The sequence below is a fragment of the Thalassolituus sp. genome, assembly GCF_034111725.1.
In the GTDB taxonomy this organism is placed as follows: domain Bacteria; phylum Pseudomonadota; class Gammaproteobacteria; order Pseudomonadales; family Oceanobacteraceae; genus Thalassolituus.
In genome coordinates, this window is record NZ_JAWUWR010000073.1 from 1 (window position 1) to 45,180 (window position 45,180).

Annotated in this window: 42 protein-coding genes and 1 pseudogene; 6 read left to right on the forward strand and 37 right to left on the reverse strand. The window is 44.5% G+C overall.

What is annotated here, in order from left to right; genetic code table 11:
- Positions 1-700: IS66 family transposase (gene tnpC / locus UXZ23_RS12355; protein WP_320820870.1), on the forward strand; the 700-nt coding region annotated here is incomplete at its 5' end.
- 102 nt (positions 701-802) lie between these two features.
- Here tnpC and UXZ23_RS12360 read toward each other — a convergent pair.
- The 30 genes and pseudogenes from UXZ23_RS12360 to gyrA all read right to left on the reverse strand — a co-directional run bounded on the left by UXZ23_RS12360 (position 803) and on the right by gyrA (position 33,159).
- On the reverse strand, positions 803-1,609 hold the full coding sequence (locus tag UXZ23_RS12360; RefSeq protein WP_320820871.1) for a glycosyltransferase: 807 nt from the start codon (positions 1,607-1,609) through the stop codon (positions 803-805).
- Between the two features lies 1 nt (position 1,610).
- On the reverse strand, positions 1,611-2,717 hold the full coding sequence (locus UXZ23_RS12365; RefSeq protein ID WP_320820872.1) for a hypothetical protein: 1,107 nt from the start codon (positions 2,715-2,717) through the stop codon (positions 1,611-1,613).
- Entirely contained in the window at positions 2,701-3,432 is a 732-nt protein-coding gene (locus tag UXZ23_RS12370) for a hypothetical protein (protein ID WP_320820873.1), read from the reverse strand. Before UXZ23_RS12370 ends, UXZ23_RS12365 begins: the two co-directional genes overlap by 17 nt.
- A gap of 77 nt (positions 3,433-3,509) precedes the next feature.
- Entirely contained in the window at positions 3,510-4,379 is an 870-nt protein-coding gene (locus UXZ23_RS12375; RefSeq protein ID WP_320820874.1) for a hypothetical protein, read from the reverse strand.
- Positions 4,366-5,886, reverse strand: a complete 1,521-nt coding sequence (locus tag UXZ23_RS12380; RefSeq protein ID WP_320820875.1) for a GMC family oxidoreductase — start codon at positions 5,884-5,886, stop codon at positions 4,366-4,368. The genes UXZ23_RS12375 and UXZ23_RS12380 overlap by 14 nt, the downstream gene beginning before the upstream one ends.
- On the reverse strand, positions 5,879-6,988 hold the full coding sequence (locus UXZ23_RS12385; protein ID WP_320820876.1) for a hypothetical protein: 1,110 nt from the start codon (positions 6,986-6,988) through the stop codon (positions 5,879-5,881). The genes UXZ23_RS12380 and UXZ23_RS12385 overlap by 8 nt, the downstream gene beginning before the upstream one ends.
- Before the next feature lie 326 nt (positions 6,989-7,314).
- The gene (locus UXZ23_RS12390; protein WP_320820877.1) at positions 7,315-8,721 is read right to left on the reverse strand and encodes a hypothetical protein; all 1,407 of its coding nucleotides are present in this window, start codon (positions 8,719-8,721) and stop codon (positions 7,315-7,317) included.
- A complete protein-coding gene (locus tag UXZ23_RS12395; RefSeq protein WP_320820878.1) occupies positions 8,718-9,893 on the reverse strand; it encodes a hypothetical protein in 1,176 nt (391 codons plus the stop codon). Before UXZ23_RS12395 ends, UXZ23_RS12390 begins: the two co-directional genes overlap by 4 nt.
- Positions 9,886-10,617, reverse strand: coding sequence for a glycosyltransferase family 2 protein (locus tag UXZ23_RS12400; RefSeq protein WP_320820879.1), 732 nt, complete (start codon positions 10,615-10,617; stop codon positions 9,886-9,888). The genes UXZ23_RS12395 and UXZ23_RS12400 overlap by 8 nt, the downstream gene beginning before the upstream one ends.
- Complete coding sequence (locus UXZ23_RS12405; RefSeq protein ID WP_320820880.1) at positions 10,610-10,945, reverse strand: hypothetical protein; 336 nt, start codon at positions 10,943-10,945, stop codon at positions 10,610-10,612. Before UXZ23_RS12405 ends, UXZ23_RS12400 begins: the two co-directional genes overlap by 8 nt.
- A complete protein-coding gene (locus UXZ23_RS12410; RefSeq protein WP_320820881.1) occupies positions 10,942-11,277 on the reverse strand; it encodes a nuclear transport factor 2 family protein in 336 nt (111 codons plus the stop codon). Before UXZ23_RS12410 ends, UXZ23_RS12405 begins: the two co-directional genes overlap by 4 nt.
- Positions 11,258-11,998: a glycosyltransferase family 2 protein gene (locus UXZ23_RS12415; protein WP_320820882.1), complete on the reverse strand. Its 741-nt coding sequence runs from the start codon at positions 11,996-11,998 to the stop codon at positions 11,258-11,260. Before UXZ23_RS12415 ends, UXZ23_RS12410 begins: the two co-directional genes overlap by 20 nt.
- 2 nt (positions 11,999-12,000) lie before the next feature.
- On the reverse strand, positions 12,001-12,630 hold the full coding sequence (locus tag UXZ23_RS12420; RefSeq protein ID WP_320820883.1) for an HAD family phosphatase: 630 nt from the start codon (positions 12,628-12,630) through the stop codon (positions 12,001-12,003).
- The gene (locus tag UXZ23_RS12425; RefSeq protein ID WP_320820884.1) at positions 12,617-13,255 is read right to left on the reverse strand and encodes a hypothetical protein; all 639 of its coding nucleotides are present in this window, start codon (positions 13,253-13,255) and stop codon (positions 12,617-12,619) included. Before UXZ23_RS12425 ends, UXZ23_RS12420 begins: the two co-directional genes overlap by 14 nt.
- 651 nt (positions 13,256-13,906) lie before the next feature.
- Positions 13,907-14,062 carry an NAD-dependent epimerase/dehydratase family protein gene (locus tag UXZ23_RS12430; protein ID WP_320820885.1) on the reverse strand — a complete coding sequence of 52 codons (156 nt, stop codon included), beginning with the start codon at positions 14,060-14,062 and terminating at the stop codon, positions 13,907-13,909.
- Positions 14,062-14,988, reverse strand: coding sequence for a phosphoglycerate dehydrogenase (locus UXZ23_RS12435; protein ID WP_320820886.1), 927 nt, complete (start codon positions 14,986-14,988; stop codon positions 14,062-14,064). Before UXZ23_RS12435 ends, UXZ23_RS12430 begins: the two co-directional genes overlap by 1 nt.
- A complete protein-coding gene (locus tag UXZ23_RS12440) occupies positions 14,985-15,689 on the reverse strand; it encodes an acylneuraminate cytidylyltransferase family protein (protein WP_320820887.1) in 705 nt (234 codons plus the stop codon). The genes UXZ23_RS12435 and UXZ23_RS12440 overlap by 4 nt, the downstream gene beginning before the upstream one ends.
- A 1-nt stretch (position 15,690) precedes the next feature.
- A complete protein-coding gene (locus tag UXZ23_RS12445) occupies positions 15,691-16,608 on the reverse strand; it encodes a glycosyltransferase family 2 protein (protein ID WP_320820888.1) in 918 nt (305 codons plus the stop codon).
- Positions 16,605-18,398 (reverse strand): SMP-30/gluconolactonase/LRE family protein, encoded by a 1,794-nt coding sequence (locus UXZ23_RS12450; protein WP_320820889.1) that lies wholly within the window; start codon positions 18,396-18,398, stop codon positions 16,605-16,607. The genes UXZ23_RS12445 and UXZ23_RS12450 overlap by 4 nt, the downstream gene beginning before the upstream one ends.
- A 176-nt stretch (positions 18,399-18,574) precedes the next feature.
- Entirely contained in the window at positions 18,575-19,294 is a 720-nt protein-coding gene (gene pyrF / locus UXZ23_RS12455; protein ID WP_320820890.1) for an orotidine-5'-phosphate decarboxylase, read from the reverse strand.
- Positions 19,291-20,469, reverse strand: coding sequence for a tetratricopeptide repeat protein (locus UXZ23_RS12460; protein ID WP_320820891.1), 1,179 nt, complete (start codon positions 20,467-20,469; stop codon positions 19,291-19,293). Before UXZ23_RS12460 ends, pyrF begins: the two co-directional genes overlap by 4 nt.
- Positions 20,470-20,636: 167 nt before the next feature.
- The gene (gene ihfB, locus UXZ23_RS12465; protein WP_015487403.1) at positions 20,637-20,936 is read right to left on the reverse strand and encodes an integration host factor subunit beta; all 300 of its coding nucleotides are present in this window, start codon (positions 20,934-20,936) and stop codon (positions 20,637-20,639) included.
- A 229-nt stretch (positions 20,937-21,165) separates the two neighbouring features.
- A pseudogene (gene rpsA, locus UXZ23_RS12470) lies at positions 21,166-22,848 on the reverse strand (30S ribosomal protein S1).
- Between the two features lie 153 nt (positions 22,849-23,001).
- The gene (gene cmk, locus UXZ23_RS12475; RefSeq protein ID WP_320820892.1) at positions 23,002-23,682 is read right to left on the reverse strand and encodes a (d)CMP kinase; all 681 of its coding nucleotides are present in this window, start codon (positions 23,680-23,682) and stop codon (positions 23,002-23,004) included.
- Positions 23,675-25,918, reverse strand: coding sequence for a bifunctional prephenate dehydrogenase/3-phosphoshikimate 1-carboxyvinyltransferase (locus UXZ23_RS12480; protein ID WP_320820893.1), 2,244 nt, complete (start codon positions 25,916-25,918; stop codon positions 23,675-23,677). The genes cmk and UXZ23_RS12480 overlap by 8 nt, the downstream gene beginning before the upstream one ends.
- Complete coding sequence (gene hisC, locus UXZ23_RS12485) at positions 25,915-27,033, reverse strand: histidinol-phosphate transaminase (RefSeq protein ID WP_320820894.1); 1,119 nt, start codon at positions 27,031-27,033, stop codon at positions 25,915-25,917. The genes UXZ23_RS12480 and hisC overlap by 4 nt, the downstream gene beginning before the upstream one ends.
- Before the next feature lie 12 nt (positions 27,034-27,045).
- Positions 27,046-28,137, reverse strand: coding sequence for a prephenate dehydratase (gene pheA / locus UXZ23_RS12490; protein WP_320820895.1), 1,092 nt, complete (start codon positions 28,135-28,137; stop codon positions 27,046-27,048).
- Between the two features lie 28 nt (positions 28,138-28,165).
- Positions 28,166-29,248 carry a 3-phosphoserine/phosphohydroxythreonine transaminase gene (serC, locus tag UXZ23_RS12495; protein WP_320820896.1) on the reverse strand — a complete coding sequence of 361 codons (1,083 nt, stop codon included), beginning with the start codon at positions 29,246-29,248 and terminating at the stop codon, positions 28,166-28,168.
- An 87-nt stretch (positions 29,249-29,335) separates the two neighbouring features.
- The gene (locus tag UXZ23_RS12500) at positions 29,336-30,487 is read right to left on the reverse strand and encodes a Wzz/FepE/Etk N-terminal domain-containing protein (protein ID WP_320820897.1); all 1,152 of its coding nucleotides are present in this window, start codon (positions 30,485-30,487) and stop codon (positions 29,336-29,338) included.
- Complete coding sequence (gyrA, locus tag UXZ23_RS12505) at positions 30,484-33,159, reverse strand: DNA gyrase subunit A (protein WP_320820898.1); 2,676 nt, start codon at positions 33,157-33,159, stop codon at positions 30,484-30,486. Before gyrA ends, UXZ23_RS12500 begins: the two co-directional genes overlap by 4 nt.
- A gap of 340 nt (positions 33,160-33,499) precedes the next feature.
- Between gyrA and UXZ23_RS12510 the strand changes: the two genes are divergently transcribed.
- The 5 genes from UXZ23_RS12510 to UXZ23_RS12530 all read left to right on the forward strand — a co-directional run bounded on the left by UXZ23_RS12510 (position 33,500) and on the right by UXZ23_RS12530 (position 38,308).
- Entirely contained in the window at positions 33,500-34,819 is a 1,320-nt protein-coding gene (locus UXZ23_RS12510) for a TRZ/ATZ family hydrolase (protein WP_320820899.1), read from the forward strand.
- Between the two features lie 12 nt (positions 34,820-34,831).
- A complete protein-coding gene (gene ubiG / locus UXZ23_RS12515) occupies positions 34,832-35,572 on the forward strand; it encodes a bifunctional 2-polyprenyl-6-hydroxyphenol methylase/3-demethylubiquinol 3-O-methyltransferase UbiG (RefSeq protein ID WP_320820900.1) in 741 nt (246 codons plus the stop codon).
- Positions 35,569-36,237: an HAD-IA family hydrolase gene (locus tag UXZ23_RS12520; protein WP_320820901.1), complete on the forward strand. Its 669-nt coding sequence runs from the start codon at positions 35,569-35,571 to the stop codon at positions 36,235-36,237. Before ubiG ends, UXZ23_RS12520 begins: the two co-directional genes overlap by 4 nt.
- A gap of 99 nt (positions 36,238-36,336) precedes the next feature.
- Positions 36,337-37,080, forward strand: coding sequence for a YciK family oxidoreductase (locus UXZ23_RS12525; protein ID WP_276783156.1), 744 nt, complete (start codon positions 36,337-36,339; stop codon positions 37,078-37,080).
- A gap of 250 nt (positions 37,081-37,330) precedes the next feature.
- Complete coding sequence (locus tag UXZ23_RS12530; protein WP_320820902.1) at positions 37,331-38,308, forward strand: GGDEF domain-containing protein; 978 nt, start codon at positions 37,331-37,333, stop codon at positions 38,306-38,308.
- A 103-nt stretch (positions 38,309-38,411) separates the two neighbouring features.
- Here UXZ23_RS12530 and rluB read toward each other — a convergent pair whose 3' ends face one another.
- From rluB to UXZ23_RS12565, 7 genes are all read right to left on the reverse strand, one after another.
- Positions 38,412-39,263, reverse strand: a complete 852-nt coding sequence (gene rluB, locus UXZ23_RS12535; RefSeq protein WP_015487417.1) for a 23S rRNA pseudouridine(2605) synthase RluB — start codon at positions 39,261-39,263, stop codon at positions 38,412-38,414.
- A complete protein-coding gene (gene scpB / locus UXZ23_RS12540) occupies positions 39,256-40,242 on the reverse strand; it encodes an SMC-Scp complex subunit ScpB (protein WP_320820903.1) in 987 nt (328 codons plus the stop codon). The genes rluB and scpB overlap by 8 nt, the downstream gene beginning before the upstream one ends.
- On the reverse strand, positions 40,239-41,081 hold the full coding sequence (locus tag UXZ23_RS12545) for a ScpA family protein (protein ID WP_320820904.1): 843 nt from the start codon (positions 41,079-41,081) through the stop codon (positions 40,239-40,241). Before UXZ23_RS12545 ends, scpB begins: the two co-directional genes overlap by 4 nt.
- Positions 41,082-41,144: 63 nt before the next feature.
- Positions 41,145-42,359: a tryptophan--tRNA ligase gene (locus UXZ23_RS12550; RefSeq protein WP_320820905.1), complete on the reverse strand. Its 1,215-nt coding sequence runs from the start codon at positions 42,357-42,359 to the stop codon at positions 41,145-41,147.
- An 81-nt stretch (positions 42,360-42,440) separates the two neighbouring features.
- Positions 42,441-43,457, reverse strand: coding sequence for a tryptophan--tRNA ligase (gene trpS / locus UXZ23_RS12555; RefSeq protein WP_320820906.1), 1,017 nt, complete (start codon positions 43,455-43,457; stop codon positions 42,441-42,443).
- Positions 43,458-43,520: 63 nt separating this feature from the next.
- On the reverse strand, positions 43,521-44,141 hold the full coding sequence (locus UXZ23_RS12560) for an L-threonylcarbamoyladenylate synthase (RefSeq protein WP_320820907.1): 621 nt from the start codon (positions 44,139-44,141) through the stop codon (positions 43,521-43,523).
- An 18-nt stretch (positions 44,142-44,159) separates the two neighbouring features.
- Positions 44,160-44,996: a PHP domain-containing protein gene (locus UXZ23_RS12565; RefSeq protein ID WP_320820908.1), complete on the reverse strand. Its 837-nt coding sequence runs from the start codon at positions 44,994-44,996 to the stop codon at positions 44,160-44,162.
- Between the last annotated feature and the right edge of the window lie 184 nt (positions 44,997-45,180).

Sequence of the window (45,180 nt, forward strand, 5' to 3'; positions counted from 1 at the left end):
TGATTACGCTAGTAGTCGACGTACCGACGTTGCAGCCTCACTATTAGGTGACTATCAAGGCTACCTGCAAACTGATGATTACGCGGGTTATCACCGCATTGGGCAGCAAGAAGGTATCGTCGCGCTGGGCTGCATGGCTCACGCTCGTCGTAAATTTATCGACGCTCAAAAAGTCAGCCCTAGTCCCAAAGGGAAAGTCAGCAAAGCCGATATGGCGATCACCATGATCAAAGGGCTTTACGCCATCGAAGCTAGCATCAAAGACCAACCGGCCGAACAAAAATATCAAATTCGACAAGAAAAAAGCCAACCTCAACTCAACAAACTCAGAGCTTGGCTAGATAAAGCGCTGCAACAAACCCTACCAAAAGGAAAAACGGGCGAAGCCTTAGCCTACCTCGATAAAAACTGGGACAAGCTCACGGTCTACCTCACCGACGGGCGACTCCATATAGATAATAATCCCGTCGAAAATACTATCCGGCCGTTTGCGATTGGACGCAAGAATTGGTTATTCAGTGATAGTCAGCGGGGCGCAAAAGCCAGCGCCATGCTGTACAGCATAATAGAAACCGCCAAAGCGAACGACCTAGAGCCTTACGCGTATTTACGTACGGTACTGACGCGATTACCGCACTGTGAAACGGTGGACGATATTGAAAAACTGCTGCCGGAAAATATAGAACTAGCGACTATTTAATTGGTAGGTGGGGTTGTTTGAGCGCTTACTAACGACTTAGAATTCTCTGATTATGAAATAGTCGGTCACAGAGTAAGTTGTTTTTTGGGAAAGCTATGGTCTTTAACGAGCTTTCCGATATAACAACACCTTCAACCCCGGAGGTGCAAGACGCAACAGTGACCGAGCAAAGGAATATCTTATAAAGTCAAATAGAGAGATGAAGCCGCTATTGTACATATAATGGTAACTTCTTAGCTCCCCCTTTAAAAATCTAAACCCACGTCTTTTAATGAAGCTTTCCCCAGTTCTCATCTTTAACAATACTTCGGGAATGTTAGCAAATTTAGCCCCCATCTGAATCATATTAATCCAGAGCATATAGTCCTCAGGATACATTAAAGGGTACCCACCCGCCACAACCACACCGGATTTTCTAAAACACACAACCGGATGACTAATTGGATTACGAGCTTTAGCGAACTTGCAAATATCGCCGTGCCTAACAGGCACTTTTCTGATCGACAAAACCTCCGACTCATCATCACCAAACTCTGAAATAAAGGCTCCTAAAACATCAACATCTGGATTTTCGAGCATAAATGTGTATTGCCGAGAAAATCGTGATTCAAGAGAAATATCGTCTGCATCCATACGAAACACTAATTCATTAGAGCAAAGATCTAAGCCATCATTTAATGCCTTAGCGAGCCCTTCATTTTTCGGCTTACGCAGCAACCTAATAGGAACCTGACTCTGGCCTATCCAGTACTGGATTATATTCTCGGCCTTACTACCAAGAGGCCCATCAATCACCAATACTAACTCATCAGGGGCAAGTGTTTGATTAACAAGGACAGACCGAAGAGCCTTATCAAAGTAGTCGGGATTATCTTGAGAATAAACTGACATTAAAATAGAGAAACTCATTTCACATCCTCGGCAAAGCTTTCGTTCGATGATGGTAAATAGCCAGCACTCCTACTAAACCACCAAGTATATTCAAAGAAAATGGATAGTAGGTGTTAAACAGTGCCGGAAGCATCAAAAAACCTGCGAAATAAAAATGTTTTCTACCAAACATATAAAAGTACACTAATACTGACATCAAAAACAAAAATAAACCAAACATACCATTTATATATAAAATATCGAAAAACATGTTGTGAAAGGTTGTAAATGCTGGATCTCTATTAAGAAAAGAGTTAGAGAAGGCTGGAATTGTCGACTCTGCATTACCCCAAAATGGAGACTGCAAAAATCCTTCAAATGCGATAGCCCATAAAACATCGCGGCCAGTCAAGCTCGATGCTTGATCCAATTTCAGAGTTGTATATACAACATCATAATAATAAAGAAAAGCAAAACCCCCAATGGCAAATCCGAGAATTGTAAATTCTTTTCTCAAAACCATAACTCTGATCATAGAGAGAATATAGACTGTCCTGTAGAATGAGAACGCTATCGCTAGTAATGCGGCTATTTTTGAGATTATTTTTTTAGGTGCTCCTATAAGTACGATAAAACTGATATAAACAGCAATCCCAAATACATTCTGCTCAAACACCAATGATTTATTTGAATAGAACCCTGTACTAGCGAATCTTTCTCCACCCGGAAGCCTCAAGATAAACATAATCAACGAGATAGCAGAAAGAATAAAAACAAACTGTAAAGAAAACTTTTTAACCCTCACTAACGACTCGACATCAAGCAGGAACAATGTGCTTGAAAACAATACGACTGCGACGAACCTAGCAAAAGCGATAAATGCTCCGCCAACAGAGCCAAAAAAAGCTTCGCTAATAAAAAAACTGAAAAAGAAAAACCAGATAGGTGACAGAAGTAATAAATCACTTCTCTTTATTCGATTTTTCTTAATAGCAGCTAACCACACAAAGCCTAATGACACGAAACAAAAACCAAGTCCCTTGAAAATAGATTGATCTATAGTAAGCCCAATAGCTTCAAAGGATAGAGAAGGTAAAAAATATGCAATAACCACTAATATTGGGATAGTGCTAAAAGAGGCTTTCATAGCTCACTCGAGTAAAACAATTCAAGTTACCACCAACCCCTGCATTATATATACGCACAGACAAGTTTCTCTGAGCAGCCTTTTCAAAGGCGACCAACATCCGTTCTGGCCTAGGAACATGCCATCTTAATCCCGCACCAAAATAGCTAGACTTATAATGATTCGGGTCATCTTCAGTAGATTCCAGAACATTCCCTTTGCGCTTCACACTGTCAGGAATAGAATACGAAAGATCCATACCAATAAAGTAGACCTCCTCAAAGCCAAGCCACATCGCCAGCTGTAAACCGTAATAGGCAACAGTCCCACCCCAGAAGAAAACGGGCAAGTCAGATGAAGTATCCAAGACTGGGGGCCAATTTTCACTCGATTCTGGGAATCCGCGATGAAACTCAGTAACGATTGGATTTCCTGACATTACGAGATGTTGTAAGTCACTTGGCAGAAAAACATTTCCTGTTAACTCGTTTATAGCAGATTGGTGATCTTCCAAAACTAGACGATCTTCTACAGCGTGAAACAATTTATCAGGAGCAAAATATTCACGTAACTCAAATGCTCCATTAAATACAATACCAAATTCATTTTTCAACAAACTGAGATCCATCTTACGTAGAGACGGTCCATTACCAACGATAAAGCAACGTTCACCGTTATATTTACCCTTTAACTCGCGTAATCTGGCAATCGAGTTATTGGGGAGATTCTGGTACACAGACTCAAGATTCCGAAGACGCCAGTATTCTACAATTCGCTTTTTTATCAATCCCAGGGGGTATCTGATCGAATACATCATAAGGTGTGCCTACCAAACAAATACAGTCTTGTCATACCGCTTATAAAATAGTCTTCCGAAGAAGGAGCTTCGCTACCAGCATTTTCGCTGCCGCTTACAATATAGGACTGGAGCTTAAAAACAACAGAATCTGGAAGAAATCGGGAGCACAACAGAGTTAGTAGCAGGTTTTTGATATTTGATTCAAAATAGTTATTGTCGCTATCAGACTCCACCACAGCCTTACCAATGAAGTCAGATACTGATATGACGTTTTCGTACAACTCCTCCTCTACTGTGTTTTGCTGCTCAGCAAGGGCACACTCAGCAATATAGGAAGCAACAGCATCACGGTTGATAACTTTCACGTGTGAACGGTTAGAATTGGCTGGACCGTAAACACTCCTAACCTTCTCACAGTGACTGAGAAAAGAGCGCCAACCACCTTCATCATGAACTATCGTTGGTCGAATGATACAAGTATTGCCACGCTGCTTTGAAAGAGATTCAATGAGGAGCTTCTCGCGAATGTAGGCATCCCCCTTAAACGTGAGCCGCGACAGATAGCCTCTAGGGGATGCAAAAACGCAATTGCTGGAGACATTAATGAATTTTGTATCTAGGCTTAAGTATTCGCACAATAATCGGTTAAATAAAATATTCGCCCTATAATCCGGTGAGCGTGCACAGTTTATAACCACATCTGCGCTAGTAATCTCTTTCGGCGGTATACTTTTAAAGTCCCAATAAATTGTGCCCTCACCAGAATAAACCTGAGTTCTTGAAACCTTATACAGCAAAACATTTTCGCTGCCCTCTAGCTGTTTACTAACAGCGCTTCCAAGTGCCCCTGAGACGCCAAGAAGCACAACTTTAAATTTTTGCAAGGTACCCTCCCAGTCGATCGGCCAAAGCCATACAGGTCATAGTTGGATTCGCGTTCCCCGAAGTAGAGAACACCGACCCATCACAGACATAAATATTATTTACGTTGTGGAGTTTCAAGTTCTTATCAACACAGCCTGTTTCACTGGCATCTGACATACGAACGGTTCCCAGATGGTGAGCAGCTGACGCCAGCCTACTGCGCCAATCATAATTAGCCGGATCATAGGTCGGACAGGCCTGATTAAGACGCATCAAGTTATCCCTTAGATATGGATAGAGCGCCGTGACTTCGTTTATATCGAGATCCGAGACTGTCCACTTGATGCTTGATGTGTAATTTCCATACGGGTTTTTATGCTCCGTAAGGAATACCCCACTATCTTTTGTAGGACGTTGCTCTGTCACAAACATGCAATCAGTAAGATCATGCGCGGAAAAGAGACCCGTCTTGTACTGCACAATCTGGGCAACCATATTAATGTTACGCAGGAGTGAGATAGCCTCTTTTAGAGGGGGCCTTAGGCTCAGAATTTTTGAGCGAACTGTCAGCAGACCATTTTTTAACTCTTCCGTTTTATCATTAAATCCTTCTGAAAAAGACGGTCTCAAATAAAACGCGCTATTAGCTAGCCCTAGCCTCTTTCGAATATCTCTCTTTAACTTCAAAGCGACCTTAATATTGATATCATTCGATAACTTCATACCAGTATAAAGCTTGGCTTCGTGCTTTTCTTGATAACGAAACTGGTAGAAGTTACCCATAGGATGATCCATAAGGCCGCATCCCAACCATGGCAGAGAACCATCAGGCAAAGCTTCTGAATTCAGCAAAATTTCAGGATTATTCAAGGCACCGGCACAAAGGGCATAATTTGTCGCATAGACCTTTTCAACAATGCTCTTTTCCCTATTCCAGATTTCAAGAGGCTGCTCTCCAGACTCCGCCCTAGGAAAGCGTAAGGCGACCATTCCGTAATGAATATCAATAGAAGGGTACATTGATTGAATGGTTGTAAATGTTGAATCCGTGCGCAGGTAACGCTTTGGGTGAATGAAAACTTTGCGCTCAAAGACCTCACTGTCTACTACAACTTTTTCCGCTTCTCCAATATAGTCCATATATTTCTCAGGATGCTCGAAGACGTCCAAATCAAAGCCGAAGAACTGGGCAACTCTGCCGTAATGAACCTCCAAGTCAGCCATACTGATAGGCCAACCAGAGTTCTCAATCCAGGGCTTTGCCTCAAAATCTTCTTTATCAAGGGGGGCTAATACATTATGCCAAAGCTGGGATGTCCCTCCTTTGCCAATGTTGTAGGAAGGAATTAGCTTAAAATCCTGATCGCTAGATATCTTATGAGATATTGCCGCTACTTTATCAATGCGCTTTGTACCTGCTTCCAATACCAGAATCCGTCCCTCCGGGCACTTCTGCAGAAAAGAGCGAACCAGAAAAAAAGCCGATGGTCCGGTTCCAACAACACACAAATCGTAGTAATTATTCACTTGTACCATCTCTCATACAAAGAAACTCAAATAATTCCTGAAATCGCAACTCCCATGTGTGATTCTTAACGAAAGAAATCTGCTCCGCTCTTATCGCAGCCTGCTGCGCCAATGAGCTTCGTATTCTTCCTTCTAAATCATCGGATTCTTCAAGTCGCAATACGTAATCATCAAACCCGGGAAGGTGGGACAAATCACTGCCTGTCACTACCAGAGCACCTGTCGCCAACGCTTCAAAATACTTTGCTGGTGCAATTGAACGGCTAAAACTGCTACTACTGTATGGGAGTACAATCAGATTGTAATCAGCCAGACGGGGAATCAAATCCGCCGGGGCGAGCGCTCCTCTGAAATTAACGTGACTGACCTTTTCTGCGATTGAAGCATCAACAATGCCATAGACATCAAGACCAAAACGATCAGATATCGCAGAAACCAGTTCAACGTCAGAATTTGAACGAAGATTTCCAAAGAATACCGCTTTGGGCAGACCTTCTGAACTGGCAGCTCCCAACCATTCCGCATCCACCCCTGGTAACATAAGGTGATGTTCTACTGCCATGGCATTCAGTCTCTTCGATATTGCAGGGGAGTCCGTAATAACGGAGGAATAACACTTCAGACACTTATCCACTAATGTAGAGTGTTGTTTAGTATTCCAAGGAAATTCCCACCAGTTGTGAATAATATCGAAGGCCGTAACCCGCGCAACACCTTTAGCGAACGAAGGAAAATTGCCGATAATAGTAGGATTATCAACAAAAGAGTAAACCCAAGCATCACGCTGTCTATGGCGCTCGTGAATCAACCACAACAATCCATTTATCGAACGAGTCACAGGGGAGATTGGAGGTAAAAATAAAGATCTCCGTAATATGATACCTTTTGGCAGCGGCTTTTCAGACTTAAGACGTGAAGCCGAACTAGGGGCCTGACTTCGAACAAATTTTCTGAGCAACTCTTTCACTGAAGGTATCCGGCTTACAACCCGTTCAACAAACTCTACCTCGACGCCTTGACCAGCGGCATACCTAGCAAGATGATGATGCCGTTGATCAAGAAAACTCCAGCGAATTTCGCTATATATGATCAGTTTTTTCAAAAAAAAACCTTTGCAAAAAGATTATAAAATACAACAGACTTATAAAGCACCAACACCCTCATGGGTATTTTTAGATGACCGTAGATAATTTCAAATTATCTAGATCCTTATCAATTATTGTCTTCCAGACCAATTCATAAAACTCAGTTATCGTCTCTTTTAAATCACCTACCTAGCTTCTAATTTTTTAAAAAAATTTCTCGACAACTGCACACAACAGCCTAACATAAAATAGCGATAAATTAAATAAAAAATATAATCGCACATTAAAAATAAGAATAATTTCTATCACCATCAACACACTATCGAAAACCCTATATTCATAGCTAGTATCGATTTTTTTTCCATAGAACATCTTGAATATAAGCTAATCCGCTCCAGTTAAGTGATCTTAAATTAAGGAAAACAGGATACCAATTATTAAACATAAGCTGAACAACTAGCTGAACCAATAACAATCCTAAAACACCGTAATACGGCATCATAAAAAAACCAACTGAAAGAATCACAATGCCAGAAACGATACCAGGAAAAAGAAACGGAACATGGTTCGTCGACATATAAATTTGGGCATGATACGAATGGTGAGCCTCCAAAATCATAATCACTGAATATAAAATCAAAAGGGACTGAGGAAGGATATTTGTTTCAACTCCCAATATATCTAAAGCTGAACCACCAGTAAGAACAAAAAGTAGAGAAAAAAATAATTGAATACCAATACCCAGTCGGATCTTTTCAGATGAAAACGACTTTATTTTTTCGACTTCCGCATGTGCTTTCATCTTAAATATTGTAGGGAGATGCGCCATTAAAGGGGTTTGTGAAATCTGTCGAATCACAAACATAATTTTTTGAGTCAATAAAAATGCAGCAATTAAACTCGCATTACCAGCCTGAGAAACAACAATTCCAGCCCCATTATTAATAAGGTAAGATCCATACTGCATTCCACCAAACCTCCACATGGAAGGCCAAATTGAATTAAATAGCTTAGTATCAAACTCGATTTTAGGGGAAAACTTTACTCCTCCCTCCACAAACCAAAGAAAAACTTCTCTCCTAGATATAAACAGGAGAATGATACTTCCCAATAAATCAACAATTACTACCTCGAGTATAGAGCCATTAGCAAAGGATACGACGAGCAGCATTACAATAAGTTTTAATAACTCTACAATAGCCTCTTTACCTCTAATTGAAGCTACCCTATCAACTCCTTGAGCAAAACTCATCCATCGAATTATTAATAAAGCTACCGTTGACTTTATCAAAATCAGATAAAACGCAATATCCACCCCATCTCTTAGCTCTGGCGTAAGCATTGAAATAGCATTAGAAGAAACAAGACTACCGAAAAAATAAACAAATATAAAAAATAGAAATCCAAGAAAATAATATACTACCCCAAATGTGTTTAACATAACCGATAGCTTTTTATAATTAGGCTCTCTTTTATTTCCCGATACAACTTTATCCACAAGCCTATCAGGAACTTCACTCAATCCAGAATAAAAGTATGACGTCACCCTAATTAAAGAAGGTCCTATTCCAGAGTCTGCCACTCCGGAAATACCTGAAATCATGAGAAAAACCATCCAAACAGCAATTTCTTCTGTCGAAAACATTAACAAAAAAACTGGCAACAAAATTAAGCCACTACCAAACTTGGTCAAATAGGCTGACAATGTCATCCATGTAGGACTACTGATGAGCTTTCTAATAAAAATCATTGTCTAAAGAAATTCTTATAGTAAGTCGATAAGTTTTTAGAGTACACCAAAAAACCTCGAACAAATTGTTTAAATTTTAATGTCCATATTTTTTCATAAAGCCTAGACTCTAAAATTCTGTCCGAATATGTAAAAATGGAATTATTAATATCCAAGTAACAAAAATATCCTTCAAGTTGAGCCTTTTTCGAAAACTGAACATCCTCAAGTTCACCCCAAAAAAGGCGCTCATCAATAGATAACCTGTTATAAATACTTCTCTTTATTACAACAATCCCCCCCTGGGAAAACCACTCTTCATTCCAACTTGAGTAAGGCAACAGCCGTGACAAACCTTTAATTTGTGACGGCATACCATAAAAGCTCGACCAGTCATTAACCCGACCACCGGAGGGGCCTATATTCTTAATAATAAGAAGCTCATAATAATTACCGTAAACAAGCATATTCTCATACCAGTCTAACGGGAAAACATATCGATCATGAAGCAATATTAAATTCTCAAATTTAGCCAAACTGGCAATCTTATTCTTCTTTACTGAAATTGGAGCTCTTAGATCATCTGTAATAACATCATCAATAACAACAACAGATTCCATATGCTCACTGGTAATTAAAAACGTCCCACAGATAAGCACTTCATAATTAGGGATATTCAAATTTTGTATCGAACGTACGAGATTTTCAACCTGCTCTTGCTTTTTACCATTTGTTATAATTCCAAATGACCATTTATCAATAGCATCAACTACCTTTAAAGTATTCTTCAATTTCTTATAGGTTAAGCTTAAAACACTATGACTATTATAGGACGTAGTCAGCTGATAACGACCATCTGTAGATAAGGAAAATTCATTTTGGATCTGACTTTTCGAGCGAATGAAACACCCATGATTGCTCGAATAAGAGGAGACAATTCTAAAATCACCTTCCTTTTTCAAAAGAATATCAAGTTCTTTAAGGATGTATCGAAACAAACAATTTCTATCGCCAAGAAAATGAACCTCAACAACCAAAATTGATTCGGGCTCTAAGCCATACTTTGTATATATTCTCTCAAGTTGATTCACGTCATCTAAGTATAAATAGAGTATATCACCTACTATCCCTACCCTTGCTTTTCTAAAAAATAAACCCTTAGATTTATTAAACCATATAACCTTATTAATCAATGCCCATCTCCAAAAACTTTTGCAAATCCTCTGGAGTACCTATCCCATGCATTTCTGAAATTTCAATGTTAAATATTCCAACTTTCTTCCCCTCCGAAATCAGGTAATTATAAGAAGGACAAGTATAGAACTCATTATTAACACGATCATTCTCAATAATCATATCGATAGCACTATCGACAAAATAATATCCTTTTGAAAAAAAGTAGATCCCAACTGTAGCAAATTCAGAAATAACTTCTTTCTCTTTCACCTCTACTACATGGCCATCGTTATCCACTCGAGCGAACGACCACTTAGGGTCCTGAAACTCATCAATGAAGGTTAATATAGATCCATCTAATCCCCGTTGAACACAATCGTTGATAAATACCGCTATATCAACATCTATTATTTGATCAGAATTAGCAATTAAGAGAGGAGTTTCATTATTTATCAATTTTCTCGCATATAAAGCTGTGCATGCAGTTCCCTCTGTCAATTTATCAATACAAATAAATACTGCGTTAAATTTTTTCTCAATTTCTCTGACTAGGTCCGGTTCCTTATCCAAATGCTCTTGTCTTGCTATTAAAATATATCTAGCATCCTCATAAACAAGGTTTTCCAAAACACGAACAATCATTGGCTTACCATCGACATCAATAAATGGTTTCGGTTTTTCAAAGCCGGCTTTAGAGAATCGACTCCCCATACCCGCCATAGGAATTAGTATATTAATCATGCTCAAACTCCCCTAAATATTTATCATTTGAAGCGCCAGGATATTTCACTACCACATTCTTGCTATCTTCAAGAGCAATAAAGTCAGTCGCTTCATAGGGCTCGATTACAACAATATCTCCTTCGGTATAAACTTCTCCATTCATTTTTACTTTGCCCGAAATAATCACAGTTATTTCGGTAGCAATTCGGTGGTGATGAACCCCTTCACAATCACCTTTTTTGTAACTTTTGACGGCAACTTCGACATCATTGGTATTTATCAGAGTTGGCTCAAAGCTACCAACAAACCACCCTTTTACCATATTTTCTAATTTTTCTATTTTCATTTTGGAGTATCCAGGTAAGCTCTTAACTCTATTAGCTTCGTACCATTCCATTTAATAATATCAACTCCCTTTAGCACAACCTGATCAATAACAAGCAAAAATTCAATAATTGACTCGCCAGAATCTGTTAAAAAGATATTTTTTGCCGAAAATTCCAACCTGGAAGATGACTCAAAAACCTCTTTTAAATATTTTAAAACATTTTCTCTACCTTCTAGCCTGTCAACTGCTGGATCCTCCAATACGAAACCTGGATCCATCATCTCAGATAACTCATCTAGATTTCTATTTGAAAATGCCGCAATATATTCTTTAGTTAGTTCCAATTTCATGATGCTGCCTCTCATATTCTTCGATTTTTTGAGGAGTGTAAAACGTATGATACTTTCCAGTTTCAATATGAAAGCTTTTAATTTTTTTATTACTCAAGACGAGTTCATTAAAGACTGGGGATATGTAGTAATTTCTATCTATGCTAGCGTCTTTTTTGATCATTTCAAAAGCCGAATTCACAAAATCCACACCTTTTGAGAAATAATAAAACCCTGCAATAGCTTTATTACTCAAAGGTTTCTTTTCAGCTGTTTCGACAACCCCCCCTTTTCCATCCTCCCTAACATAAGACCATCGAGGATGCACAGAGTCGAAAGTAATAACCCCAGCATCAACGTCTCTAAAACTTGAAATCACGTCACTAAAATCAACATCTAAAATTTGATCCGAGTTCGAAATTATCAATGGAAGATCATTATTAATTGACTTAATTGCCATTAACACACTACACGCTGCACCTTTGGTTTGATTGCTAATCTTTATAACTTCACAATTATTCTCCGTGAGAATATTCAAAATATTATCCAGATGAAATTTCCTACAATCCTCTTCATTTACAACAAAAATAAAGTTAATGTTCTGGAAAATCTTGCGAAAATTATCGATAAACAATTCGATCATTGTTTTACCATTAATTTCAAGAAGAGGCTTAGGGTATTTATAAGTGGCATCATCAAAAAATTGACTGGAGCCCACCATAGGAACGACTAAATTAATCATTATTATTCCTCTTCAAACTTTCGGATATGATTCATGATGTTTTGATAGTTGACATCGTCTACATCATCAACCTCCATCACCCATGCGCCACTAGCTTTCGCTGCTTTTATTCCGTTCTCATTATCTTCAACTATAATGCATTCGTCCGGTCTGACCTCTAGGCGATTCATTGCTTCTACATACATATCTGGAGCAGGTTTGGGATTGAGGACATCTTGAGCAGATACAAAGAAGTCAAGATATTTTTCCAAAGAAGCTTTTTCCATCATCACTTTAATTGTATTTGTGATAGAGTTCGAACAAACTGCTATACTATAACCCCGCTCTCTCAGTCTTGATAAAGCATATTCATGATGAAAACTAGGCTTACACAATGTGTGAACCATTTCTAACGTATAAATCTGCTTCATCTCATTTATAAATTCATGTAACTCTTCTGGTAGACCACGCTCTACAGATAACATTTTCAACTTCATCCTTGTCGGCAATCCATCATAAGTAACCAAGTGGTCGTATCTACTTATAGCCATTCCAAATAGAGATAATGCTCGATTCATTGCTTCAAAATGCCATTCTTTAGCCTCAATTAGAACCCCATCCATATCAAATAAGACTGCTTTAATTTTTGCCATTTATCAATTCCTCTGCTAACTCTGGAAGATCCGTACACAGCGTAATATTTTTGGAATCTAAAACCTTTGTAATTTCTTTATACTTTTTCCACTTTGATAAATATTCCCTGCCATGGAGCTCTGGAGATACTATGCACACCTTTTTATTATTTTTTAGGTGTATTTTTATTGATTGAAGGTCAATCCAGTCTGTACTAAACTCATCCATCCAGACTCCGTTCGATAATTCGTAAAAAGAACACTCTTTTTCATATTCACTTTGTCTTGTATAAGCTGTTAATCCAGACTTGATAGAAGACAAGGCATCCGGAACAGACATATCGAATATAAAATAGTTTAAAACCTCATAGTCCTCTAGCAACTTCATTAGTGGATACTGTAGACCATCAGATTTAATATTTAATGCTAAAGTTTTTCCACAACCAGATGCCTTATATATTTCAAGAAACCTAGACATAAGGATTTCATTCCCGGTAGGGATATCATGACTGATAACAAGTTTGCCCTGACAGTCTCTAACATCAGTTTCTGTACCAAACCCGAGTCTAAATGACCTCTCAAATGCTATCTCAGTATTCTTCTCGACATCAGACTGCCAATATCCTCTATGTGAGATAATATTCATGCTTTCAAACCTTTGTTGAAAAAATTAGTATATTCATCGTCAAACACTCAGGACAGATTTAACAGACCCTATTCATCTCAATTTCAAATGGGTCATCAAGAACTGAGCTAATGGTTCCATCCATTTCAATTATGGAACCATTAATGAAATCAATATGTTCTAAAACTAAGCCTCTCACTAACTGTGCAAAATCTGTTGGCTGTCCTATAAACTTTGAGTGATATTCTTTAAGTTTATAAAATTCAGACTCTTTTCCTTTAAACCAAAATAAAATAATCCAAGTTGATATCGCAGCAAAAGGATAACCGCATCCCCCTTATTTCATCAGCACATTCAACAGCCAGTCCTTTAACTGGTCCGTGAAGTACTGATTTAGAAGTACAGTATGCTAAAAAGCCTTTTTTAGTTAGTTTCGAATGAATACTCCCAACATTGTCAGTTGTTCCTCTTCTCTCCGTAAGACTAGTATAAAGAGCTTTAGACAGAGTCTATGGCGCTAGGATATTCACATTTAATGATTCTTGAAAACCCTCTACATAGAAAATTTTCAGACCTCCCAGAATCTGGGAGGTTGTTTTATTAACCAGAGCTGCCAGTCTAAATTCCGTTATTACTGTTGAAATTTATCTTTTCTATATGCTCATCAGAAACTCAATTATTTAGATCTAGTTGGAGGTAGTATTCAAGCATGTGAATATATTGAGAAGCGTCTATACCAATAACTACAACATCACTATGAGTAAAAGCTTCGCACAAAGCTGAGCCTATCTCCCCATTAGCTCCTGTAATAATTACAGCTTGCTTCATCACTTACTCTCTAGAAAGCTAATAAGCTTTTCCACTGCGATATTATTGGTCCGACAAACTGCTTCAGTTGTATTTGAGGAATTATGAGAACCCAGTATGCACAGAGGGTGCTCTCTCAAGTAGGAGTATCTGGGTAAAGGCTCTAATTCAAAGACGTCGAGAGCTGCAGACTTAACTTTTCCAGACTTCAGGGCAGCAATTAGGTCTTCTTCGCAAATCAGTGGTCCGCGGGCTACATTAATCACAATCACCCCTTCCTTACACTCATCTAAAACGCATTTATCCAACATATGTCTATTGGTAGCATTTAATGAACAGGTGAATATGAGGAAATCACATTGATCGACGTCAGCAGGCCAGATACAAAGCTCAGAACCTGAATCTACCGAATTAACTCCCGGATCATACACGACCGTTTTCAAACCGAATGCCTTTGCCCGCGAAACGGTATTGCGACCGATGTCACCATAACCGATAACCCCGACTGTTTTCCCTACCAAGGACATACCGCGATTCTTTGGCCAACTGCCATTTCGGATTTCTCTATCGATGTAGAACGTCTCGCGAGCTGCTCCCAATAGATACCCAAGAGCCACGTCAGCAACCTCTGCACCGAACATACCCGGCGTATTCGTGATCGGAATATTGAGGTCTTTGCAGGCCTGGAAGTCGACATTATCAACTCCAATACCCCATTTTACAGCAGCCTTGAGATTTCCAGCCTTTCCTGCTTCGAAGACTTTGCGAGTAGCCGGGTCATCGCCAATAATCCAACCGTCAAATTTAGGAACCAACTCAATCAACTCTTCTTCAGAGAGTGTTTGAGTAACATTAGGACAGAAAACCTCTATGCCTTGTTTTTCAAACAATGGAATAAACTGCTCTTTCATACCCAGCATTGGTGGGCAAGTAACCATCACTTTCATTCAATGACTCCCTTTGAGCGATAATACGCAACTAAAACTTCTGCTAGCTCCCAATCTGCGGGAGTATCAATATCTGTAGACTCAAACGGTTCCGTGACGAACATCGCCGGTGCTTTGCCTATGCGTGCTTTAGTTTTCTCAAAGCTATCTTTTGAGAAAATGTAAAGGTTCGAGTTTTCTTCATACCAAGGCTCGAGATCCTGTGTCCGAATCAGATTATCTGGATCATGATTAATTGCCGCCGCATGTTCGTCATAAAAACGTGTCTGGACTTTATTCACAGTGAAAAGAGAATCCGCGCCGTTTTTCAAACCATCAATATATTGCGCCAAAGCAGACTCTACAGACTTTCTGGACAGAAGTGGGTTAGTCGTATGGGTCATCAAATAGATGTCCGCATCAACATTCTCTATATCGTTCTCGATGACTCGGTTCATTGAGACAAGATCACCGCAAATCTCGGCAGGACGGTCACGAATAAGAATCCGGTCGCTATCTAATAGACCGTTTTCAGCAAGAATCGAGCGCGCGTCCGTGTTTATTATAATGGTGTCTATTGCGTCAACCGAAAGCAACGTATCGAGCATCCAACTAAAGAGAGGCTTTCCGCAAAAGTCCTTAAAATTCTTACCCTTTACGCGCTCGCTATTAGCTTTCATAGGCATAATAGCAACGATTTTGAGCTTTTTTTCACTAGTCATATTATTCTATATCCATATCAGATACACGAGGATAGAAATATTTGGATTTCATCTGGGTCGATAAAATCCTGTGACTTCGGTTACCTTTGTAAGCACCGAGATACTGGGCTGCACGAAAACGTATAATCGACACGAACTCCTTCGCTAAAACACCTTCTCTGAAGGCAGCGCTGGAGTCTTTTAACACCCCAACAACAATGTACTTACACATATCTAGAAAATTAATGTGGATTTCTGGAAGGATGCGCTGGAGTGCAATAGCCTCTCTCTCATAACGGATAGCTACCCTACCCCAAGCCTCATCATGTATGTGATACACGGACGCTTCAGCAATATAGCCCAGCTTCTGACCAACATTAACAATCTGACGGGCGAGATACATGTCTTCACATCCCATCAATTCTTCATCAAAAAGGAAGCGTTCCCAGACTTCACGGCGAATCGCAGAATTCGCATTATTCACAAAAAATCCCGTCTGAGGAATCCTTGATTCTTTAGGAAAATACTTATGAAATAACTGGCGTTCACTATATTTAGTCGTATCACGGCCAATTTGTCTACCATAGGTGTAAACGCATTTCGCCTCTAGAGGGGTAACCAGATTTTCTACCCAATACTCATCAACAGGAATGCAATGCCCACTAATAAATACAAGAAAGTCTCCTTTTGAAAACTCGCAGCCAATGTTCAATGAACGGCCAAAACTGAAATCATCTTTACTGATATGAGTTATACGAGCCTTCCATTTTTTCGCTACGTCGAGTGTACTATCGGTTGAACCTGAATCTACAATAACAACCTCTACATCGTAGGTTGTCCGATCCTGAATTGATATTTTCATCAATAACTCTTCCAGGTATCGCTCTTCATTTAGCGTTCTGATAATGACACTAACCAGCTTCTTGTTTGACTCCCTCATAATAAAACCCTAGGAACTTCCAAAAAATCAGAGTTCAGCAACATTTCAAAAGTCATCCCTGAATATACTTCGTCAGCTCTCTGTTTCTCCGATAAACATTGCAAGGCCGAAACAGCGTACAATCGCCCATTGGCTAGCAACGGACAGCTAACGTTAGACGCAGGGTAACCAATCTGCCTAATCTTCTGCCCCTGTGAATTATAGACTTCTATCCGCCCTAGCCCCCAGAACGCAATCCACACATTACCTTCCTTATCCACATCCCCCCCGTCGGGATAGAAGTCTGTACCACTGAAATCCAACCATACTTCTCTATCGCCTTCTGGTTCACCTGTATCAGTGCACAACTTCTGTTTCCAAATTAACTGCTTACTGGTATCAGAAAAATAGGCAACACTACCATCCGGGGAAAAACATATTGTGTTAGGTATCGTTATACCGGTATAGACCTCGAGAACATGCCCTTTATAGTAACGATACAATGTACCCAAAGCAGATTCTGCATGCTTACCCATTGTACTGAACCAAAAGCCACCAACTCTGTCCGTGCGACCATCATTTGACCGCGTTTCCATTCTGTCGGACTCAACCTCGACTAAAACCTTTGTTGCTGTGGTTTCAATATCAAACTCTAAAAGCCCCCGATCGCTCGCCAGAAGCAGACGGTTCTGATCAATCCATCCCGCTGCAGATATATGGCAATCGAAACACCATTCAATCTCTTTATCATCTTTATTAGAAAGAAGTTTTTTGCTCAAAATATCGAACCAGAACAACTGCTTCCTCATAGGATGCCAGAAAAGCCCTTCGCCCAACTCGCACCGCCTTGAATCCAACAGCTGAATCGGATGACATTCATCCTTATCGAGACAGGGTTGAATAAAAGTTTTTACGGACAGACTCAGGGCATCCAAACAGATTTTCATAGGACGAGAATCAATTTCACTCTCCCCAGACAAAAGTAGTTTGTCCATTTTTCTATAAATTTCTGAATACTCGCTAATATAGTCTGTAATTTCAGAAATTATTTCGTCACCATTAAAGAACAGTTTTGTCCCACCATCAGAAAGCAATAATACGTCATTATTTTCACACTTGAACCGCAGCTCCCAGACTTCTTTTTCATTCCATCGCCAATCCAGATCCGCTATAAAATCTACTCCTGCAACATCGCCCTCAATCTTGGCTTGAGAGGGCATCTCATGGATTGACTCAATTTTCAACATGCCACTGACAAAAGAAATGTCTGAATCCAGCAGTTCAGTTAGTATAGAAAAGGCATTCGAGCCCGAATCAAATACACCATAGCCGCCATTTTTCCAGATCCACTCCTGCCCCGGGTGCCAGACATCGACACTCTCTTTCCAGACTATTTCAATTGACTGAATAGCTTTATCTGCTAAGAGGGCTTTAGCGGTAGGTACCATAAGTGCATACTTCGAATGCCATGCTGTGAACACGGACACATCGTTGCGTTCAGCCAGTAACCGCAACTCATCTAGCTCATCTTCATTAACAGCTGGAGGCTTTTCCAATAAAACACTTTTCCCAGCAGCGACTGCTTCTCTTGCCAAACTGATTCGGATCCCAGGGGGAACACAAAGAGCAAAAAGATCAATCTCAATCCCTGAATTGATCGCATCGGTAATTGTTTTAAAGTTTGGAAGCTCAGCATGACCCTGATCTATAGAAACCGTGCAGGCCAGCTGAAAAGCATCACTGTCATTTATTGCCGGCTCATGTTCTTTTCTGGCAATTTCACCATACCCAACGATTGCTACTTGTTTCAAACTTCAGAATCCAAGAATATGAGGTGGCTTGAATTTGCTTTTAGCAACCACCTGAAGAATTGATTTATATAAGGCTTTTTAGCTACAGTCAGCAAAAAACGCATCATGGCAGAAGTAAGAAAGGGATGTTACTTGTCTCTTCTGTTCTGCTTTTATACGAATCAGACACCCCGCCATCACCAGCGTTTAATTGGTGTAAGAATGTCTTGGCATACCCTGACTGGATCAGAAGACTGAATTATCGGCCTACCAATCACCATATAATCCACCCCCGCTTCCTTCGCCTGACGCGGCGTCATCACCCGCTTTTGATCACCAATATCTGAACCCTCTGGGCGAATTCCCGGTGTTACTGTCAAGAACGATGGCGCACAAATATCACGGATCAATTTCACTTCTTGAGCCGAGCATACAACGCCATCTAACCCTGATTTCTCAGTTAAGCGCGCTAAACGCTCTACTTGCTGAATAGGATCGATGTCTAAGCCAATGCCTGCAAGATCGCTGCGTTCCATCGAGGTTAAAACGGTAACGCCAATTAGTAGTGGCTTGTGACTTTTCTTTTCTAATTCTTCACGCGCAGCAACCATCATGCGTTCGCCGCCGGATGCGTGTACGTTGACCATCCACACACCAAGGTCCGCAGCAACGCCAACGGCTTTCGCGCAAGTATTGGGAATATCGTGGAATTTTAAATCGAGAAATACATCGAAACCGCGTTTATGCAGCTGTTCCAAAATCATCGGGCCAGTGGCCGTGTAGAGTTCTTTACCGACTTTCATCCGACATAATGTCGGGTCTAGTTGGTCTGCCATTGCCAACGCTTGTTCAGCCGTTGGAAAATCGAGTGCGACAACAATTGGCGATTTAATTGTTGTTGAAGATGATGTCGTCATAGGTCCAATTTTGCCATTGGTGGCGCGGGAACACATGCAGTGACGGTCGACCAGTTTTTACAGCTGGGGCAACGCCAATGGGGTTCCTTCGCCTTGAATCCGCAGTTAGTACAAACAAACTTAGGTTCGCTTGCAACAATTCGCCGCAGGATATCATAGACCACTAGCAACTGCGACTTATCGAGCTGCTGTCGATGTTGTACAACGAGCTCAACTAATGCGAAAAATCCTTGATTTGATGGGTGATTTTTCAACTCTGCTAACAACTGTGGAATGGCCTGATTTGGGCCTTCTTCGCTCGCCAGCGATTCCATTGTTGCAATTAATGCTGGCACGTAATGGGTTAAATTCCAGTGCCGTTGCAGGTGCTCTTTCAAGCCCTTGCTATCATCTACAGCCTTAAATGCCAGCACCAAGCGATCGAGTATTCGTACCAATGCCTGATCATCTATATCGACAGCCTTTAAGTAGCAACGTATGGCTTCTCGATATTCACCTTGGTGATACGCCATGTCGGCTAACACAACAAATGCTCGTGCGCAGCGAGAATCAATTTTTAACGCTTGCCGACAAAGGTTCTGAGTTTCTAAATAATCGCCACGAGCAACGGCTCGCTCGGCGAGTTCGCAAACAGCATGAGAAATACGACGATCCAACAGATCTAAAGAGGCGAATTTACGCTGTTTATGAAGATCAAATATACGCTGCCACTCACCTTCTTCCTCTAATAACTCAACAAGATAACGAGAGGCCTGTTCGTGCACTCGCCCCTTACTATCCAGCAATTCAACGTAAAGTTTTTCAGCACGATCTAATAATCCGGCACACGAATAATCCAGTGCCAATTCAAGTTCCAGTAGATGCAGTGTACTACGAGGCAAATCAGCGCGTGCAAACAGTGCTTGATGAAGATGAATTGCGCGATCAGCCTCGCCTTTTTCTCGTAAGCTACGTCCTAGCTTTAAAAAAAGATCGATGGCATCGTCATCAATTTGGTCAACGTTAAGAAGTTTTGCTAACGAGGCATCGTTAGATTCTGCGAGGAGGTATTCAATACTCGGAATCCAGTCGGGTTTTTCCGATTTCTTTCCTTGCTGCGCAAAGCGATAGCCAAGCGTCCAACCTAAGGCTACTCCAGTGAGCAATAAGATATAAACCAGCGCCGAATCCATCATAAGCCGTCAGGCATTCCTATTGTCGCACCAAAATAAAACAAGACATCGCGTTTCGCTGGCCACTATACCAACGCTCAATTGAGAACACTAAACCTAGACCAGCGAATCGATAGAATGATCCGCGCTAGATCAATAAATCTGAAACTAAATACCCTAAATTTCAGACCTCAGTCATCCTCAGGATCCAGACCATCGTTCACTTGGTCGCGCAATTCTTTACCCGGCTTAAAATGCGGAACAAACTTACCCGTCAGATCCACTGTTTCACCCGTTTTTGGATTACGACCCGTACGAGGCGCGCGATAGTGCAGCGAAAAACTGCCGAAGCCACGAATTTCGATACGCTCACCAGACGATAACGTCAGCGACATGTGATCAAGCAAGGTCTTAACAGCCAACTCAACATCTTTCGATGAAAGCTGAGGTTGTCTTCCAACAATACGTTCTATTAACTCAGATTTTGTCACCGCCTATCCCTCCTTGAGAACAAAGCTTCACAATAAATCTAGCTAAATCATGCAGTTAGCTCAACCCTTTTGCAAGCAAGCAATGCACACTGTGATCAGAAAATATGCAAATTGTCCACTCCGTACGTCACTATCAACACCATAAAAGCCAAAAAGGTCAGAATGATTTTCTTTGGGCATAAAAAAACCCGCCGAAGCGGGTTTCTTTAAACGGTTAACTCAACAAGACTTAGTCTTTTTGGTTTAACTGTTCTTTGATCAGGTCACCAATAGTGGTAGGACCAGTGATCTCAGCGTCTGCTTTCGCGCGCTGTTCTTTCAATGCTGCTTTATCGTCTACGCTGTCTTTCGCTTTGATAGACAGAGCGATAGTACGGTTCTTACGATCAACGACAGTGATAACAGCTTCAACCATGTCACCTTCGTTCAGAACGTTACGAGCATCTTCTACTTTATCGCGGCTGATTTCAGACGCTTTCAAAGTTGCTTCAACACCTGGCAAAATCTCAATAGTTGCAGATTTTGCTTCAACAGCGATTACTTTACCGTTGATGATAGTGCCTTTGTCGTTCTCAGAAACGTATTCAGAGAATGGATCGCTTTCTAGCTGCTTAACACCTAGAGAAATGCGCTCGCGCTCTGGATCGATAGAAAGAATAACCGTTTCTAGCTCATCGCCTTTCTTGTATGCACGAACGGCTTCTTCGCCAGTATCGTTCCAAGAAATATCAGACAAGTGAACCAAACCGTCGATGCCGCCATCTAGACCGATGAAGATACCGAAATCAGTGATTGACTTGATCTTACCAGAGATCTTGTCGCCTTTATTGCACTTAGTGCCAAACTCTTCCCATGGGTTCATGGTGCATTGCTTGATACCAAGAGTGATACGACGACGTTCTTCGTCGTTATCCAAAACCATTACATTCACTTCGTCGCCCACTTGAACAACTTTGCTTGGGTGAATGTTTTTGTTAGTCCAATCCATTTCAGAAACGTGAACAAGACCTTCAACACCTTCTTCCAACTCAGCAAAACAGCCGTAGTCAGTCAGGTTAGTAACGCGTGCAGTAACACGAGCGTTTTCTGGGTAACGGTCATTGATGTTAACCCATGGATCATCGCCCAACTGCTTCAGACCTAGAGAAACGCGGTTACGCTCACGGTCGAATTTAAATACTTTAACGTCGATTTAATAGCCAACAGCAACGATTTCGCTTGGGTGCTTAATACGCTTCCACGCCATGTCGGTGATGTGTAGCAAGCCGTCAACACCGCCCAGATCTACGAATGCACCGTAGTCGGTCAGGTTCTTAACGATACCCTTAACAGACTGACCTTCTTGTAGGTTAGCCAATAATTCTTCGCGTTCTTGGCTGTTAGCAGCTTCAAGAACCGCACGGCGAGATACAACAACGTTGTTACGCTTAGCATCTAGCTTGATAACTTTGAATTCTAATTCTTTGCCTTCAAGGTGAGCAGTATCGCGTACAGGGCGAACGTCTACCAATGAACCAGGCAAGAATGCACGGATGTTCTTAAGGTCGACTGTGAAGCCGCCTTTAACTTTGCCGTTGATAACACCGATAACCATTTCGTCAGCTTCGAAAGCTTTCTCAAGCTCTTTCCAGCTTTCAGCGCGCTTGGCTTTTTCACGAGATAGTTTAGTTTCGCCGAAACCATCTTCAACCGCTTCTAGAGAAACGTAAGTTTCATCACCGATCGCAACTTCTAGTTCGCCTTTGTCGTTCAGGAACTGGCTGCGTGGGATAACGGCTTCAGACTTTAGACCTGAGTTAACAGTTACCCAGTCGCTATCGATATCAACAATAGTACCGATAACAATTGAACCTGGTTTCATGTCCAGATCTTTTAAGGATTCTTCAAATAAATCTGCAAAGCTTTCGCTCATGCTCATGAGTATCTACCTATCTCGTTAGTGCGCGTTTCCGGGGTGAATAATGGAAAGCTGCGCTGTCCAAATGGCCAGTCACTTGGTGTTAGTCAATATAAAAATTCCTTTGCTTCTTCTCTGTTGAGAGCTGGCTAGCAAAAGAGTTTCATCTCAGATCAGTCCTAAATTACGGACCTGATTCATTACCAATTCACAGACTTCATCAATAGATCTTGATGTACTATCAATCAGTAAAGCGTCTTCCGCAGGGCGTAGAGGTGCAACAGCACGAGTGCTATCACGCTCGTCACGAGCCCGGATGTCTTCGATAAGGGCGGGTAAACTAGCATCAAATCCCTTTTGGCGCAACTGTTCATAACGTCTACGCCCGCGTTCTTCGGCACTGGCGGTCAGAAAAATTTTAACCGTCGCATCCGTGAAAACGACTGTGCCCATATCTCGGCCATCAGCGATAACGCCCGGAGCTTCACGGAAATCACGTTGGCGCTGCAGCAGCGCTGCGCGAACCGCCGGAAGAGCGGCCACCTGCGACGCTAAGCTACCCACTTCTTCTGTGCGAATAGTGTCAGTAACGTCGTCGCCTTCAAGAATGACACGCACGCCCACTGGTGTTGGTTCAAACATGACATCTAAATTTGCCGCAATCAATGCAACGGATTCTTCATCTTCCAGATCAACATTGCGTCGCTGCGCGGCCAAGCCAGTAATGCGATACAGCGCACCGCTATCGAGCAAACGCCAACCCAGTACTTCCGCTAACTTAGCGCAAACAGTGCCTTTACCGGCACCGGAAGGTCCGTCGATGGTGATCACTGGTGTAATATCAGGCATCCACAGATTCCTCATTAACTTTGAGGGCTAAACCGGCTGCATTAGCCAATTCAACAAACCCTGGGAATGAGGTCGCGACGTTTGCGCAATCACGCACAATAATCGGGTCGCTACCGCGCAGAGAAGCCATGGCAAAGCTCATGGCAATACGATGATCGTGCTGACTTTCAATCTCACCGCCGCCAAAGCTTCCAGCAGCACCAAAACCTTGAATAATGGCGCCATCGTGTGTGCCTTTCGCATCAACACCTAGAGTAATCAAGCCATCAACCATGGCTTGAATACGGTCGCTTTCCTTAACTCGCAGCTCTTCTGCACCTGTTAATATGGTTTCGCCTTCGGCACAAGCAGCCGCGATAAAGATGGCTGGAAATTCATCAATGGCCAAAGGGACTTGATCTTCAGGGATATGAATACCCTTTAACTGGGCGCTTTGAATTCGAATGTCAGCAACGGGTTCGCCACCCACTTCACGTTCATTCAACACCTCAATATTACCGCCCATGGCGCGTAAAATATTAATCACACCAATACGCGTTGGGTTAATGCCGACATGCTGCAGGGTAATGTCGGAACCCGGCATAATGCTGGCGCCAACCATGTAAAAGGCGGCGGAAGAAATATCCGCAGGAACATCAATGCTTGTGGCCGTTAATTCACCACCAGATTTCAACGTCACTTTGTTGCCATCAACCTGCACATCGTAACCAAAACCTTTTAGCATGCGCTCGGTATGGTCACGCGTTGGGGCTGGCTCAGTAACTGAGGTTTCACCTTCGGCATAAAGACCAGCAAGCAAAACGCAGCTCTTTACCTGTGCACTGGCCATCGGTAAGTCATAGTGAATACCTTTTAATTTACTACCACCCTTCACCTTAATCGGAGGACGTCCCGCTTCCGCGGTTTCGACAGCAGCCCCCATTAAGCGCAACGGGTCAGCAACACGCCCCATAGGACGCTTAGATAAGGATTCATCACCACTCATCTCAACATCAAAAACCTGCCCAGCCATCAAACCAGCCAGCAAGCGCATAGAGGTACCTGAGTTACCTAAGTACAAAGCATTTGGCGGTGTCTGTAAGCCATGCAAACCAACACCATGAATGGTTACGCGACCTCGATGCGGCCCTTCAATCACAACACCCATATCGCGAAATGCTTGCAGCGTGGCGAGGCTATCTTCACCTTCAAGAAAGCCGCTCACTTCTGTTGTGCCATTAGCTAATGACCCCAGCATAATGGATCGATGAGAAATAGATTTGTCGCCGGGTACACGGAAGCTGCCAGACAGCGCCTGACCTGGAGTCGCAATATAAGTAACAGATGCAGTTTTCATAGGATCCACATAGGCCCGTCGGGCGAGTATTTTAGAAAAATGGTCACGCGCCACCTTGGCTCGGGTTAATACGCCCATAACGGTGGTCGTATCTCCCAGCTCAATCGCAGCGCGAAGAAATTTAAGATCGTGCTCGAACAAATCTAAGGTCTTTAGTATTTGCTCGCGGTTGGCAGAAAATATATCTCGCCACATAACAGGGCTACTGGCAGCAATTCGAGTGAAATCACGAAAACCGCCCGCAGCGTAGTTAAAAATTTCTTTATTTTCATGGCTATTGGCTAGGGTATCCACCAAAGAATAAGCCAATAAATGCGGTAAATGGCTGGTTGCTGCCAAGACCTCATCGTGGTGTTCTACCGCCATATCTTCGATATCAGCACCTACAGCACGCCATGCTTGACGCACCAACTTTAAGGCTTTGCTATCGGTATGAGCTTCGGGGGTAATAATGACTTTATGATGAACATATAGATTTTCATCCGCAGCCAAAACACCACTGCGTTCAGACCCCGCAATAGGATGACCTAACACAAAACGTGTAAAACCATCGCCAAACACAGCCTTTACATCAGCCGCCACTGAACCTTTCACAGATCCGACATCCGTGAGCACAGCAGTGGAGGAAATCGATGCAACGATACTTTCCAGCACTCCGCGGACAGCCATAATCGGCACCGAAATAATAATTAAATCGGCATCAGCAACGACGTCCGTTATTTCCTCACTGAAAAAGTCAATTAACCCAGCCTCTTGGGCTAGCGTCATTGACTCTAGATTCCGATCGTATCCACTAACAAAACCAACGTGCCCACGAGCACGCAAGCCTTTAACCCAAGAACAGCCAATCAAACCTAAACCGATAACGGCAATTCGCTCAATTCGAAACTCGGAACTCAAGACAGCACCGCAGTTAAAGCAGCCACAAAAACATCATTTTCTGCTGATGTACCAATGGATACTCGCAAATATTCTGGCATCTGGTAATTAGCAACAGGACGCACAATAACACCACGTTGCAATAAACCTTGATAAACATCCATCGCATTAACGCCTACAGGTACTTTGAAACAGACAAAGTTACCAACCGAAGGAATATGGCTTAAATTCAAGGCATCAAATGCCTCAACCAAGCGTTTCATGCCGGCATCATTCTCAGCAATACTGCGCGCGACATAATCGCTATCCGTTAACGTTGCTTTCGCAGCGGCCAACGCAAATGAATCGACGTTAAATGGAGGACGCACACGATTTAACAAATCAGCAATCTCAGGACTCGACACACCGTACCCTACGCGTAATGACGCCAAGCCATAAGCTTTAGAAAAAGTACGGGTAACCACTAAATTAGGATACTGATCCAACATGCGCAGGCCGTCGGGATATTCGGCTTCATTAACGTATTCAAAATACGCTTCATCCAGCAGCACCAAAACACGCTGAGGCACTTGGTCCATAAAGCGCTCTAACTCGGTTTTAGTTAGCCAAGTTCCGGTTGGATTATTAGGATTAGTAATAAATACGATGCGCGTTTTTTCTGTAACAGCAGACGCCATAGCCTCTAAATCATGACCGAAGTTCTTGGCCGGAACTTCGATGGTATTGGCACCCACCATTTTGGCGACTAAGCCATAAATAGCAAAAGCATGCTGCGATACCACGATATCATCGCCATCATTAACAAAAACACGGGTGATAAAATCGAGAATATCGCTAGATCCGTTACCCAGCGTAATTTGCTCTGGACGAATATCGAGCGCTGCGCACAAGGCTTTTTTTAATTCAAAACCGGCACCATCAGGATAGCGAGTTAAATCAGCAAGTTCATTGCGAATAGCGTCAAGCGCTTTTGGACTTGGGCCTAATGGATTTTCATTACTAGCCAACTTAACGATATCGGCTTCGTTCAAACCCAGTTCGCGCGCTAATTCATCAATCGGTTTGCCAGGCTGATAAGGTCGTAACCCACGCACACCTTCAACCGCTAATTCTGTAAAATCTACTGCCCTAGTCATTATAAAGTCACCTCAAAGAACAGCTTTAGGATATGAACCTAACCACTTAAAATCGACCGCCACATCACGTAAACGCTGCATTAATGGCGAAATACGCTGATCATTTTTATGGCCTTCAAAATCAATAAAGAACAAATAATTCCACGTACCAGAATGATCCGGACGAGTTTCAATACGGGTCAAACTGACTCCCGCTTCATGAAATGGGGCTAATACATTGTACAAAGCACCCGGCTGGTTACGGCTAGAAACCATAATCGACGTTTTATCATCACCGCTTGGAATGGTTTCTTGCTTACCAATAATCAAAAAACGCGTGGTGTTATCCGGGCGATCTTCAATATTGGAATTACGCACTTCTAGCTCATAGAGCTCTGCCGCTGCTTCGCCAGCAATTGCAGCAGCGCCAACTTCGGAAGATGCTCGACGCGCCGCTTCTGCGTTCGAACTTACGGCTATGCGCTCCACATTAGGGAAGTTTTGATCCAGCCATAAACGGCACTGACCTAACGACTGCGCATGCGAGTATATGCGCTGCACATTATCCGTTAATGATTTCACCAACATATGGTGATGAATGCGCAGAGTCACTTCACCGCAGATATAGAGATTCGAATCATAAAAGCTATCTAACGTATGAGTAACAACACCTTCAGTCGAGTTCTCCACCGGCACAACACCGTATTGCGCAGAACCACTTTCCACTTCACGGAAGACATCAGCAATAGAAACCTGACCAGCACAGGTCACCGCATGGCCAAAATGCTTCACCGCAGCCTGTTGAGTAAACGTACCGTGCGGACCTAAATAAGCGATCGTTAATGGCTCTTCGAGTGCCAAACATTGCGACATAATTTCACGGAAAACGCGCGCAATGGACTCATTCGGTAATGGTCCTTCATTGCGCGCCATGACATTCAACAATACTTGCGCTTCTCGTTCTGGGCGATAGAAGGTAACAACGCTGCCAGGCTCCGCATACTTATACTTCACCTCAGCAACCTGCTGAGCACATTTAGCCCGCTCATTAATCAATACTTGGATCTGTTGATCCAACGCATCAATTTGCTGGCGTAATTGATCAAGTTCCTGTGCTTCGCTCATGAATATTCCGATAGTCAGAAAGTATGAATTAGCTATTACGCTGCGCAAAATCCGCCATAAATGCAATTAATGCATCTACTGCTTCTTCTGAAACGGCGTTATAAATACTTGCGCGCATGCCACCAACGCTGCGATGGCCCGCCAGGTTTAATAAACCTGCAGCTTCGCTTTCTGCTAAGAAAGCTTTTTCTAAAGAAGCATCCGCCAAAGTAAATGGCACGTTCATAATGGAACGATTCGGTATTGCTACTGGATTGGCATAAAACGGATTGGTGTCAATAAACGCATAAAGCTTTTCTGCTTTACCGCGATTGACCTTCGCAATGGCTTCCAAGCCACCTTGCTCTTTCAGCCACTCAAACACTAAGCCCGCTAAATACCAGCTGTACGTCGGCGGTGTGTTGTACATAGACGCGTTATCGGCACAAACCTTATAGTCAAACATGGTCGGCGTTCCGGCAACGGTGTCACCAAGCAAGTCTTCACGCACGATAACAACACACAATCCCGCAGGGCCAATATTCTTCTGTGCACCAGCGTAAATCAAACCAAACTTGGTCACATCCAGCGGCTCAGACAAAATGCAAGATGAGAAATCCGCGACAAGAACTTTATCGCCAACATCAGGAATATAGTCAAAAGCGACACCGCCAATGGTTTCATTCGGACAATAATGAACATAAGCCGCATCGGCGCTTAAATTAAGTTCATCCTGCGAAGGTGCGGAGGTAAATGCATTGCCTTCGGTGGTCGCAGCAATATTGACTTCACAGTAACGCTTAGCTTCGGCAATCGCCTTGATAGACCACTGCCCTGTATTGATATAGTCGGCTTTATTACCACCACGCAATAAGTTCATAGGAACCATAGCGAACTGACTACTCGCACCACCCTGCATAAACAAGACTTTATAATTGTCCGGGATATTCATTAGGTCGCGTAAATCATGCTCAGCTTTTTCTGCGACGCTAACGTAATCCTTGCTGCGGTGGCTCATTTCCATGATGGATAAGCCCTTTTCATGCCAGTTAGCTAGTTCTTTTCCAGCGCGCTCAAGCACAGTTTCTGGTAATGCTGCAGGACCGGCACAAAAATTAAATACTCGACTCATGGTGTTTTTACACTCGTTCTCAAAGTCACTTACATTTAAACAAGTAAGCGCACCTTAGTGTGCGCATTACTCAATCAACTTGCTTGCTTAAGCGGCCCAATGCGGAGGGCGCTTTGCTCTTCTTCTCGCTGACTTCTGTTCTTTACGACGCACATTAGCAGCGGCTAATAAAGCGAACATAATACCGGCCATAAAACCGGCAACTCCGCCCAAGGCTACAATCAACATTTTACGAGGTTTAACTGGCCTCAATGGCAATATCGCTGGCTGATCAAGTTGCACGTATTGAACGCCATCCCAATCGATACTTAAACTTTCAAGCAGAGAAATATTCCACAGCAACTCGGGCAAACCTTTGATATACATATCCTCGCCATTCTCTGAAGACCGACTTTTTAATTGCTCGATCTCAGATAACAACGCTTTTTGTCCCATCATGTATAACGGCGGTTCGCTACTAACAACAAAATCGCTAGTACTATAAAAAGGTCGCTGCTGGTCAATACTTGCAGCTACTTTCGCTGCTTCAGACAACTCCGCGATGCGTAATTGTTTATCAGCCAAGTAACTGCTGCGCAAATTATCAGCCCAAACATGGTATTGATCCAATTGACTGGATACTGCAAGGCCTACCTGTTCTTTTACGCGGCGCGCATATTCATTCAACACAAATTCGCTGTAACGATTCAAAACTGTTGTTGCCCACTGAGGATCGGAGAGATCAAAGGTGATTTTGAAATACAAATCGCCCTTCTCTTTCGCGCCGGGATCTGCGTATCCAATACGCTCTGAAAACAAACTAAAATTTTGTTCATCGGTTAATTGATTATTGTAGATTAACGCCGTTAATTCATCATTTTCATCGGCTAAAAGACCTTCATAGAAATCACGCTTTACGCTACCAGAACGAGCAACACTTCTAACTTCGTTGAACGCTTTGTCAGTCGATATAGAAAAAATAACCTCCCCCTTCCTCCGCGTCACGGTTCCAGCAGAAGTTACTTCATACGTTTCTTTCAGGCGCGGCTGATTTAACTGACTCAATCCAGTTACCGAGACATCTTTATAGACTAATTCGGTACGATATGTCGGCGTTGCCAGCAGCGCATAAAGTACTGCGACAACAACACCCACAAAAGCAGTACCAACCAACCAGTACCACTTTGATTTAATATCGTCGATTAAATCAAACAAATCGATTTCGTCTTCGGCCTTATATCCAGGTTCTAGATTACTCATTCAGCGTCGCCCTCTTCATCATCCTCAGATTCAGAAGCATCATCATCCGTTACTGAATCATCAGCATTGTCGACTAACCCAGTGTCCACCTCGCTAGCTTCGCCATCAACGACAACACCATCAATAACCAGCTCATCTTCATCAGGATCACAAATACGTTCAACGCCAACGAGTTTTTCTTTATCAGCGATACGAATCAGCGTGACGCCCTGAGTGTTACGACCGAGCAGTGACACTTCGCTAGTGCGTGTACGAACAAGCGTGCCTTGATCACTAACCAGCATCACTTCATCGCCTTCAAACACCTGCACAGCGCCAACTAAAGCACCGTTACGTTCACTGGTGACCATAGCGATAACGCCTTGAGTACCACGGCCTTTGGTTGGGAATTCAGTAACCAGTGTGCGCTTACCATAACCACGCTCTGAGGCCGTTAGAATTGCGCCATTTTCTTCAGGAATAATTAACGAGATAACACGCTGACCTTCACCTAAGCGAATACCACGTACACCGCGCGCTGTTCGACCCATAGCGCGCACATCGGTTTCTTTAAAGCGCACCGCTTTACCCGCATTGCTCAGCATCAATATTTCTTGCGTGCCGTCAGTAATCGCAACACCAACCAAGTGATCGCCTTCATCCAATTCACAGGCGATTAGGCCAGATGAACGCGGACGAGAGAATTGATCCAATGTGGTTTTCTTCACCGTACCGCGTGCAGTCACCATAAACACATAACGTTCTGCGCTGTATTCTGGTACTGGCAGAATTGCAGTAATGCGCTCGCCTTCTTCCGAAAGATTAAGCACGTTTACAATCGGACGACCTTTAGCATTACGACTGGCTTGCGGAATATCGTAAACCGTTAGCCAATAAACCTTACCGGCATCGGTAAAACATAGAACCGTGTCATGGCTGTTAACCACTAACAGATGTTCGATAAAATCTTCATCTTTAACGGAAGCCGCTGACTTACCTTTACCACCACGCTTCTGCGCTTGGTAGGCATCCATCGGTTGCGTCTTGGCATAACCACCATGGGAAAGGGTTAATACTAAGGTTTCTTCAGGAATTAAATCACGAGTCGTCAAGTCACGCTTAACGGCCATAATTTCAGTTTTACGTTCGTCGCCATATTCTTCACGAATAGCCACCAGCTCTTCACGAATCACTTCCATCAAACGTTCGCCACTGCCAAGAATTTCTAAATACTCAGCAATTTCAGTTAATTTAACTTGGTATTCTTCGATCAGTTTTTCGTGCTCAAGGCCGGTCAGTTTTTGCAAGCGCAAATCAAGAATGGCTTGCGCTTGAGCTGGTGACAAATGGTAAAGACCGTCGCGGAAACCGAACTCTTCTGGCAGATCATCAGGGCGACAGGCGTCTTCACCAGCGCGCTCCAACATATCCAACACATCGCCCGGCTGCCACGCCGCAGCAATCAAAGCTTCTTTCGCTTCTGAAGCCGTTGGCGACTGTTTGATCAGCGCAATAACAGGATCAATATTGGCTAGCGCTAACGCTAAGCCTTCTAATAAATGACCACGCTCACGGGCTTTGCGTAAATTGTAAATGGTACGACGTGTAACAACTTCGCGGCGATGCTTAATAAAGGCATCAAGCAATTGACGCAAATTCAAAATACGCGGCTGACCGTCAACCAAGGCAACCGTGTTAATACCAAACACACCTTGCAACTGAGTTTGCGCAAACAGGTTGTTTAATACTACTTCTGGCATTTCGCTACGACGCAGTTCAATCACGATACGCATACCATCTTTATCAGACTCGTCGCGCAGCTCCGTGATGCCTTCTAATTTCTTCTCTTTTACCAGCTCCGCAATTTTTTCAATCAAGCGGGCTTTGTTCACCTGATATGGAATCTCGGTGAAGATAATGCTGATCTTGCCGTTACGTTCGTCTTCTTCAAAATGATGACGTGCACGCAAGTAAATACGGCCACGGCCGGTACGATAAGCTTCTACAATACCGTCGCGACCATTGATAAAGGCGGCAGTAGGGAAGTCTGGGCCCGGAATATATTCCATCAAATCGTCAATGGTTAGATCGGGGTTGTCGATCAACGCCAAACAGCCATTCAACACTTCAGTTAGGTTGTGTGGCGGGATGTTGGTTGCCATACCAACCGCGATACCAGAAGAACCGTTAACCAATAGATTCGGTACGCGAGTTGGCATTACTGCGGGAATGAGTTCAGTGCCGTCATAGTTGGGCACCCAATCTACCGTTTCTTTGTCGATATCAGCCAAAATATCGTGCGCGATTTTCTTCATACGGATTTCGGTGTAACGCATCGCTGCTGCCGAGTCACCATCTACGGAACCGAAGTTACCTTGGCCATCTACTAAGGTGTAACGCATAGAGAAATCTTGCGCCATACGAACGATGGTATCGTAAACTGCAGAGTCACCGTGCGGGTGGTATTTACCGATCACATCACCAACAACACGCGCGGATTTTTTATAGGGTTTATTCCAATCGTTTCCAAGAACATTCATCGCATGCAGAACGCGTCGATGAACGGGTTTTAAACCATCCCGCACGTCTGGCAGAGCACGTCCTACAATTACACTCATCGCGTAATCTAGATACGACTGCTGCAGCTCATCCTCAATGTTAATCGGAAGAACTTCTTTGGCTAACTCACCCATAAATTTCTGGCCCGTTTAGTTCGGCTCACGCACATCGTAAATTCGATATGAATGATGCTGTCCTTGTTATTTGGATGACAGGGTCAAGCCCGTCAATAAAGCGCTGAATGATACCACAAAACAACGAGATACCTAATGAGAGCGCCTGTACGGCGATTTCAGCCGTTTTTGCTCCAAACCGCCAGCTTCCCATTGATCAAAATAAGTACAATCACTCTCCTTTTTACGTTCATTTGGCTAATTCCACCCGCTTTTTACCAAGTTAACGCCCTTAGCAGTCGCACCGCCCTAAACCGATTAGGTATACTTGCTACTATTTATAGTGAGAAGGCAATCCGGAATGCAGGCTACACAACACGCCGATCTGCGACTCAATGCCCGCTGGTTAATCATCATGGACGGCCAAGCTGAGGTTGAAAACAACAAAGCTGTGTTCATCAAAGAGGGTCGAATAGTCGCTATAGAAGGCTTAGACAACACGACTTGGACGGCCGATGAGACCATCGAACTCAATGAGCATGCACTTCTGCCTGGCTATATTAATGCTCACGGTCATGCCGCCATGTCGTTGTTTCGCGGCTTGGCCGACGATCTGCCCTTAATGACTTGGCTGCAAGAACACATATGGCCCGCAGAAGGCCAATGGGTTAATAGCGAATTTGTTTATCAAGGCACCCAGCTAGCCATTGCTGAAATGCTGAAATGCGGCACCACGACCTTTGCAGATATGTATTTCTTTCCGGAAGACAGCGTACGAGCGTCGATTGATACGGGCATCCGCAGTGTTGCTTTTACACCGATTCTCGATTTCCCCACCAACTTCGCGCAAAACGCCGACGAGTACATTCGCAAAGCATTGGCAGCACACGAACGCTTCCGTCACGAGCCATTAGTAACACTCGGTCTTGGCCCTCACGCGCCCTATACCGTATCCGACGAGCCGCTCAAAGAAATCACTATGCTCGCCGATCAGTTGAACATGCCTGTGCAAATTCACTTGCATGAAACCGCTTTTGAAGTTGAGCAAAGCTTGGAACTATACGGCGTACGCCCGACGCAACGCTTAGCTGATTTAGGTTTTCTTACAGAGCGTGTCAGCTGCGTGCACATGACGCAAATCAACGACAGCGATATTCAATTGTTGCAGCATGCTGGGGCTTCGATTGTTCATTGTCCTGAGTCGAATTTAAAACTGGCCAGTGGTTTTAGTCCAACCCAGAAATTTTTAAATGCGGGAATTACCGTGGCATTAGGAACGGATGGCGCCGCCAGTAATAACGATTTAAACATCCAAGGTGAATTGAAAACCGCTGCTATGCTGGCCAAAGCGGTTGCCGCCGATGCCGGTGCATTCCCAGCAAGCCAAGCCCTATATGCTGCGACAATGGGTGGCGCTAAAGCGCTAGGAATCGACGAGCAGACGGGTTCTATTAGCGTCGGCAAATGGGCCGATTTACAAGCGGTGAAACTCACCGGTTTGGCACAGCAGCCCATGTATGATCCAATTTCACAGCTGGTCTACACCGATAGCAGTCGTGCTACAGAATACGTATGGGTGGCTGGTAAAGCCTTGCTCAATAGCGGCGAGTTAACCACCTTAAACGAAGATACTTTACGTCAACAGACACAGTACTGGCAGCAACAGATAGCCAACGCTTAATAGGATTTTAATATGACCGAAGTTACCGCAAGCGCCGCCATCAAAAGCAATGTCGATCACGCCGAAATCGCTAAGTTTGAAGCCCTAGCGTCACGTTGGTGGGATATGGATAGCGAATTCAAGCCGCTGCACGATATCAATCCATTACGCACTAACTACATTGATCGTCATGCAAGCTTAGCCGGAAAGCGCGTATTAGATGTGGGGTGCGGCGGTGGCATTCTCAGCGAAGCGATGGCGCAACGTGGTGCCGACGTGATGGGTATCGATTTAGGTGCTGCACCGTTGAATGTCGCCAAGCTGCATGCATTAGAATCTGGTGTTAGCGTTCAATATCGTCAAGTTGCCGTAGAACAACTGGCGGCTGAAATGCCGGGAAGCTTCGACGTCGTTACTTGCTTGGAAATGCTAGAGCATGTGCCAGATCCAGCCTCGATCATTAAAGCCTGTCAAACCCTAGTAAAACCGGGCGGCCACGTATTCTTCTCAACGCTTAATCGCAATCCCAAAGCCTATGCAATGGCGATTATCGGCGCAGAATATCTGCTACGTATGCTGCCAGCCGGCACCCACGACTACAGTAAATTTATAAAACCGAGTGAACTCACACGCTGGTGTCGCGCCGCAGATTTATCGGTGACCCATATGACTGGCATGGTGTATAACCCGATCACCAAAGACTACAGCCTGAAAGACCTCGATGTGAGCGTGAACTATTTGGTCGCTACGCGTAAAGATGATGCTGAGGCATGAAACTAACGCAACCTAAGGCCATATTATTTGACCTAGACGGCACACTCGTCGATACCGCACCTGATTTTTACGATGTGGTTAATAGCTTACGTGCCGACGAAGGCTTGGCAGCACTTGAACACGAACGCATTCGTGAACAGGTGAGCAATGGCGGTATTGCCTTGGCGTGTCTGACCTTCGAAGTCACGGCCGACCACCCCGAAATTCAAGCCTATCGTATGCGCGTGCTGAATAAATACAGCGCCTGCCTTGGCAGCCTAAGCGGTTATTTTCCGGGCTTTGATGAAACCATCAAAGGTATCGAAGCTGCAGGAATCCGCTGGGGTATTGCCACCAATAAGCCTCGTGCCTACACCGACCCATTGCTCGCTAATTTGGGGATTCGATGTGACAGCGTGATTTGCCCAGAAGATGTTAGCCAATCAAAACCCGCTCCCGATGCGCTGCTTCTTGGCGCACAGCAGCTGAACGTCAACGCCAGCGAATGTTGGTATGTCGGTGATCATTTACGCGATATGGAAGCCGCCAAAGCCGCAGGCATGCTGGCCATCGCTGCCCGATTTGGTTATCTCGAGGCCAGCGACGATGGCAGTTTATGGCCAGTCGATCTTTGGATTGAACAACCGATCGACTTATTAACGCTCATCGCAGCACACCAAGCTTGAGACGTTATTGATATTCCACCAGCATGGCGGCAAACTTCCACCGGCAGTTTGCCCGACACCTTTGCCGCTGTTGCCGCCACCACCTATTGAGACCGAACAATGACTGAACAAAACGATCAAATTTTAGCGGGCCGCGTCATTTTAGTGACAGGAGCAGGCTATGGCATTGGCCGCGAAGCTGCCCTAACCTACGCCCGTGCTGGTGCGACAGTTTTATTGCTTGGCCGTACCCAAGAGGCACTGAACGACACCTACGATTTGATCGAAGCCGAGAATCTGCCACAAGCCGCGGTACTGCCTTTTGATCTTGAGCAAAAAGACGAAGATCTTTTCCGTCAATTAGCTGCTCTCATTAACGAAAACTTCAACCATCTTGACGGCGTCCTGCTGAATGCCTCGGTTCTAGGGCAACGCACTACTCTTGAAAACTATGATTTCAATACATGGCAGAAAGTGATGCAAATTAACGTCAACGGCCAATTTGCTTTGATGAAGCACTTACTGCCACTGTTGCGATCTGCACCCGCAGATGCATCGGTTATTTTCACAACCAGCAGTGTCGGCCGCGAAGGTCGTGCCTATTGGGGTGCTTATTCGGTATCAAAATTCGCCACCGAAGGGCTAATGCAAGTCATGGCGCAAGAACTGGAAAATACCAGTCAGGTTCGTGTGAACAGTATTAATCCCGGTGCAACTCGTACTACCATGCGAGCGGCAGCGTATCCGGCGGAAGATCCAGCAACAGTGACAGAAGCTGCCGCTATCATGCCGCTTTATCTACACTTAATGAGTCCAGCGTCCATTGGCACGCATTGCCAAAGCCTTGATGCTCAGCCGAAGTAGCCTGATAGGCCACTGCGTTAGCTAAAAACGAAAAAAGCGGCGATTAATCGCCGCTTTTTCATTACTGAACAGTCATTTTTTTGGCTGGCAGATCTAGTCTCATGGCGTCAATTTGCCAACCCCTTGCCACTCTCCTACCCGCTATACTTTATAACTATTTGTTTTTATTCGATTTTATTTAATTTTCAATAATGGCATAGAAATCGCTTATCACCTCTGCAGATGCAATCACCATTTAATGAGGTAGCTCATGGTCAGTCCGTTACATAGCAACGGTAGAGCAGAACTCCGCGATGAAAAAGTCGTCATGCCGTTTGGCGACTTAGCGCCACGGCCGGATATTCGTCCGGAAGTACTGCTCAAATTATCCGGCAAACTGCAAACCACACTGGAACTCAGCCAGCTGATTGAGATCTTTTTCAACGAGATCAAGCAGGCAGTTTTAATTGATGGCCTGACATTTAATCATGCGCCTAACAATATTTTATTAAGTCAGGGCAAGGCCAGCGTTCATAGCGCCAGCTATCGCCTGCAGACCCAACAAGATTATATGGGTGATTTAATGTTCCATCGCTCAACCCGATTCCGCGAGCACGAACTTGCGAATATCGAAGGGTTGCTGTCCACCCTAGTGTACCCACTGCGCAATGCCTTACGTTACCACGAGGCACTCGCCGCAGCCTTCCGTGATCCTCTTACGGGTGCAGGCAATCGTGTAGCCTTGGATAAGACCTTGTCGCGTGAAATTGAACTCGCGAAACGTCATGGTCAAGAGCTATCGATACTGATGCTCGACCTAGATCACTTTAAACGAGTGAACGACGAGTTCGGCCACGGTATGGGCGATAGAGTACTAAAGGAAGCGGTACTTTCGATGACCGATTGCATTCGCCAAACGGATATGTGCTTTCGTTACGGCGGTGAAGAATTTCTAATCATGCTCAGTAGCGCAGAAGAGGCTGGAGCCTTACGTATTGCCGAACGCATCCGCATGAGCATCAATGAATTACGATTCACAGGCGATAAAGGTACGCTTCAAGTTAGCGCAAGTATCGGCTGTTCAAGTTTAAAAGGTGATGATTCCATGGAATCTCTGATTACCCGAGCGGATGAGGCGCTCTACGTGGCCAAAAAGCATGGTCGAAACTGCGTCATCAGTGATTGCGATATGGCGATACCCGAACCGCTCGACAACCAAATTTTGCCGACACCAAATCCAAATCGCTAGTTAGAATTAGCAGAATAAAAAAGGGGATTCATGCAAAACATGAATCCCCTTTTCTATTTCATCTAGCAGGCCAATAGATTGTCCTGCAGAACCAGTACCAAATTTACTCTGGTGCTTTCGGTGGCTTAGGTTTTGAACCCACCTGCTGACGAATTTTCTGACGTTTCGCCTGCCGATCAAACTGCTCTTTTTCGCGGCCCACCATGCGCTTAGTGCGCTTATGGTTGATACCCACGAGATCCGCTAGATCGTTAACTTCACGCTGGCCTAGCTCGACCCAAGTACCAACAGGCACATTGGCCGGCATAAAAATACAGCCGTAACGCACACGTTTTAGGCGGCTAACCGTAATACCTTGGCTTTCCCATAGGCGACGCACTTCGCGGTTACGACCTTCCATAACCACGACGTGATACCACTTATTCTGGCCATCACCATCAAAGAATTTCACATCGGTAAAACGAGCAACGCCGTCCTCTAACAACACGCCTTCTTTAAGGCGTTCGATCATCTCATCATCAACCTCACCACGCACACGCACAGCGTATTCACGGTCGACACCCGTCGATGGATGCATCAATTTGTTGGCCAAATCACCGTCGGTGGTAAACAGTAACAAACCACTAGTATTGATATCCAAACGGCCAACGTTAATCCAACGTTCGCCTTTGGTTTTTGGTAAGTGATCGAAAACGGTAGGACGACCATCAGGATCGTTACGCGTACACACTTCACCAATCGGCTTGTTGTAAGCCAATACTCGACGTGAGCGGCCTGCTTCTTCCACTTCCATTTTACGGCCATCAACGCGGATATCATCGTGACGTCCAGCGCGGTCGCCCAATTGAGCCGTTACGCCGTTAACCGTGACACGGCCTTCAGCAATCCAGCGCTCAACTTCGCGACGAGAAGCAACACCAGCAATAGCCAGCAGTTTTTGAATTCGTTCATTCATGGGGTTTTTTATCTTCATCGATTACACGATCAGTCACGTCACCCGACGATACTGCGTGTTCATTAACTTGCGCTTCATCCATTGAAACGCGCTCTTGAGTGTCATCACTCGTTGATTCTTCTTCACTTTCGTCAGCGGCTGTCTCTTCTGCACCATCAGCATCCTGAGCTTCTTGCTCGCGTTTGGCTTTTTCCGACGCCTCTAAGCGCTCTAGCAACTGACCAAGATCCCGTACTTTACGCCCACCACCGTTTTCTTCGCTGGCTTCTTCAAACACATTGTCTTCTACTTGCGCCAGTAAAGCGGCGGCTTTGGCTAAATCTTCATCGGTCGCAGCCAGTACACCGGCGCTGCGTTCCGCGGCTTCTTCGTCGGTGGTAAAACGATAGTCCGTAGCTGGCGCTTGCCGCGCCTCGGCATCATCACCCAACTCCAACTTACGATTGGCATCGTCCAACTCACGAATTTCCATCAGTGACGGTAAATCTTCCAACGACTTAAGACCGAAATAATCGAGGAATTCGCGCGTAGTCGCGTACATGGCTGGCCGCCCCGGCACATCACGATGGCCGACGATTCTTACCCATTCACGTTCCAAAAGAGTTTTCATTGTACCACAGCTAACGACAACTCCGCGCACATCTTCGATATCACCGCGGGTTACTGGTTGGCGATAAGCAATCAGGGCTAAAGTTTCAAGCAAGGCACGCGAATAACGTTGTGGTTTTTCTTCCCATAAACGCGCGACCCAACCCGCCACACTGGCTCTAACTTGCAGCCGATAACCTGACGCCACTTCAGCAATCTCAACACCGCGCCCTAAAAGATCGTTTTTCAACTCAGTTAAGGCTTGTTGAATGTCACTCGGACTGGGCTGTTGATCTTCATCAAACAGAGTTTGAATGCGCTCTACCGATAACGGCGAACCCGCTGCCATCAAAGCGGCTTCGATAATAATTTTTAAGGCCGGTTGACTCATGCCACCCTCAATTTCAAATGGATCACGCCAAACAATTCATGCTGGACGATATCAATCGTCGACTCTTTAATTAGCTCAAGAATGGCTAAAAATGTAACGACAACTCCGAGCTTCCCTTCTTCTGGCGAAAATAAATTGCGGAAGGGTACAAAATGCCCGCCTTTCAACGCTTCAAGCACGTCGCTCATGCGCTCACGCGTAGATAACTGCTCGCGCTGAATTTCATGGTGTTCAAAACGCTCAGCTCGCCGTATCACTGAAGCGAGCGCCAACATCATTTCACGCATGTCCACTTCTGGGTGAACGCGTTCCTGAATGCGATCCGGAGCATCAATAATGGCAGTAAATACATCACGCTCTAGTCGTGGCAGTTCATCTATTTGCTCTGCCGCATCTTTAAAGCGTTCATATTCTTGCAAACGGCGTAGCAACTCGGCACGCGGATCTTCCTCTTCGCCGTCTTCGGCATCTTGATTACGCGGCAGTAATACACGGCTTTTGATTTCGGCCAGCATAGCCGCCATGACCAAATACTCACCCGCCAGCTCTAGCTGCATGGCTTGCATCATTTCTATGTATTGCAGGTACTGATCTACGATGTCGGAAACGTTGACCTCTAAAATATCGAGGTTTTGCTTGCGAATAAGGTACAGGAGTAAATCGAGTGGGCCTTCAAACTGCTCAAGAATGACTTCTAGTGCATCAGGCGGAATGTACAAATCCAACGGCAACTGCGTCATGGGCTGCCCCTGCACTAAGGCAAACGGCATTTCGCCCTGACGCGCTTGTCTACCGACACGGCCGGTATACAAAGGGTTGGTGATTTCGACTTCGCTCATTCAGGCCTCACGGACTTAACGCACATTAATTACGACGATACTGGAAATTAACAATACTGGGCTTTAGCGATAAGCGAGCCCCATGGCATCGCGTACTTCTTCCAATGTTGCGCGAGCAGCATCACGTGCCCGCTCAGTTCCCTCGGCAATGATACTGTGAACCAGATCAGTATTCTCTTCATATTGCTTGCCGCGTTCACGAATCGGCGCTTGCTCTGCCACAATGGCGTCAATCACCAACTGTTTGCACTCTAAACAACCCCAAGCGGCATTGGTGCAATTCTTTTGTACGGTCGCGCGTATTTTCTCATCAGAATACACTTCATGAAATTGCCACACAGGACAGCGCGTCGGTTCACCCGGATCGGTTAAACGAATCCGCGCCGGATCGGTCGGCATATTGCGAATTTTCTTTTCGATTTTGTCAGGCGAAGCCCGCAAAGAAATCGTATTGTCGTTTGATTTCGACATTTTCGCACCATCTAGCCCTGGCATTTTGGCCGCATCACTGAGAATAATTTGCGGCTCAGGCAAGATACTTTTCCCCATGCCAACGATGTATCCCATCAAGCGTTCTTTGTCGCCCAGAGTGATATTACTTTGCTCTTTTATCAGCGCTTGCGCGGTCAGTAAGGCATTGGCATCGCCATGACTGGTATACGCTTGACGCAACTCGCTGTACAAACGCCCCGCCTTTTTACCCAATTTGCGAATTGCCATTTCAGCATTGGCTTCGAAGTCCGTCTCGCTGCCGTATAGATGATTAAATCGCCGCGCTACGTCTCGCGCGATTTCAATATGCGCAACTTGATCAGCACCAACGGGCACTAGTCCGCCTCGATAGGCCAAAATGTCGGCCGCTTGCAGTAATGGGTAGCCAAGGAAACCGTAGGTCGCGAGGTCTTTCTCTTTCAGTTCCGCTTGGTGATCTTTATAAGCAGGAACACGCTCCAGCCAACTCAACGGCGTAATCATAGACAAGAGCATGTGCAGCTCAGCTTGCTCTGGTACTCGACTTTGAATAAACAAATTAGCAGAACCAGGGTGTACACCCGTTGCCAACCAATCCACCACCATGTCCCATGTCGCCTTAGCGATATGTTCTGAATTACCGTAGTCGGTCGTCAGTGCATGCCAATCGGCAACAAAGAAGAAACATTCATATTCATGCTGAAGACGCACCCAATTTTTCAGGACGCCGTGATAATGCCCAAGATGAAGACGCCCCGTAGGACGCATACCCGATACCACCCGCCTCTGCGGATCAACAGAACTCAATTTAATTCCTCTTTCCTATTAAATTCGAACGCCTCGTAATCCTTACGAGGCTGACTAGACACCCTAGCATTGCTGTTGGCTTCACGCCAAACCGAAAATACCGACCGACTCGCGGATCTTCTCTAACAAAGGCGCAGCGACGGCGCGGGCTTTGATCGCACCTTTTTGTAACTCGGCTTCGATATCCGCAGGACGTGCCATTAAGTCTTCATAGCGCTCACGAGCTTCAGCTACTTCAGCGTTAACAAGCGCAAACAACTGAGCTTTAGCATCACCCCAGCCAATGCCATCGGCGAAGGCTTGGCGCATTTCTGCTGTTTGCTCTGGTGTCGCAAATGCCTGCCAAATTTGAAAAACCGTTGAAGTGTCGGGGTCTTTCGCTTCACCCGGCTCAAGCAAGTTAGTTTTGATCTTGTTGATGTGCTTTTTCAGCTGTTTTTCGCCTAGAAATAGCGGGATGGTATTGCCGTAGCTCTTACTCATCTTGCGACCGTCTAAACCCTGTAAAACTGCAACATTGTCATCAACTTGGAAGTTGGGTAGCGTCAACAAAGGTTCTTTTTTGCAGTAAATGTGGTTGAAACGCTGAGCCATATCGCGCGCCATTTCAACGTGCTGAATTTGGTCTTTGCCAACAGGTACTTTGTGCGCACCAAACATTAAAATGTCGGCGGCCATCAGCACAGGATAGCTAAACAAGCCCATAGTAATGGCTTTATCAGCATCTTCGCCTTCAGCGATATTGACGTCGACAGCGCCTTTGTAGGCATGGGCACGATTCATCAAACCCTTGGCACAAATACAATTCAGCATCCATGTCAGTTCTGGTATTTCGCGAATATCTGATTGGCGATAGAACACGGCATTATCTGTATCTAAGCCCAACGCTAGCCACGTAGCAGCAATCTCTTTGGTCGATTGATGCACCGCCGCAGGGTCCTGACACTTAATCAGGGCGTGGTAATCCGCCAAAAAATAAAACGATTCATTGTTAGTATCGCGGCTGGCTTCAATCGCAGGACGGATCGCCCCAACATAGTTACCTAAGTGCGGCGTACCCGTGGTGGTGATACCGGTTAATACACGCTGTTTGCTCATGTGGCTTACTCGTTGATTCTGCCAATAATAAAGCGCGCCATCATACCGGTTTTAAGACGAGGTTTACAGGAATGCGGAAGCATCTCCAACACCCTGACGCAGAAGCTCTGGTGCCTCTTCCGTCATATCAATGACTGTGGTGGCCTCAATGCCACAATAACCGCCGTCAACAACGAGATCTAACTGATGTTCTAGCATTTGACGAATATCGTAAGGGTCTGACAAAGGCATGATCTCGCCCGGCATAATCAAAGATGTCGTCATTAAGGGTTCGTTCATTTCTTCTAGCAATGCCATCGCAATCGCATTGGCCGGCACTCGAATACCAATGGTGCGTTTTTTCGGATGCATCAGCAGCCTTGGAACTTCGCGCGTACCCGGCAAAATAAAGGTAAAAGCACCCGGCGTATGGGCCTTTAACAAGCGATACTGGCTGTTATCGACTTTTGCGAATAACGACAGCTCGGACAAATCACGGCAAAGTAAGGTGAAATTATGCTTAGGACCCAACTGACGCAGACGATGCAGGCGCTCAGTCGCATTTTTATCACCTAAGCGACACGCCAAGGCATAGGCGCAATCGGTAGGAATGACGGCTAAACCGCCGCCGCGAATAATCTCAGCCGCTTGTTTGATTAAACGTTGCTGGGGATTTTCTGGATGTATTTGAAAAAACTGACTCACACTCTAACCTCTAAAAAATTAAGACCATGAAGCCCATACTGGCGTCACGTCCTTCGGAAATGTAGGCATTACCCCCAAATCCAAACCAAATCGATTAGGACCATGAAAATCACTACCGCAGGAACCTAATAAATCCATTTCTCGTGCCAACGCCGACATTTGTCCGAGCTGATTGGCATCCATATTACCGTAAGCTACTTCTAACCCTTGGCCGCCGGCATCTTTAAAATCCTGCAAACACGCTTTCAGTTTCGTTCGTGTCATCTTGTATAAATGAGCATGGGCCATGACGGCCGTGCCGCCAGCAGCAACGATCCACTCAGTTGCTTGTGCGAGTTCTGGCCAACTCGCTTTCACATCGCCCGGCTTGCCTGCCCCCAGATACTTGTTAAAGGCCACTGCCATATTCGGCACCCAACCTTGATCAATCATGTATTGAGCAAAATGTGGCCGCCCAATAGCCTCGCCACCGGCATACTCGCGCACGGCATCCAGATCAAACGTTTGCTTAATACGCTTGCCGACCCGCTCAGCAATCAACACTGAGCGTGATTCACGCGCGACGGTTTGTGCTGCTTCAGCTTCGCGCATCACATCGGATTCTGGATCGAAGTTCAAACCAACAATATGTATTGTTATTCCCCCCCAGACACACGACAGCTCTATGCCCGAAATCAATTGAATTCCAACTTCGGCCGCTTTTTCGCGCCCCAGACGGAACCCCTCGACAGTATCGTGGTCTGTAATCGCCAAGATCTTCACCCCGCGCTCAGCTGCCCGACTAACAACATCGGGGGCAGATAATTTGCCGTCGGAGGCGGTACTGTGGCAATGCAGATCAATTTCGGAGTTCACATGGACGCTCGTAGTGGGTTAATACATAATGCCCTCCATTGTAAATGCACAGAAGCCAACTAGCGAATGAAGTTACTAATCGATTTTTTGCCCATCGTCATCTTTTTCTTGGTCGACAAATTTGCCCCAGCAACAGTTGAACTCGTACCGCCGTTTATCGGTTCAGGAAATGCCGACATATTAG

Bases quoted from the DNA above. Each gene is read 5' to 3' on its own strand.
- UXZ23_RS12360 (WP_320820871.1), bottom strand. From the start codon at position 1,609: ATGAGTTTCTCTATTTTAATGTCAGTTTATTCTCAAGATAATCCCGAC.
- UXZ23_RS12365 (WP_320820872.1), bottom strand. From the start codon at position 2,717: ATGAAAGCCTCTTTTAGCACTATCCCAATATTAGTGGTTATTGCATAT.
- UXZ23_RS12390 (WP_320820877.1), bottom strand. From the start codon at position 8,721: ATGATTTTTATTAGAAAGCTCATCAGTAGTCCTACATGGATGACATTG.
- UXZ23_RS12400 (WP_320820879.1), bottom strand. From the start codon at position 10,617: ATGATTAATATACTAATTCCTATGGCGGGTATGGGGAGTCGATTCTCT.
- UXZ23_RS12405 (WP_320820880.1), bottom strand. From the start codon at position 10,945: ATGAAAATAGAAAAATTAGAAAATATGGTAAAAGGGTGGTTTGTTGGT.
- UXZ23_RS12410 (WP_320820881.1), bottom strand. From the start codon at position 11,277: ATGAAATTGGAACTAACTAAAGAATATATTGCGGCATTTTCAAATAGA.
- UXZ23_RS12415 (WP_320820882.1), bottom strand. From the start codon at position 11,998: ATGATTAATTTAGTCGTTCCTATGGTGGGCTCCAGTCAATTTTTTGAT.
- UXZ23_RS12420 (WP_320820883.1), bottom strand. From the start codon at position 12,630: ATGGCAAAAATTAAAGCAGTCTTATTTGATATGGATGGGGTTCTAATT.
- UXZ23_RS12425 (WP_320820884.1), bottom strand. From the start codon at position 13,255: ATGAATATTATCTCACATAGAGGATATTGGCAGTCTGATGTCGAGAAG.
- UXZ23_RS12430 (WP_320820885.1), bottom strand. From the start codon at position 14,062: ATGAAGCAAGCTGTAATTATTACAGGAGCTAATGGGGAGATAGGCTCA.
- UXZ23_RS12435 (WP_320820886.1), bottom strand. From the start codon at position 14,988: ATGAAAGTGATGGTTACTTGCCCACCAATGCTGGGTATGAAAGAGCAG.
- UXZ23_RS12440 (WP_320820887.1), bottom strand. From the start codon at position 15,689: ATGACTAGTGAAAAAAAGCTCAAAATCGTTGCTATTATGCCTATGAAA.
- UXZ23_RS12445 (WP_320820888.1), bottom strand. From the start codon at position 16,608: ATGAGGGAGTCAAACAAGAAGCTGGTTAGTGTCATTATCAGAACGCTA.
- pyrF (WP_320820890.1), bottom strand. From the start codon at position 19,294: ATGACGACATCATCTTCAACAACAATTAAATCGCCAATTGTTGTCGCA.
- UXZ23_RS12460 (WP_320820891.1), bottom strand. From the start codon at position 20,469: ATGATGGATTCGGCGCTGGTTTATATCTTATTGCTCACTGGAGTAGCC.
- cmk (WP_320820892.1), bottom strand. From the start codon at position 23,682: ATGCCTGATATTACACCAGTGATCACCATCGACGGACCTTCCGGTGCC.
- hisC (WP_320820894.1), bottom strand. From the start codon at position 27,033: ATGACTAGGGCAGTAGATTTTACAGAATTAGCGGTTGAAGGTGTGCGT.
- pheA (WP_320820895.1), bottom strand. From the start codon at position 28,137: ATGAGCGAAGCACAGGAACTTGATCAATTACGCCAGCAAATTGATGCG.
- serC (WP_320820896.1), bottom strand. From the start codon at position 29,248: ATGAGTCGAGTATTTAATTTTTGTGCCGGTCCTGCAGCATTACCAGAA.
- UXZ23_RS12500 (WP_320820897.1), bottom strand. From the start codon at position 30,487: ATGAGTAATCTAGAACCTGGATATAAGGCCGAAGACGAAATCGATTTG.
- gyrA (WP_320820898.1), bottom strand. From the start codon at position 33,159: ATGGGTGAGTTAGCCAAAGAAGTTCTTCCGATTAACATTGAGGATGAG.
- UXZ23_RS12510 (WP_320820899.1), top strand. From the start codon at position 33,500: ATGCAGGCTACACAACACGCCGATCTGCGACTCAATGCCCGCTGGTTA.
- ubiG (WP_320820900.1), top strand. From the start codon at position 34,832: ATGACCGAAGTTACCGCAAGCGCCGCCATCAAAAGCAATGTCGATCAC.
- UXZ23_RS12520 (WP_320820901.1), top strand. From the start codon at position 35,569: ATGAAACTAACGCAACCTAAGGCCATATTATTTGACCTAGACGGCACA.
- UXZ23_RS12525 (WP_276783156.1), top strand. From the start codon at position 36,337: ATGACTGAACAAAACGATCAAATTTTAGCGGGCCGCGTCATTTTAGTG.
- UXZ23_RS12530 (WP_320820902.1), top strand. From the start codon at position 37,331: ATGGTCAGTCCGTTACATAGCAACGGTAGAGCAGAACTCCGCGATGAA.
- rluB (WP_015487417.1), bottom strand. From the start codon at position 39,263: ATGAATGAACGAATTCAAAAACTGCTGGCTATTGCTGGTGTTGCTTCT.
- scpB (WP_320820903.1), bottom strand. From the start codon at position 40,242: ATGAGTCAACCGGCCTTAAAAATTATTATCGAAGCCGCTTTGATGGCA.
- UXZ23_RS12545 (WP_320820904.1), bottom strand. From the start codon at position 41,081: ATGAGCGAAGTCGAAATCACCAACCCTTTGTATACCGGCCGTGTCGGT.
- trpS (WP_320820906.1), bottom strand. From the start codon at position 43,457: ATGAGCAAACAGCGTGTATTAACCGGTATCACCACCACGGGTACGCCG.